Annotated in this window: 56 protein-coding genes (1 of these 56 only partly in view); 22 read left to right on the forward strand and 34 right to left on the reverse strand. The window is 60.0% G+C overall.

What is annotated here, in order from left to right:
• Positions 1–176 carry the start of a GFA family protein gene (locus EV281_RS00545; protein WP_132651033.1) on the reverse strand. It extends 301 nt beyond the left edge of the window, so the window shows 176 of its 477 coding nt (coding positions 1–176); its start codon is at positions 174–176; its stop codon lies beyond the left edge, outside the window.
• Entirely contained in the window at positions 173–1549 is a 1377-nt protein-coding gene (gene cysS, locus EV281_RS00550; protein ID WP_132651034.1) for a cysteine--tRNA ligase, read from the reverse strand. Before cysS ends, EV281_RS00545 begins: the two co-directional genes overlap by 4 nt.
• Positions 1550–1901: 352 nt before the next feature.
• Here cysS and EV281_RS00555 point away from each other — a divergent pair, with 352 nt between their 5' ends.
• On the forward strand, positions 1902–2651 hold the full coding sequence (locus EV281_RS00555) for a GH25 family lysozyme (RefSeq protein ID WP_132651967.1): 750 nt from the start codon (positions 1902–1904) through the stop codon (positions 2649–2651).
• A 10-nt stretch (positions 2652–2661) separates the two neighbouring features.
• Here EV281_RS00555 and EV281_RS00560 read toward each other — a convergent pair whose 3' ends face one another.
• From EV281_RS00560 to radA, 4 genes are all read right to left on the reverse strand, one after another.
• Positions 2662–3402: an SDR family NAD(P)-dependent oxidoreductase gene (locus EV281_RS00560; protein WP_132651035.1), complete on the reverse strand. Its 741-nt coding sequence runs from the start codon at positions 3400–3402 to the stop codon at positions 2662–2664.
• A 77-nt stretch (positions 3403–3479) separates the two neighbouring features.
• Complete coding sequence (purF, locus tag EV281_RS00565) at positions 3480–4970, reverse strand: amidophosphoribosyltransferase (RefSeq protein WP_132651036.1); 1491 nt, start codon at positions 4968–4970, stop codon at positions 3480–3482.
• A 231-nt stretch (positions 4971–5201) separates the two neighbouring features.
• On the reverse strand, positions 5202–5822 hold the full coding sequence (locus EV281_RS00570; RefSeq protein WP_132651037.1) for a CvpA family protein: 621 nt from the start codon (positions 5820–5822) through the stop codon (positions 5202–5204).
• Positions 5823–5911: 89 nt separating this feature from the next.
• Complete coding sequence (gene radA / locus EV281_RS00575) at positions 5912–7312, reverse strand: DNA repair protein RadA (protein WP_132651038.1); 1401 nt, start codon at positions 7310–7312, stop codon at positions 5912–5914.
• 143 nt (positions 7313–7455) lie between these two features.
• Between radA and EV281_RS00580 the strand changes: the two genes are divergently transcribed.
• The gene (locus tag EV281_RS00580) at positions 7456–8091 is read left to right on the forward strand and encodes a LysE family translocator (RefSeq protein WP_132651039.1); all 636 of its coding nucleotides are present in this window, start codon (positions 7456–7458) and stop codon (positions 8089–8091) included.
• 2 nt (positions 8092–8093) lie between these two features.
• On the opposite strand, the gene alr is transcribed toward EV281_RS00580, so the two are convergent.
• On the reverse strand, positions 8094–9260 hold the full coding sequence (gene alr / locus EV281_RS00585) for an alanine racemase (RefSeq protein WP_132651040.1): 1167 nt from the start codon (positions 9258–9260) through the stop codon (positions 8094–8096).
• Positions 9261–9449: 189 nt separating this feature from the next.
• Between alr and EV281_RS00590 the strand changes: the two genes are divergently transcribed.
• The 3 genes from EV281_RS00590 (at position 9450) to EV281_RS00600 (ending at position 11358) form a co-directional block, all read left to right on the forward strand.
• Positions 9450–10271 (forward strand): AraC family transcriptional regulator, encoded by an 822-nt coding sequence (locus EV281_RS00590; RefSeq protein WP_132651968.1) that lies wholly within the window; start codon positions 9450–9452, stop codon positions 10269–10271.
• Between the two features lie 68 nt (positions 10272–10339).
• Positions 10340–11059, forward strand: a complete 720-nt coding sequence (locus tag EV281_RS00595; protein ID WP_132651041.1) for an AzlC family ABC transporter permease — start codon at positions 10340–10342, stop codon at positions 11057–11059.
• Entirely contained in the window at positions 11056–11358 is a 303-nt protein-coding gene (locus tag EV281_RS00600; RefSeq protein ID WP_132651042.1) for an AzlD family protein, read from the forward strand. Before EV281_RS00595 ends, EV281_RS00600 begins: the two co-directional genes overlap by 4 nt.
• Before the next feature lie 26 nt (positions 11359–11384).
• Here EV281_RS00600 and EV281_RS00605 read toward each other — a convergent pair whose 3' ends face one another.
• Positions 11385–12881, reverse strand: coding sequence for a replicative DNA helicase (locus tag EV281_RS00605; RefSeq protein ID WP_132651969.1), 1497 nt, complete (start codon positions 12879–12881; stop codon positions 11385–11387).
• Positions 12882–13331: 450 nt separating this feature from the next.
• Between EV281_RS00605 and EV281_RS00610 the strand changes: the two genes are divergently transcribed.
• Positions 13332–15008: an MFS transporter gene (locus EV281_RS00610; protein ID WP_132651970.1), complete on the forward strand. Its 1677-nt coding sequence runs from the start codon at positions 13332–13334 to the stop codon at positions 15006–15008.
• A gap of 15 nt (positions 15009–15023) precedes the next feature.
• The gene (locus tag EV281_RS00615; protein WP_132651043.1) at positions 15024–16088 is read left to right on the forward strand and encodes an HlyD family secretion protein; all 1065 of its coding nucleotides are present in this window, start codon (positions 15024–15026) and stop codon (positions 16086–16088) included.
• 59 nt (positions 16089–16147) lie between these two features.
• Here EV281_RS00615 and rplI read toward each other — a convergent pair whose 3' ends face one another.
• The 5 genes from rplI to EV281_RS00640 all read right to left on the reverse strand — a co-directional run bounded on the left by rplI (position 16148) and on the right by EV281_RS00640 (position 19968).
• Positions 16148–16726 (reverse strand): 50S ribosomal protein L9, encoded by a 579-nt coding sequence (gene rplI, locus EV281_RS00620; RefSeq protein WP_132651044.1) that lies wholly within the window; start codon positions 16724–16726, stop codon positions 16148–16150.
• A gap of 21 nt (positions 16727–16747) precedes the next feature.
• Positions 16748–17728, reverse strand: a complete 981-nt coding sequence (locus EV281_RS00625) for a DUF2232 domain-containing protein (RefSeq protein ID WP_132651045.1) — start codon at positions 17726–17728, stop codon at positions 16748–16750.
• Positions 17729–17874: 146 nt separating this feature from the next.
• Positions 17875–18123, reverse strand: a complete 249-nt coding sequence (gene rpsR / locus EV281_RS00630; protein ID WP_007531286.1) for a 30S ribosomal protein S18 — start codon at positions 18121–18123, stop codon at positions 17875–17877.
• A 12-nt stretch (positions 18124–18135) separates the two neighbouring features.
• Positions 18136–18594: a 30S ribosomal protein S6 gene (rpsF, locus tag EV281_RS00635; RefSeq protein WP_132651046.1), complete on the reverse strand. Its 459-nt coding sequence runs from the start codon at positions 18592–18594 to the stop codon at positions 18136–18138.
• Positions 18595–18924: 330 nt separating this feature from the next.
• A complete protein-coding gene (locus EV281_RS00640) occupies positions 18925–19968 on the reverse strand; it encodes an aldo/keto reductase (protein ID WP_132651047.1) in 1044 nt (347 codons plus the stop codon).
• A gap of 208 nt (positions 19969–20176) precedes the next feature.
• Between EV281_RS00640 and fabD the strand changes: the two genes are divergently transcribed.
• From fabD to gmk, 7 genes are all read left to right on the forward strand, one after another.
• Positions 20177–21121, forward strand: a complete 945-nt coding sequence (gene fabD, locus EV281_RS00650; protein WP_132651048.1) for an ACP S-malonyltransferase — start codon at positions 20177–20179, stop codon at positions 21119–21121.
• A gap of 29 nt (positions 21122–21150) precedes the next feature.
• Positions 21151–21888, forward strand: coding sequence for a 3-oxoacyl-[acyl-carrier-protein] reductase (gene fabG / locus EV281_RS00655; RefSeq protein ID WP_132651049.1), 738 nt, complete (start codon positions 21151–21153; stop codon positions 21886–21888).
• Between the two features lie 285 nt (positions 21889–22173).
• Positions 22174–22410 (forward strand): acyl carrier protein, encoded by a 237-nt coding sequence (locus EV281_RS00660; protein WP_003547058.1) that lies wholly within the window; start codon positions 22174–22176, stop codon positions 22408–22410.
• 93 nt (positions 22411–22503) lie between these two features.
• Positions 22504–23766 (forward strand): beta-ketoacyl-ACP synthase II, encoded by a 1263-nt coding sequence (gene fabF / locus EV281_RS00665; RefSeq protein WP_132651050.1) that lies wholly within the window; start codon positions 22504–22506, stop codon positions 23764–23766.
• Positions 23767–23883: 117 nt separating this feature from the next.
• On the forward strand, positions 23884–25113 hold the full coding sequence (gene mltG / locus EV281_RS00670) for an endolytic transglycosylase MltG (RefSeq protein WP_132651051.1): 1230 nt from the start codon (positions 23884–23886) through the stop codon (positions 25111–25113).
• Between the two features lie 16 nt (positions 25114–25129).
• The gene (locus tag EV281_RS00675; RefSeq protein ID WP_132651052.1) at positions 25130–26017 is read left to right on the forward strand and encodes a YicC/YloC family endoribonuclease; all 888 of its coding nucleotides are present in this window, start codon (positions 25130–25132) and stop codon (positions 26015–26017) included.
• A gap of 3 nt (positions 26018–26020) precedes the next feature.
• On the forward strand, positions 26021–26683 hold the full coding sequence (gene gmk / locus EV281_RS00680; protein WP_132651053.1) for a guanylate kinase: 663 nt from the start codon (positions 26021–26023) through the stop codon (positions 26681–26683).
• Positions 26684–26728: 45 nt separating this feature from the next.
• On the opposite strand, the gene rsmA is transcribed toward gmk, so the two are convergent.
• The 7 genes from rsmA to EV281_RS00715 form a co-directional block, all read right to left on the reverse strand.
• Complete coding sequence (gene rsmA, locus EV281_RS00685) at positions 26729–27556, reverse strand: 16S rRNA (adenine(1518)-N(6)/adenine(1519)-N(6))-dimethyltransferase RsmA (protein WP_132651054.1); 828 nt, start codon at positions 27554–27556, stop codon at positions 26729–26731.
• Positions 27556–28584, reverse strand: coding sequence for a 4-hydroxythreonine-4-phosphate dehydrogenase PdxA (pdxA, locus tag EV281_RS00690; protein WP_132651055.1), 1029 nt, complete (start codon positions 28582–28584; stop codon positions 27556–27558). Before pdxA ends, rsmA begins: the two co-directional genes overlap by 1 nt.
• Positions 28585–28589: 5 nt before the next feature.
• On the reverse strand, positions 28590–29531 hold the full coding sequence (locus EV281_RS00695) for a peptidylprolyl isomerase (RefSeq protein WP_132651056.1): 942 nt from the start codon (positions 29529–29531) through the stop codon (positions 28590–28592).
• Between the two features lie 187 nt (positions 29532–29718).
• Positions 29719–32073: an LPS-assembly protein LptD gene (locus EV281_RS00700; RefSeq protein WP_132651057.1), complete on the reverse strand. Its 2355-nt coding sequence runs from the start codon at positions 32071–32073 to the stop codon at positions 29719–29721.
• Entirely contained in the window at positions 32073–33161 is a 1089-nt protein-coding gene (gene lptG, locus EV281_RS00705) for an LPS export ABC transporter permease LptG (RefSeq protein ID WP_132651058.1), read from the reverse strand. Before lptG ends, EV281_RS00700 begins: the two co-directional genes overlap by 1 nt.
• Positions 33158–34339 (reverse strand): LptF/LptG family permease, encoded by a 1182-nt coding sequence (locus EV281_RS00710; protein WP_132651059.1) that lies wholly within the window; start codon positions 34337–34339, stop codon positions 33158–33160. Before EV281_RS00710 ends, lptG begins: the two co-directional genes overlap by 4 nt.
• A gap of 99 nt (positions 34340–34438) precedes the next feature.
• Positions 34439–35212: a phosphatase PAP2 family protein gene (locus EV281_RS00715; protein ID WP_184327176.1), complete on the reverse strand. Its 774-nt coding sequence runs from the start codon at positions 35210–35212 to the stop codon at positions 34439–34441.
• Positions 35213–35353: 141 nt separating this feature from the next.
• Between EV281_RS00715 and EV281_RS00720 the strand changes: the two genes are divergently transcribed.
• Positions 35354–36847 (forward strand): leucyl aminopeptidase, encoded by a 1494-nt coding sequence (locus EV281_RS00720; protein WP_132651061.1) that lies wholly within the window; start codon positions 35354–35356, stop codon positions 36845–36847.
• On the forward strand, positions 36844–37293 hold the full coding sequence (locus EV281_RS00725; protein WP_132651062.1) for a DNA polymerase III subunit chi: 450 nt from the start codon (positions 36844–36846) through the stop codon (positions 37291–37293). Before EV281_RS00720 ends, EV281_RS00725 begins: the two co-directional genes overlap by 4 nt.
• Before the next feature lie 8 nt (positions 37294–37301).
• Here EV281_RS00725 and EV281_RS00730 read toward each other — a convergent pair whose 3' ends face one another.
• From EV281_RS00730 to EV281_RS00750, 5 genes are all read right to left on the reverse strand, one after another.
• A complete protein-coding gene (locus EV281_RS00730; RefSeq protein WP_132651063.1) occupies positions 37302–37853 on the reverse strand; it encodes a GrpB family protein in 552 nt (183 codons plus the stop codon).
• A gap of 74 nt (positions 37854–37927) precedes the next feature.
• Positions 37928–38854 carry a Gfo/Idh/MocA family oxidoreductase gene (locus EV281_RS00735; protein ID WP_132651064.1) on the reverse strand — a complete coding sequence of 309 codons (927 nt, stop codon included), beginning with the start codon at positions 38852–38854 and terminating at the stop codon, positions 37928–37930.
• Positions 38855–38942: 88 nt separating this feature from the next.
• Positions 38943–39773, reverse strand: coding sequence for a polysaccharide deacetylase family protein (locus EV281_RS00740; RefSeq protein ID WP_132651065.1), 831 nt, complete (start codon positions 39771–39773; stop codon positions 38943–38945).
• Positions 39774–39959: 186 nt separating this feature from the next.
• Entirely contained in the window at positions 39960–41840 is a 1881-nt protein-coding gene (locus tag EV281_RS00745; protein ID WP_132651066.1) for an ABC-F family ATP-binding cassette domain-containing protein, read from the reverse strand.
• Between the two features lie 94 nt (positions 41841–41934).
• On the reverse strand, positions 41935–42987 hold the full coding sequence (locus tag EV281_RS00750; RefSeq protein ID WP_132651067.1) for a GGDEF domain-containing protein: 1053 nt from the start codon (positions 42985–42987) through the stop codon (positions 41935–41937).
• Positions 42988–43251: 264 nt separating this feature from the next.
• Between EV281_RS00750 and EV281_RS00755 the strand changes: the two genes are divergently transcribed.
• A complete protein-coding gene (locus EV281_RS00755) occupies positions 43252–43941 on the forward strand; it encodes a glutathione S-transferase family protein (protein WP_132651068.1) in 690 nt (229 codons plus the stop codon).
• 82 nt (positions 43942–44023) lie between these two features.
• A complete protein-coding gene (gene ndk, locus EV281_RS00760; protein WP_112565949.1) occupies positions 44024–44446 on the forward strand; it encodes a nucleoside-diphosphate kinase in 423 nt (140 codons plus the stop codon).
• An 82-nt stretch (positions 44447–44528) separates the two neighbouring features.
• On the opposite strand, the gene EV281_RS00765 is transcribed toward ndk, so the two are convergent.
• Together EV281_RS00765 and EV281_RS00770 are read right to left on the reverse strand one after the other, a co-directional pair.
• Positions 44529–45035 (reverse strand): hypothetical protein, encoded by a 507-nt coding sequence (locus tag EV281_RS00765; protein ID WP_132651069.1) that lies wholly within the window; start codon positions 45033–45035, stop codon positions 44529–44531.
• Positions 45032–45580: a CGNR zinc finger domain-containing protein gene (locus tag EV281_RS00770; protein ID WP_132651070.1), complete on the reverse strand. Its 549-nt coding sequence runs from the start codon at positions 45578–45580 to the stop codon at positions 45032–45034. Before EV281_RS00770 ends, EV281_RS00765 begins: the two co-directional genes overlap by 4 nt.
• A gap of 67 nt (positions 45581–45647) precedes the next feature.
• Between EV281_RS00770 and EV281_RS00775 the strand changes: the two genes are divergently transcribed.
• Positions 45648–46544 (forward strand): branched-chain amino acid ABC transporter permease, encoded by an 897-nt coding sequence (locus EV281_RS00775; protein ID WP_132651071.1) that lies wholly within the window; start codon positions 45648–45650, stop codon positions 46542–46544.
• On the opposite strand, the gene EV281_RS00780 is transcribed toward EV281_RS00775, so the two are convergent.
• From EV281_RS00780 to EV281_RS00800, 5 genes are all read right to left on the reverse strand, one after another.
• Positions 46545–47006 carry a molybdenum cofactor biosynthesis protein MoaE gene (locus EV281_RS00780; protein ID WP_132651072.1) on the reverse strand — a complete coding sequence of 154 codons (462 nt, stop codon included), beginning with the start codon at positions 47004–47006 and terminating at the stop codon, positions 46545–46547.
• Between the two features lie 33 nt (positions 47007–47039).
• A complete protein-coding gene (gene moaD / locus EV281_RS00785; protein ID WP_132651073.1) occupies positions 47040–47294 on the reverse strand; it encodes a molybdopterin converting factor subunit 1 in 255 nt (84 codons plus the stop codon).
• On the reverse strand, positions 47291–47881 hold the full coding sequence (gene pgsA, locus EV281_RS00790; RefSeq protein ID WP_132651074.1) for a CDP-diacylglycerol--glycerol-3-phosphate 3-phosphatidyltransferase: 591 nt from the start codon (positions 47879–47881) through the stop codon (positions 47291–47293). Before pgsA ends, moaD begins: the two co-directional genes overlap by 4 nt.
• Before the next feature lie 110 nt (positions 47882–47991).
• Positions 47992–50034, reverse strand: a complete 2043-nt coding sequence (gene uvrC / locus EV281_RS00795; protein ID WP_132651075.1) for an excinuclease ABC subunit UvrC — start codon at positions 50032–50034, stop codon at positions 47992–47994.
• Complete coding sequence (locus tag EV281_RS00800; protein ID WP_132651076.1) at positions 50031–50798, reverse strand: SDR family oxidoreductase; 768 nt, start codon at positions 50796–50798, stop codon at positions 50031–50033. The genes uvrC and EV281_RS00800 overlap by 4 nt, the downstream gene beginning before the upstream one ends.
• Before the next feature lie 362 nt (positions 50799–51160).
• Here EV281_RS00800 and EV281_RS00805 point away from each other — a divergent pair, with 362 nt between their 5' ends.
• Positions 51161–51793, forward strand: a complete 633-nt coding sequence (locus EV281_RS00805) for an outer membrane protein (protein WP_132651077.1) — start codon at positions 51161–51163, stop codon at positions 51791–51793.
• Positions 51794–51865: 72 nt separating this feature from the next.
• Here EV281_RS00805 and EV281_RS00810 read toward each other — a convergent pair whose 3' ends face one another.
• Positions 51866–52462, reverse strand: a complete 597-nt coding sequence (locus tag EV281_RS00810) for a glutathione S-transferase (protein WP_132651078.1) — start codon at positions 52460–52462, stop codon at positions 51866–51868.
• A gap of 57 nt (positions 52463–52519) precedes the next feature.
• Positions 52520–53389 carry a 23S rRNA (adenine(2030)-N(6))-methyltransferase RlmJ gene (locus tag EV281_RS00815; protein WP_132651079.1) on the reverse strand — a complete coding sequence of 290 codons (870 nt, stop codon included), beginning with the start codon at positions 53387–53389 and terminating at the stop codon, positions 52520–52522.
• An 83-nt stretch (positions 53390–53472) separates the two neighbouring features.
• Here EV281_RS00815 and EV281_RS00820 point away from each other — a divergent pair, with 83 nt between their 5' ends.
• Together EV281_RS00820 and EV281_RS00825 are read left to right on the forward strand one after the other, a co-directional pair.
• Positions 53473–55608, forward strand: a complete 2136-nt coding sequence (locus tag EV281_RS00820) for a molybdopterin oxidoreductase family protein (protein ID WP_132651080.1) — start codon at positions 53473–53475, stop codon at positions 55606–55608.
• On the forward strand, positions 55605–56198 hold the full coding sequence (locus EV281_RS00825; protein WP_132651081.1) for an NUDIX domain-containing protein: 594 nt from the start codon (positions 55605–55607) through the stop codon (positions 56196–56198). The genes EV281_RS00820 and EV281_RS00825 overlap by 4 nt, the downstream gene beginning before the upstream one ends.
• Positions 56199–56323 lie beyond the last annotated feature (125 nt).

Raw genomic sequence — 56323 nt, forward strand, 5'->3', positions numbered from 1 at the left:
TTCCGCTCTCCCCTGGTCCACTCGAACTCCATTTGGCGCACCGAAACCAGCGGCGCATAATAGGCACCGAACGCCTTCTGGCACATGCGGCAATGACAGATGGAGGCGTGATGAGACAGGCCGCGTGCCCGAAACCGGATCGCCCCGCATTGGCAGCCGCCAGTATAGGTGTTCATTTCTTCACCTCCCACGTCGTCACGCGCTCACCCGTTGCCGGATCCTTGCCATCCTTGAGCTGAATGCCCTCGGCGGCGAGCGTATCGCGGATCCTGTCGGCCTCGGCAAAATTCTTCGCCTTCAGGAGCTCGAGGCGTGCCTTGACCCGGGCATCGATTTCCATCGCCACTGCCTCGTCGATCTCGGTCTTTTTCGGCAGCACGCCAAGGAGCGCGGCACTGGCGGCAAAGACCGCATCGTTGCCGGATTGTGCCAGCGCATGCAGCGCCTGGACGGCGGCGACCGTATTGAGATCGTCGGCCAGCGCATTCAGCACCGTCTCGTCCGGCTTGGCGTTACCGGGTTCGGCTGCCGGCCATTTGGCAAGCAGGCGTTCAGCCTCCTCCAGCCGCTTGACCGAGAAGTCGATGGGCTCGCGGTAATGCGTCATCAGCATGGCAAGACGCAGCACTTCGCCCGGCCATTGCCGGCCGGCGAAAGTCTCCGTGTGCAGCAACTCGTAGATGGTGACGAAATTGCCTTCGGATTTCGACATCTTGCGGCCTTCGACCTGCAGGAAGCCGTTGTGCATCCAGACATTCGCCATCACGTCCGTGCCATGGGCGCAGCGAGACTGGGCGATCTCGTTTTCATGGTGCGGGAAGATCAGGTCCAGACCGCCGCCATGGATATCGAAGACGTCGCCGAGATAGCGCCCGCTCATGGCCGAGCATTCGATATGCCAGCCCGGACGACCGCGGCCCCAGGGGCTTTCCCAACCGGGTTCGTTCTCGTCGGAGAGTTTCCAGAGCACGAAATCGCCGGGGTTCTTCTTGTGAGCATCGACCGCGACGCGGGCGCCGGCCTGCTGTTCGTCGAGATTGCGCTTGGAAAGCTGTCCGTAATCGGCCATCGACTTCGTATCGAACAGCACCTCGCCCGATGCCTGATAGGCATGGCCGCGCGCAATCAGCCGCTCGATGATCTCGACCATCTGGGCGATATTGTCGGTGGCACGCGGCTGCACGGTCGGCTCGAGTGAGCCGAGTGCCAAGGCGTCGTCGAGAAACTGTTTCTCGGTTTTTTCCGTCACCGCCCGGATCGCCGCATTCAGCGGCAGGCCCGGATAATCCCGTAGCGCCCGTGCGTTGATCTTGTCATCGACGTCGGTGATGTTGCGCGCATAGGTGACATGGTTTTCGCCATAGACATGGCGCAGCAGGCGGAACAAAACGTCGAAGACGATGACCGGCCGTGCATTGCCGATATGGGCGAAATCATAGACCGTCGGGCCGCACACATACATGCGGACGTTTTCGGCATCAATCGGCTTGAAAACCGATTTCTCCCGCGTCAGCGTATTGTACAGCTTCAGTTCCGGCGTGCCGCCCATTTTACTCTCCTAAAATGCATATGCAGAAAATACCACCACCGGCAGGCCGGGGCGTTTCGCATCTTTGGACATTTGGGAGACGAAAACGGCCAGGCCAGCTTTGGGCTAGCGAATAATCTTCCGGCAAATAATGCAGGTAACCGTTTTCATGACGCGTTTTATGGCGTGGGATCGGCGTTTGGTCAAGAGGGCGACAGCCCATCCGGCGGGAACTCGACCGATCCCTGCGAGGCGCTGACTGAAGGGACCGATGTCAGGCGAAAATATGGTGCAGGCTCTGAAGCTTCCGCCATTCTCGCGGCGCAAATCGTCTTTAACCAGCGGACGCTGCTATAAATTATTGGGGGAACGAGTGGGAAGATTGGTCCGGTGGGCGATCGGAGCGACTACAATTCTAATAGTCGCATCCGCTGCATATTTCGCATACGATTTTGGAATGCTTCGCTTCAACAATCCGTCACTGACCCGTTATCCGATCCAAGGCATCGATGTCAGTCATCACCAGGGTGCCGTTGATTGGAAGACCGTGGCTGCGCAGCTGAACGTGCGTTTCGCGATCATAAAGGCGACCGAAGGCGGCGATCACCGGGATTCCCGGTTCGCCGAGAACTGGCAGCGCGCGGGAGATGCGGGGCTGGTGAGAGGCGCCTATCACTTTTTCACCTTCTGCCGCCCGGGAAGAGATCAGGCGCAGAATGTCCTGGCAACTGTGCCGAAAACGCCGGACGCCTTGCCCATCGCCATCGACCTGGAATTTGTCGGCAATTGCGACAAAGTACCAACGCTCGAGGAAATGGCGATGGAAGTGAACGCCTTCGTCACCGAGCTGAAGAGTGGCTTTCCCGAAAAGCCGATTTTTTACGTCACGCAGGAATTTTTCGATCAATATCTGAAAGGTAATGAAACGCGCTTTCCCGATCATTACCTCTGGCTTCGAAGTGTATTCAAGGAGCCTGCGCAGGAAAGCTGCGGTCGCTGGTCGATCTGGCAATTTGCCGACAATGGTACGGTGGACGGCATTAAGGGGGCCGTGGACCTTAATGCACTGTGCCCATCGGAAACGGGCTTTGCACATCTCTTCCCGGCCGTTGCTACGAACTGAGGACTCAGCCTCATCTTGGCAGCTGGTAATCGGCCAGCTTGTTCTCACGCACGATGAACAGCTTGCCGGTTTCGGTCACACCTGGCCCAAGTAGCGGCAGGATCGCTTTCGCCACTTCGGAGGGATGCGGCAGGCTCATCGGATCTTCGCCGGGGACGGCCTGTGCGCGCATGGCGGTGCGCGTGGCGCCCGGATCGACGCTGGTGATGCGCAGCGGCGTCGTTTGAGTCTCACCGGCCCAGGTGCGCGCCAGAGCCTCGACGGCGGCCTTGGACGCGGAATAGGCGCTCCAGAAGGGACGGCACTTGTGGGCGGCACCCGACGACATGATGACGGCGCGGCCGGCATCGGCGCGGGTCAGCAGCGGATCGACCGAGCGGATCAGCCGCCAGGTGGCGTTCACGTTGATGTTCATCACCTTCTCGAAGACCTTTGCCTCGATATGGCCGATCGGCGAGATGACGCCGAGCACGCCGGCATTGGCAACAAGAATGTCGAGCTTGCCCCAACGCTCGAAGATCGAGCCGCCGAGGCGGTCGATCGCTTCCATATCGGCGAGATCGAAGGGGACGAGGGTTGCGGAACCGCCCACGGCCTTGATGGCATCGTCGAGCTCTTCCAGGCCGCCGACGGTGCGGGCGCAGGCAATCACATGCGCGCCGGCCTTGGCGAGTTCGAGGGCCGTGAAATAGCCGATGCCGCGCGATGCGCCTGTGACCAGCGCGATCTTGCCTTCGAGATTGATATTCATCTGCCCGATCCCGGATGTGCTTGAAAAGATAAGGGGCGCAATAAGCGCCCCCGATAGGAAAGTCAAAGCTGAACGGCTCAGCCGTTGCTGGCAAGCATGGAAATCTTGTTGCCCATGGACTCGCCATTCTTGTCGAGCAGGCGGGTCGGATAGTCGCCGGTGAAATAGTGGTCGGTGAACTGCGGACGAGCCGGGTTGCGGTCTTCGCCGCCGACGGCGCGGTAAAGGCCGTTGGTCGACAGGAAAGCCAGCGAATCCGCGCCGATATACTTCGCCATGGCTTCGACGTCGGCATACTGGTTTGCGAGCAGCTTGTCGGCATCCGGCGTGTCGATACCGTAGAAATCCGGGAAGAAGATCATCGGGCTGGCAACGCGGATATGCACTTCTTTCGCACCGGCCTCGCGGATCATCTGCACGATCTTCAGCGAAGTGGTGCCGCGCACGATGGAATCGTCGACTAGCACGACGCGCTTGCCTTCGATCATAGCCCGATTGGCGGAATGCTTCAGCTTCACGCCGAAGGCGCGGATCTGCTGCGTCGGTTCGATAAAGGTCCGGCCGACATAGTGGTTGCGGATGATGCCATATTCGAATGGAATGCCGCTTGCCTGCGCATAACCGAGGGCAGCGGGCGTGCCGCCATCCGGAACAGGCACGATGACGTCGGCATCGACAGGCGATTCCTTGGCGAGGTTCATGCCCATGTTCTTGCGCGTCGTATAGACGTTGCGGCCGCCGACGACCGAGTCCGGACGGGCGAAATAGACATATTCGAACAGGCAAAGCCGCTCCGGCTGCTGCTTGCTGGGCTTGCGCGCATCGATGCTGATCGAGCCGTCAGGCTGAATTTCGCAGATGATGACTTCGCCGTTTTCGACGTCGCGGACGAACTTGGCGCCGATAATGTCAAGCGCGCAGGTTTCCGAGCAGAAGATCGGCTTGCCGTCGAGTTCGCCCATGACGAGCGGGCGGATGCCGGTGGGGTCGCGCGCGGCAATCAGCTTGGTGCGTGTCATGGCGAGCATCGAATAGCCGCCTTCCATCTGGCGGATGGCATCGATGAAGCGATCGGCGGTGGACGTGTGGCGGGAGCGGGCGATGAGGTGGAGGACGACTTCGGTATCGGATGTCGACTGACAGATGGCGCCGGTCGCGATGATCTGGCGGCGCAGCGTCAGGCCATTGGTGAAATTGCCGTTATGGGCAATGGCGATGCCACCTTCCTCCAGCTCGGCAAACAGCGGCTGCACGTTGCGCATCGCCACTTCGCCCGTCGTGGAATAGCGCGTGTGGCCCATCGAAATGCTGCCGGGCAGGCGCGCCAGCGTCATCGGGTTTGTATAGTGGTCGCCGACGAGGCCCATATGGCGTTCCTGATGGAAGCGCTTGCCGTCGAACGAGACGATACCGGCCGCTTCCTGGCCGCGATGCTGCAGGGCGTGCAGACCGAGCGCGGTGAGTGCGGCGGCATCGGGATGTCCCAGGATTCCGAAAACGCCGCATTCTTCATGCAGCGTATCTCCGTCCAGCGGATCGTCGGTCGGGAAGGAATGGGACTGGTTCATTTCTGCGGGCCTCTGCTCTCACAAGAATGGATCGGCATTTCCAAAAGCATGATAGCGGAAATCTCTGAGCTTTCCGATAGTCTCACGCTGAACGGCACCTGTCTCAAAATCCGCTCACCGGCTCTGAAACGGCTGAGGCCCGGCAAAGCGAAATGCCCGGCCGGACCTTTGGTCTTACGTCCCGCTCAAATGGCAATTGCCAGGCCGCGGGTCAAGCTAGTGAACACTGCGTCAATTCGATGGCTGCTGTGCGCCATTGTTAGGCGCGGGTGCTGCATCTTCCGCCGGCGCCTGATCGTTAGCCGGTGCATTTTCATCCGTCTGTTTCGCGCCGCCAAGCTTCTCGGTGATGCTCTTCTGGATCATCTGGGCAAATTCATCCGGCAGGACCGCCTGCAGGCGAACGACGAGGGAATCCAGGAACGGTTTCGATTTTGCATTGTTGACCCAGGCCGGGCGGTGATCGGCATCGACCAGCCAGTTCCAGAAGGCCACGGCGACGACGAGCAGAAGTATGCCGCGCGCCGCACCGAAGAGGAAGCCCAAAGTGCGATCGAGCGCGCCGATGCGGCTGTCGATGATGAAATCGGCGATCTTCATTGTGATGAAGGAGATGACGATCAGCGCGATGAGGAAGACGACGGCGGCCGAACCAACGATCGCGATGCGGTCATCATCCGTATATCGCTTCGCATAAGGCACGAGATAGGGGTAGAGATAGTAAGCGGCGGCGGCTGAACCGCCCCAGCTCGCGATCGAAAGAACTTCGCGCGAGAAGCCGCGGACCATTGCCAAAACGGCGGAGAAGAGCACAACGCCGATGACAATACCGTCGAAAATCGTAATGGGCATGTAAATTCCACTCCAGACTGCCGCCTTGCAGGCCGCGTCGCGCCTTGTTTGGCTGATCCTATAGCATCCCCGCTATTGGTGATGAAGGATCAAACGTCTTCTTCCACACGCTGCAGCGCCCCTTTCGACCCGGCAATACGCGCGACCAAATCCGGCAGGCTCTCGATCTCGCTCCAGCGACCGCTGCCCCTTGGCAGTTCGGCGGAGCCGGATGGTAGAAGAGCCGCCGAAAACCCCAGCTTTTCGGCTTCTTTAAGGCGCTGGGCGGTTTGCGCAACCGGCCGGACGGCGCCCGACAGACTGACTTCGCCGAAATAGACGCAATCGGCCGGAAGGGCAATACCGGCAAGCGATGAAACGAGGGCCGACGCGACGGCAAGATCGGCCGCCGGTTCCGAGATGCGGAAGCCGCCGGCTATGTTGAGATAGACATCGTGCTGGCCGAGCCGGACGCCGCAATGGGCCTCCAGAACCGCAAGGATCATCGAAAGGCGCGCGGAGTCCCAGCCGACGACGGCGCGCCGCGGCGTACCGAGCGAGGTTGGCGCGACCAGCGCCTGGACTTCGACGAGCACGGGGCGCGTGCCCTCCATACCGGCGAAGACGGCCGCACCCGGCGATTTCTCGTTGCGCTCGCCGAGGAAGAGTTCGGAAGGGTTGGCGACTTCGCGCAGGCCTTTGTCCGACATTTCGAAGACGCCGATCTCGTCGGTCGGTCCGAAGCGATTCTTGACGGTGCGCAGGATGCGGTAGTGATGGCCGCGATCGCCCTCGAAATAGAGCACGGCATCGACCATATGCTCGACCACACGCGGGCCGGCGATCTGGCCGTCCTTGGTTACATGGCCGACGAGCACCATGGCCGCACCCGTCTGCTTGGCGAAGCGGATCATCGACTGCACGCCGGTGCGTACCTGTGTCACTGTGCCGGGCGCGGATTCTGCAAGCTCGCTCCAGAGCGTCTGGATGGAGTCGATAATAACGAGGTCGGGGCGCTTGCCTTCCGCGAGCGTTGCGAGAATGTCCTCGACATTGGTTTCGGCGGCGAGCAGCACGTCGGTATCGGCCGCTGCCAGGCGCTGGGCGCGCAACCGCACCTGTGCCACGGCCTCTTCGCCCGAGACATAGATGATCCGGTGTCCGCGTCGCGACAATGCAGCGGCCGCCTGCATGAGCAACGTCGACTTGCCGATGCCGGGATCGCCGCCGACAAGCACCGCCGAGCCGCGCACGAAGCCGCCGCCGGTCACACGATCGAGTTCGGAAATGCCGGTATGGATGCGAGGCGCTTCCTCGATCTCGCCTGACAGAGCTGTCAACGCGACAGGTCGGCCCTTCTTCGGCGTTTTCGCAGGGCCGCCACCGATGCCGCCCATCGGGTCTTCTTCGACGATGGTGTTCCATTCGCCGCAATTATCGCATTTGCCGGCCCAGCGGTTATGCACCGCGCCGCAGCTCTGGCAGATGAATTGTGTTCTGGCCTTGGCCATCGATGACTGCTTTCAGGTAGGGGCGCTCAAGCGCCCGAATCGGATTTCTGCCCTAGATAATGGCTTCCGGCACTGATCAAAACTAATGATTTTCCCATCAGCGGCCGGGCTGGCAATATCAGCGGGCTTTCAAGGATTAGGCCATGCTCGATTATTCGCTCGCTCACTGGATCGGTTTCCTTACGGCAGCGGTTCTTCTGAATCTGTCGCCCGGTCCCGACATGGCTTTCATTCTCGGCCACACGATCAAGAGCGGCACGCGGGCCGGTTTCTCGGCCGTCTTCGGTATCTGGACCGGCGCCTGCATGCACGTGCTTCTCGCCGCCTTCGGCCTGTCGGCAATCCTTGCTGCCTCGGCGATCGCCTTTTCCGCCGTCAAATGGATAGGCGCGATCTATCTTGTCTGGCTTGGCATCCAGGCGCTGCGCTCGAAAGGCGAGGGTGGTTTTGTTCGTGCGGCAGGCGAGACGCTCGGGTGGCGGCGGATCTATCGGCAAGGTGTGCTCGTCTCGCTGCTTAACCCGAAAGTGGCGATCTTCTTCCTCGCCTTCCTGCCGCAATTCGTCGTCGAGGGCGCCGGCCCGGCATGGTTGCAGCTCGCCGTCCACGGCGGCCTCATCATCGTCGTAGCTTTCTTCATCGAGCCGCCGCTGATCCTGGCGGGAGGGCGGCTCGCCAATCTCTTCAAGCGAAATGTCAAGATCGGCCTGTGGCTCGATCGCGGTCTCGGCGCATTGTTCGTGACGCTCGGCGTTCGCCTCGCGCTCACCACGCGCTGAGACTATTCCTCATCCATCTCGTACTTGCGCTCATGGCGCAGGCCGATGCTCGTCAGCATCTCGTAGCCGATCGTGCCCGCAGCCTTGGCCGCATCGTCGACGAGGATGTTCTTGCCGAAGAGTTCGATATAGTCGCCGGCGCGCACCGCACCTTCCGGCAGGTCGGTCACATCGAAGATCGTCTGGTCCATGGTGATGCGGCCCGCGACCGGCACCTTATGGCCGGCAATAAAGCCCTGTCCGCCCTGCGGCACGGCCTGGCGTAGCGGCACCCCGCCGCTCGACTGGCTGCGCATATAACCATCGGCGTAACCGGCTGAAACGATCGCCAGCCGGCTGTCGCGGCGAAGCTGCAGCGCCCGCCCATAACTCACGGTTTCGCCGGCTTTGACCGTACGGATCTGGATAATCCGCGCCTCCGCCGTCGCCACCGGGCGCATTGGGTTCACCATGCCGTTGACGGCCTGTCCGCCATAGATCGCGATGCCCGGCCGAGTGAGATCGAAGTGATAATCCTCGCCAAGGAAGATGCCGCCGGACGCAGCCAGGCTTGAATCGATACCTTCATAGGCGGCGCTAACCCCGCGGAATGATTCAAGCTGCTGCCTGTTCATGTCAGAGGAGTGATCGTCGCCGCAGGCCAGATGGCTCATGACGAGCACGGGCGCGAAACTCGCCGGCCGCGACACGTCGTTGGCGAGCGCGATCGCCTCGTCCACCGTCAGGCCGAGCCGATTGAAGCCGGTATCGACATGCAACGCGCAAGGATAGTCGCCATAATCGGCCAGCACCGCCATCCAGAAGGCAAGCTGTTCTTCCGAGGCGATGACCGGCACCAGATCGTTTTCGAAGAAGCGCCGCTCCGTGCCGGGCCAGATGCCAGCCAGCACGAAGATGCGCGCCTCGGGCGCAAACATGCGCAGCGTCACGCCCTCATCGACGGTCGCCACGAAGAAATCCCGCGCGCCGGCGAGATAGAGCGCTTCGCCGGCATCCTCGATCCCCGTCCCATAGGCATCTGCCTTGACGACGGCGCCCGTGCGCGCTTTCCCGGAACGTCGCGCCATATCCCGCCAATTGTCGGTCAGCGCCGTCAGGTCGACAGTCAGCCGCAGGCCGGCGGAGGCGAAAAGGTCGTCGTCTTCGAAGGGGAGGGAAAAATCTGTCATGAATCGCCGCGCTGAAAGGGAAAGGAAAATGCTGCCAATACTCTAGAGAGCATTGTGGCAAAGAGAAAGCATGAGGGGCGACATACCAGCCTTTCCCCACATGCGATCACTTTTGTTCAAGACGTGAGGAAGCCACCGCGCTAATCTGGCGTGATGCAGAACGTATCCCAGAAAGAGGCGGCAGACGCCATGCCGCTTGCCAAGGTGGAATCGGCCCGCTTCTGGCGGGATCGCCGTTTCCGCGACATGGAGTGCCTGAGCGCCAGCTTCCTGACGCACGAATATGCGCCGCATGCTCATGACACGTTCAGCATCGGCGCGATCGAGAGCGGCAGCCAGATCGCCACGCTCCGCGGCAGGCGGGAGGAAACCGGGCCTGGCGACCTCTATCTGATCGATCCGGGCGTCGTTCACGACGGCGCTCCCGGCGGCGAAGGCTATCGCTATCGGATGATCTACCCGGATACGAAGCTCTTCATCGATGTTCTGGAAGATGTTAGTGGCAAGGCTTTCAATGCGACACCTTCCTTTGCCGGCGCGCTGCCCCGCGATCCGCAGCTTGCCAGAGCCTTCCATGCAGCCCACCGCACACTCGAAAGCGGCGCGGGCGCGCTGGAATCGGATGAGAACATGTTTTCGGTGCTGGCAGCGATCTTCGCCCGTTACGGCAGCACGATCGTTGTGCCGGTCGATACGAAGGAACGCAGCGCCGTTGCCCGCGCTCGCGATTATCTTATCGAAAATTTCGACAGCGACGTAAATCTCGAGGAACTGGCTGGGGTGGCGGGGCTAAGCCGTGCTCACCTGATCCGCGCCTTCCGCAGGGAATATCACATCACCCCGCATGCCTTCCTGACGGACCGGCGCATCCTCGTCGCCCGACGGCTGCTGAGGGAAGGCCGTATGCCGGCTGATGTCGCCGTGGAATGCGGTTTTGCCGATCAGGCGCATTTTACCCGCCACTTCAAATCGCGCACCGGCGTTACCCCCGGCCAGTTCCGCGTCGGTTGATCACTTTCGTTCAATACACACGTTAAGAGCCTCGGTTACCTCTCCGCCATATTGATGTGGAGGTTGCCATGTTGCAGCGAAGCCGGCCGGCCGGCGAATCCTTTGCCGGTGAATTTCTTTTGGGGATGCGCACCATCTTTCCGCTGATCGTCGCCGTCTGGCCGATCGGTCTCGTCTTCGGTGCGGTTGCGGCCACCAAGGGCCTTTCTCCGCTGGAAACAGCGCTGATGAGCGCGCTCGTCTTTGCCGGCGGCTCGCAATTCGTGGCGATGGATATCTGGACCCATCCCGCAAGCTGGATCGGTGTCGGCTTCGCGGCCCTGCTCGTCAATATCCGCCATGTGCTGATGAGCGCCTCGATCGGTACGAAGATGCAGTCCTTCTCCGGGGTCAAACGCTACGCCGCCATGCTGTTTCTTGCCGATGAGCTGTGGGCCATGGCGGAATTCCGCGCTGGCAGCACGCGGCTGACACCCGCCTGGTATGCCGGCATCGTCACGCCTTTCTACCTCACCTGGGTCGGCTCGTCGCTGACAGGGGCGCTGCTTGGCGCCTTCCTCGGCGATCCCGCCGTCATCGGCCTCGACTTCGCGTTTCCCGCCGTTTTCGTCGTGTTGCTCATGGGTTTCTGGAAGGGGCCGCAAACCGGTGCTGTGCTCGCAGCAAGCGCAGTCGCATCCGTTGCCGTCCACCATCTTGTGCCGGGGGTCTGGTATATCGCGGCCGGCGCGCTGGCCGGGTTGGCGACCGCTCTCTGGCAGGGCAGGGCGAGGGAGCAGGCGGCATGACGCTCGATCTCAACACCCTGATCGCCATCCTTGCGATGGCTGTTGCCACGGTCTTCACCCGCGTCAGTGGTCTCGTGCTGATCCGTCACGTCGAGATCGATGAGCGCCGTAAGACGGCGATCGAAGCCATTCCGCCGGCCGTGCTGATGGCCGTCATTGCCCCGACCGCCTTTGCGACCGGCTGGGCGGAGACGCTAGCCTGTGTCGCAACGGCAATCGCCGCGCGCCGTCTGCCGATGCTCGTCAGTGTCGTCATTGGCGTAGCGACAGTGGCTTTGCTGCGGGCTGCAGGCTTGTAAGGGAGGATTGACGCGGAAAACCCGCGTCAATGTTCCTCATATTGCGAGAAGGATGGATCGGCGAGATCGGCAAAGCGCGTGAATTCCGACTGGAAGGCGAGCTTTACCGTACCCGTCGGTCCGTGACGCTGCTTGGCGATGATGACGTCCGCCGTGCCCTTCACCTTGTCGAACAGCGCTTCCCATTCCGGATATTTCGGATCGTGGATATCGCGCGGCTCCATATTCTTCACGTAATATTCCTCGCGGAACACGAAGAGCACGACGTCGGCGTCCTGCTCGATCGAACCGGATTCACGAAGATCGGAAAGCTGCGGGCGCTTATCTTCGCGGCTTTCGACCGCACGCGAAAGCTGCGACAGCGCGATAATCGGCACGTTCAGTTCCTTGCCGAGCGCCTTTAGGCCTGTGGTAATCTGGGTGATTTCCTGAACGCGGTTATCGCTGGATTTACCGGAGCCGGTCATGAGCTGGACGTAGTCGACGACAAGCACGTCGAGACCGCGCTGGCGCTTGAGGCGGCGCGCGCGCGCCGAAAGCTGGGCGATCGAGATGCCACCCGTCTGGTCGATGTAGAGCGGCACCTTCTGCATCATCATTGAGCAGGCGACGAGCTTTTCAAAATCGGCGTCGTTGATGTCGCCGCGGCGGATCTTCGAGGAGGAAACTTCCGTCTGCTCGGAGATGATACGCGTGGCGAGCTGTTCGGATGACATTTCGAGCGAGTAAAAGCCGACGACGCCGCCGTTCTTCGCCTTCATGCTGCCATCGGGCTGCACCTCGCCCTCGTAGGCGGCGGCAATGTTATAGGCTATGTTGGTGGCAAGCGAGGTCTTGCCCATACCCGGGCGTCCTGCGAGCACGATCAAGTCCGATCGCTGCAATCCGCCCATCTTCGCGTCGAGTGAGTGGATGCCCGTGGAAATGCCCGATAGGCCGCCGTCACGCTCTTTGGCGACGGCTGCCATGTCGATGGCGAGCGCCACGGCATCGTTGAACGACTGGAAGCCGCCATCGTAACGGCCGTTTTCGGCAAGCTCGAACAGGCGGCGTTCGGTATCTTCGATCTGCGCCTGCGGCGGCATGTCGAGCGGCGCGTCATAGGCGATATTGACGACATCCTCGCCGATGGTGATGAGCGCGCGGCGGATCGCCAGATCGTAGATCGCCCGGCCATAGTCCTCGGCATTGATGATCGTCACCGCTCCTGTGACGAGGCTTGCAAGATATTGCGAAACGGTGATGTCGCCAACCTTCTCGTCAGCCGGCAGGAAGGTCTTGACGGTGACGGGGTTGGCGATCTTGCCCATGCGGATGATGTCGCCGGCGACCTCGAAGATCTTCCGGTGCAGCGGCTCGTAGAGATGAGTGGGCTTGAGGAAGTCCGAGACGCGATAATAGGCGTCGTTGTTCATCAGGATGGCGCCGAGTAGCGCCTGTTCGGCCTCGATGTTGTTCGGCGCTTCGCGATAGTGCTGCTCTGCAGGAGCAACGGCGGCAATCTTTCGTGCGGCTTCGTTCATCGTCATCCGTACTGTCTTTTATCCAAAACCGGGATTTGCAGGGCAGCCCAGATAAAATCAAGTGTCCTGCAGCAACAGCTTTCAGGCGTTCGTCAAATCGGCTGCCCTGTGCACATTGTTCGACTTCTCCACAGTCACACTTTGGCAAGTACAAAAATACCGGGGGTGTTACCTGCAGAGCACGGCCGAAAACGACTCACTTCCATCGGCCTTGTCCGGCAGTTTAGGCCAGTTGCAGGAGACATGCATCCGGGCAGAGACCGTCGGCACTTGCAAACATTGGAAAACAATAAATGGCGAGGTCGTGGTAGGCGAGACGCACGGCATGGCAATGAAGGTGTGGGCGCAGGTCATTTCGCTATTCCCGAAAACGATCCAGAGACTAATTTAGACCTGACATGAGCCATGCATACCGACCTGCAGGGCATTGGAGAGTTTGAGATCCTGCCGATGAGCCTAGCCGAGAACGCTAACGACAATGTGGCGCTAAGGCCCGCTGGGGAGCCGGACACGCAACAGACATCTTCGTCGCCTCCAGCGGGGGGCGTGCTGATGCCCATCTGGAAAAGGCCACTCTATATGGCGGCGTCGCTCCTGCTCTTTCTGACGCAGGGCCTTGGCATGAACCTGCTGACAGCCAACATCAATCAGCTGCAGGGCTCGTTTTCCGCAACGACAGCTGAAATCTCGTGGCTCTCGGCGGCGTACATGGCACCCTATGCCAGCATGTCGATTGCGCTCTTCAAGATCCGCAGCCAATACGGCCTCCGCCGTTTCGCGGAACTCAGCATTATCTGCTTTGTCGTCGCGGCCGCGCTCAATCTTTTCATCACCGACCTGCACTCCGCGATCGTCGTGCGCACTCTGAGCGGCATGGCCGCCGCACCGCTTTCGTCGCTTGGCTTCCTATACATGCTGGAGCCATTTCCGCCGGAAGAGAAGCGCTCGTTGGGGCTCAGCCTTGCCCTGATGTGCACGCTGTTTGCCGCACCGGTCGCGCGAATCATCTCGCCCTCGCTGCTCCAGTTCGGCGGTTATGAGGCACTCTATACGTTCGAGATGGGGCTCGCTCTTATAGCCTTTCCGGTGATCTATCTGCTGCCGCTGACGCCGCCGCCGCGGGCCACGGTCATTCAGCGGCAGGACATATTGAGCTATCTTCTGCTGGCTGTCGGTTTTGGCTGTCTCGCCGTCGTGCTGACGCTCGGCCGGCTCTATTGGTGGTTCGAGGCGCCATGGATCGGTGTGCTGCTGGCAGTATCGGTAGGGGCGCTTGCGCTCATGCTTGCCTTGGAGTTGCCGCGCGCCAATCCTCTGATCGATTTCCGCTGGCTGTTCTCCGGCGCTAACATGCGGATGGCAGGTGTCCTGCTGCTCTTCCGCTTCGTCTCCTCCGAGCAGTCGTCGACCGCCGCCAATTTCTATCAGCAACTGGGGCTTCTGAACGATCAGACCGTGACGCTTTATGCGATCATCCTTCTCGCCTCTCTGGCAGGTGGTCTTTTCTGCGCATTTTTGATGACTACCCGCTATGTCGAGACCGCTCACGTGCTGGCGCTCGCCCTTATCGCAGGCGGCGCCTTTCTGGATAGTCAGTCGACGAGTCTCACCCGGCCGCCTCAGATGTATCTAAGCCAGGCAATGGTCGCCGCAGGCGCAGCGATGTTCCTGCCGCCTGTCATGGCGAACGGCTTTAAGGCGGCGACCGCCCGCGGCATTCAATATATCGTCAATTTCCTCGTGATCTTCATTTTCACGCAGAGCATCGGCTCGCTCTTCGCCTCCGCGATGCTTGGCACCTTTGTAACGATCCGGGAAAAATTCCACTCGAGCATTCTCGTCGAGCATGTTCTGCTGCAGGACCCGATCGTGGCGCAGCGCATCTCTCAGATGAGCGGTGCATATGGCAAGGTGCTCGGCGACAAGACGCTGCTCAATGCGGAAGCGCTGACCTTGCTGGCCCAGCAGGTCAGTCGCGAGGCGTATATTCTCGCCTACAACGATACTTTCCTTGTGATAGGCTACTCGTCCGTCTTCGGTCTGATCATCATTCTTCTGCATCAGGCATGGCGCCGTCTGCCTTGGTCAGGGAGAGGCGAGCCCGATGCAATTCCCGCTCAATCGTGATGTCGAGGGCCTGGCATGTTGAAATACGTTCGATCCCCCTCGACTATCATCGCAGTGCTTGCCGGCATTGCCGGCGTCCTCCTCGTTCTCTACGCATGGCGCCTGCCGCCGTTCGTCACCTCGGTAGAGACGACGGACAATGCATATGTTCGAGGTTATGTCACGATCATAAGCCCACAGGTTAGCGGCTATGTCGTCGATGTGCCGGTGAAGGACTATCAGCAGGTCAAGCAGGGCGATACGCTCGCCCAGATCGACGACCGCATCTACCTCCAGAAGTTTGCCCAGGCGCGTGCCGCGCTCGATGGGCAGAAGGCGTCGCTGGAGAACTCCCGCCAATCCGAACTCGCGGCGAAGGCGAGCATCGCCTCTAGCCAGGCGCAGGTCGATAGCGCAAATGCAGCGCTGACGCGGGCGCAGCAGGCTTGGGATCGCGTCAACAATCTGAGCAACCGCGGCATTGCATCGCAGAGTGAAACGGAGGCTGCGCAGGCGACGCTCGATCAGGCTAAGGCCGCCGTGAACCAGGCAAAGGCTGCGCTGGAGGTTTCTAACCAGAATTTAGCGACGATCATCGTCAATCGCTCGCTGCTGGAGGCGAATGTCGCGAGCGCCGAAGCTGTCGTAAAGCTCGCGGAAATCGACCTGCAGAACACGAAGATCGTAGCGCCGCGCGATGGTCATCTCGGTGAAGTCGGGGTTCGGCTCGGGCAATATGTGGCCGCCGGAACGCAGCTCATGGCAGTCGTGCCCGAAGATGTGTGGGTCGTCGCGAATTTCAAGGAAACCCAGCTGTACGGCATGCAGGTGGGGCAGCCCGTGACCATCACAGTCGATGCGCTCGGCAGGCAGCAATTGCGCGGGTACATCGAGGGCTTCTCCCCCGCCGCGGGATCGGAATTCGCAGTTATCAAGGCCGATAATGCGACCGGCAACTTCGTGAAGATCGCCCAGCGCGTCGGCGTGCGCATCCGCTTCGACCCAGACCAGCCGGCGGTCAAGGATCTCGGCCCAGGGCTCTCGGTCGTTGTCGATGTCGACAAGAGCGCTGCGCCGAGACAGAACACGGCAGCCAAATAAGCAGAAAGCCCGGCGCGAGCCGGGCTTCAGTCCATGTCGAGAGGAACCTCTCGAAAAAATCATGCTTCCTCTTCGTCGAGGCCTTCGGCTTCCGGATCGAAGAAGTCTTCCGGACGCAGGGCATCTTCGTCAACGCCGTAGATGGCATCGACCGAGGTGAGCTCTTCGCCCTTGGCCTGACGTTCGGCTTCTTCGGTGGAGCGGGCAACGTTCAGCTCGATGTTGATTTCAACTTCGGCATGAAGCTGCAGCTCGACCTTGTGCAGGCCGATCGCCTTGATCGGCGTGTTGAGGTGAACCTGGTTGCGGGAGATGTTGAAGCCTTCTGCGGCGAGAACGTCGACGACGTCACGGGCAGCGACGGAGCCGTAGAGCTGGCCGGTTTCGCCAGCGGAACGGACGACGATGAAGGACTTGCCGTTAAGAACATCGGCAACCTTCTGGGCTTCGGACTTGCGCTCCAGGTTACGGGCTTCGAGCGTTGCGCGCTCGGCTTCGAAACGGGCCTTGTTGGCAGCGTTGGCGCGCAGTGCCTTGCCGAGCGGCAGGAGGTAATTGCGAGCAAAGCCATCGCGAACCTTTACGGTTTCGCCCATCTGGCCGAGCTTGGAGATGCGTTCGAGAAGAATGACGTCCATGGTATTTTTCCTTTCTTGTTCTCAGATTTCGGTATCGGTTTGTTTGGGGGCATCGGCATCCTTGGTCGGGGTCAGGGCGATCGCCTTGCGGGTATCGGCTAGACCGAGCACGAGGATGAAAAGTGCTGGCAGCATCATGGTGGATGCCAGGTAGCAGAGGATGAGGGCCGGCAAGCGCCAGTCCTTGCCGCGCGTGCGGAAATGCAGGGCGGCGAAGCCGGACATCAGGAAGCCGGCGCCGAAGGCTCCGACCACCGTGGCGCCGATCATCGCCGGAACGCCGCCCATGAACGTGGCGGCAAGACCGGCGAGGAAGATGAAGATCGAATTGCGGTTCATGCGCAGCGACGAGGGAATGTCCTCGCGCGGACGCAGGCCCCGGCCAGACGCCGCAACGATGCGTGTGGCGATATAATAGGCGGCAAAGAGCATGACGACCCAGATGCCACCCTGCAGCGCAGGCAACATCAGAACGACCAGCGACTTCGTCTGTGCGGTCGCGGCCGGGTCCGGAATGAAATCCGGTTGCTGCTCTTGCAGCGAACTCATCAGTGCATCGACCATCCGGTCGGTGATCTCAGGCCCGTAACCGATCATGATGCCGGTCACGATGACGGCGATCGTCACAAGGCCGCAGAGATGCAGCAGGATATCGGAAAGCGGATACCAGGCGAGCAGATTGTCCGGGCCGCCGAGTTCGGAAGCCGGCCGCGCGAGGTTCGCAAGATGGCTGAGCCATCCTGCCGGCAGCAGCGTCACCAGCGTCATGACCAGTGCGAAGGAGGGGGAGATGGCGATCGCGCCAACCGCGGCGGCGGTGATGACGGCCGAAATGGCAGCAATATTGCCCCAGCCAAGGCCGACAAGCAGAATCGGAAGCGCAGAAGCGGCGTAAAGCACGGCACTGAACGACGGCTGCATGCTCGCGCCAAGCACCAGCAAGGCGGCGGTCACTCCGGCGAGTGCGCCGGTCGCAAGCGTTTTCAGGTTCAATCGTGTCACTTCGCTGTCCTGCTTCACAAAGCAGTTAGAGGATTTCCCCGGGCAAGTGCGGGAGATGCCTCAACATGGGTTTTAAAGTTCCGATCCGCGCCCATCGCGGAAGGGAGGAAGCCCCGGATCCGAAGATCCGAGGCTTCGGTATCAAATTAGGCTACGACGTACGGCAGCAGGCCGAGGAAGCGTGCACGCTTGATCGCCTGAGCGAGTTCGCGCTGCTTCTTCTGGGAAACGGCCGTGATGCGGGACGGGACGATCTTGCCGCGCTCGGAAATGTAGCGCTGCAGAAGACGGACGTCCTTATAGTCGATGCGCGGAGCATTTGCGCCGGAGAACGGGCAGGTCTTGCGACGACGGTGGAACGGACGGCGGACCGGAGCGGAGGAAGATTCAGACATTCTTATTTCTCCTTATGCACGGTCTTCGCGGGGAGCGCGATCCGGACGCGGAGCGCGCTGGAAATCGCCATCACGACGCGGCGGACGGTCGCCGAATTCGCGGCGCGGGCCACGATCGCCGCCTTCACGCGGGCCGCGGTCGTCACGATCGCGCTTCTGCATCATGGCAGACGGGCCATCTTCGTGCTTTTCAACAGCGATGGTCATGTAGCGAAGAACGTCTTCGCTGATGCGCATCTGGCGTTCCATTTCCTGGATCGCAGCCGCCGGTGCATCAATGTCCATCAGGGCGTAGTGAGCCTTGCGGTTCTTCTTGATGCGGTAGGTGAGGGACTTGAGGCCCCAGTTTTCAATGCGCCCGACCTTGCCACCGTTAGCTTCGATCACGCCCTTGTACTGTTCTACGAGGGCATCGACCTGCTGGGTGGAAATATCCTGTCGGGCAAGGAATACATGTTCATAAAGAGCCATGACAGCTTTGCCTTTCTTGCGTTGATCAGAACCCGGCATTCGGCGGCTAAGCCTCAACGACTGCTCCTGAGAGGCGATAAGCGCCAAGCAAGAAAAGCGTTTCCGAGACGGTCGAGAGCGGAGACACGGGAGGCTGGAACGCTTCCGTTCCGAACGGTTCGCAAGAAGCAAACCGGCCCTCCGTTCAGCCACCAGCCAGAAGACCGGGTTAACGAACAGGCGCGCTTATACGGATTTTTCCGCGAAAGGCAAGCGCATATGGCAGAAAAGCCCGCCAATGCGCTTACGAGTTGAAGACGCCGGTGGTGTAGCGCCTGTTCCCTCGAGCCCTCACATCGGCATCGGATAGAGCCGGTGAACCTTCTCGATGTCATCAAGCACATCGCTGCTGAGCTTCACATCGGCCGAGCCGATATCCGTCTTCAGCTGCGCCATCGACGTCGCGCCGATGATGACCGACGTCATGAAGCGGCGGGTCAGGCAGAAGGCAAGCGCCATCTGCGATGGATCGAGGCCATGGCGGGCGGCAATCTCCAGATAGGCCCTGGTCGGCGCTTCCTGCAGCGGCTGCAGGCGGCCGCCGAGGTCGCCGTTGATCGAAGCGCGCGTGCCTTCGGGCTTCTCGCCGTTGATGTATTTCCCGCTCAGGATGCCGGCAGCGAGCGGCGAATAGGCGAGCAGACCTACGTCTTCATGATGCGAGAGCTCCGCCATGTCGAGATCGAAGTGACGGTAGAGAAGATTGTATTCGTTCTGCACGCTCGCGACGCGCGGCAGGTTCAACTGCTCGGAAAGCGTCACATATTTCTGTGTGCCCCAGGTCGTTTCGTTCGACAGGCCGAAGGCGCGGACTTTGCCTTCCTTTACCAGCGCACCCACCGTCTCCAGAATTTCGGTCATATTGGCGATGGCTTTGGCGCGATCTTGTTTGAAAGGATCGTAGTGCCAGTTCTGGCGGAAATGGAAATGACCGCGGTTCGGCCAGTGGATCTGGTAGAGGTCGATATAGTCGGTCTTCAGCCGCTTGAGGCTGGCTTCGAGCGCAAGGCGGATGTTCTTGGCATCGGCGCCTTCGCCATTGCGGATATAGGAGCGGCCAGTGCCGGCAACCTTGGTGGCAAGTACGATGTCCTTGCGCTTGCCGGTCTTCTCAAACCAGCTGCCGATATATTCTTCCGTGCGCCCTTGCGTTTCGGCCGAAACCGGCGTCGTCGGGTAGAGCTCGGCAGTATCGAAGAAATTGATGCCCTCCTCGACGGCGTAGTCCATCTGCTCATGGGCTTCCGCCTCGCTGTTTTGCGTTCCCCAGGTCATGGTGCCAAGGCAAATTTCGGATACGGAAATGTCGGTGCGGCCTAGTTTATTGTATTTCATCGGGAACCTTGGACGTCAGCTAGGGAGGGAAGGGCTTGGGAAGGGCCGCGCAAATCTAGGCCGGATTTGATGAAGCGCAAGAGAAAAAACCTGGCTTTCCCGCTGCGGCGAAAGGCTTTGGAGAGAATCCGTCGCCACTTGACTCCGAAGGAAAGAACGTCAATTGGAGGCGAAATCGCCCAATAGGCACTATCGAGGGACCGAAAAAATGACCGTTGCTTTCACTTTTCCCGGCCAGGGCAGCCAGGCCGTCGGCATGGGCAAGGAGCTCGCCGAGAATTTTGCGGAAGCCCGCGCCGTTTTCGAAGAGGTCGATGAAGCGCTCGGTGAAAAGCTCTCCGATGTCATGTTCAATGGTCCTGAGGACAAGCTGACGCTGACGGCCAATGCCCAGCCGGCACTGATGGCCGTCTCCATGGCTGTCATCCGTGTTCTGGAAGCCAAGGGCCTCGATCTGAAGTCGAAGGTCGCCTGTGTCGCCGGCCATTCTCTCGGCGAATATTCGGCCCTTTGTGCGGCCGGCACTTTCTCCGTCGCCGATACCGCCCGCCTCCTGCGCATTCGCGGCAATGCCATGCAGGCTGCAGTTCCGGTCGGCGTCGGCGCCATGGCCGCCATCATCGGCCTTGAACATGCTGACGTGCAGGTCGTCTGCGAAGAAGCCGCAGCCATCGGCTCCTGCCAGATCGCCAATGACAATGGCGGCGGCCAGCTCGTCATTTCAGGCGAAAAGTCGGCCGTCGAAAAGGCCGCCGGCCTTGCGACCGACAAGGGCGCCAAGCGCGCTATCCTGCTGCCGGTTTCCGCTCCCTTCCATTCCAAGTTGATGGCGCCGGCCGCAGATGCCATGCGCGAAGCGCTCGCCGGCGTGAAGAAGGCGAACCCAGTCGTGCCACTCATCGCCAATGTCCGCGCCGCGCCTGTCACGGATGCCGAAGAGATTGCCAAGCTTCTCGTCGAGCAGGTCACCGGACAGGTCCGCTGGCGCGAAACGGTGGAATGGTTTGGCGCAAATGGCGTCACCACGCTTTATGAACTAGGTGCCGGCAAGGTGCTGACCGGCCTTGCACGCCGCATCGACAAGAATATCAATGGTGTCGCGGTCAATGGTCCGGCCGATATCGACGCCGCCATTGCCGCTCTCACGGCCTGATAGCTCTACTTTATATAAGGAACGTTCTCATGTTCGATCTTTCCGGCCGCAAGGCTCTCGTCACCGGCGCATCGGGCGGCATCGGCGAGGAAATCGCCCGCCTTCTCCACAAGCAGGGCGCCATAGTCGGCTTGCACGGTACCCGCGTCGAAAAGCTTGAAGCCCTGGCAAACGAGCTCGGCGAGCGCGTCAAGATCTTCCCGGCGAACTTGTCGGATCGCAACGAGGTCAAGGCTCTCGGCCAGAAGGCGGAAACCGATCTAGAAGGCGTCGATATCCTCGTCAACAATGCCGGCATCACCAGGGATGGCCTGTTCGTGCGCATGAGCGACGAGGACTGGGATGCTGTGCTCGAAGTGAACCTGACGGCAACCTTCCGCCTGACCCGCGAGCTTACCCACCCGATGATGCGCCGTCGCTACGGTCGGATCATCAACATCACCTCCGTTGTCGGCGTCACCGGCAATCCGGGTCAGGCCAATTACTGTGCCTCCAAGGCTGGTATGATCGGCTTCTCCAAATCGCTGGCACAGGAAATTGCCACCCGTAATGTGACGGTCAACTGCGTCGCTCCGGGCTTCATCGAAAGCGCCATGACCGGCAAGCTGAACGACAAGCAGAAAGAAGCGATCATGGGGGCGATTCCCATGAAGCGTATGGGCACCGGCGCCGAGATCGCGTCCGCCGTCCTCTACCTCGCCTCCGCCGAGGCTGCCTACATGACGGGCCAGACGCTGCACGTGAACGGCGGAATGGCCATGATCTGAAGCGATTAGCTGCCGCAGTCGCCGATTCCAGCCAATAGCGTGTTGACCAATCACGAACGGTTGATTTTCTGGCTTTGCGGCAGACTTAAAGCATGTTAAGCGGGCCATGACTGTGTGCAGTCGTCCCGTAAAAAGCAGACGGACCGGCGGGCTTTCGCAAGCCTGGGACTTCTCTAAAGCCGGGTAAACGAGTTTGCCGAGGATGTCTGACAACATCGCAGGCTGAAACAGGGTAGGGGTGTCAAAAAGACATTCCGATCAGGACATAAAGTCGAGGAAACCGACATGAGCGATATCGCAGAACGCGTAAAGAAAATTGTTATTGATCATCTTGGCGTCGATGCCGACAAGGTCGTCGAGAGCGCCAGCTTTATCGACGATCTGGGCGCAGACTCGCTCGACACGGTCGAACTGGTCATGGCCTTCGAAGAAGAATTCGGCGTTGAAATTCCCGACGATGCCGCTGACTCGATCCTGACGGTCGGCGACGCTGTGAAGTTCATTGAAAAGGCTCAGGCCTGATTCTGCGCATTCGAGAAAGGGCGGGCCAAGAGTCCGCCCTTTTCTTTTGAGCATGTTTCTCCATAAAACATAACAGACGGGGGAAAGCAGTCGATGAGAAGGGTCGTTATTACAGGTACCGGTATGGTATCGCCCTTGGGATGCGGAACAGAAGTTACGTGGTCCCGCCTGCTTGCGGGAGCAAACGGCGCCCGCCTCGTGACCGAATTCGAGGTCGACGATCTCCCCGCCAAGATTGCCTGCCGCATTCCCGTTGGCGATGGTTCTGATGGTACCTTCAATCCTGATGATTGGATGGAGCCGAAGGAGCAGCGCAAGGTAGACCCCTTCATCATCTACGGCATGGCTGCCGCCGACATGGCGCTCAAGGATGCCGACTGGCATCCCGAGACCGATGAGGACCAGATCGCCACCGGCGTGCTGATCGGCTCCGGCATCGGCGGCATCGAAGGCATTGTCGAGGCGGGCTACACGCTGCGCGACAAGGGCCCGCGCCGCATTTCCCCCTTCTTCATTCCTGGCCGACTGATCAACCTCGTCTCCGGCCAGGTCTCTATTCGCCACAAGCTGCGCGGCCCGAACCACTCGGTCGTCACCGCCTGCTCCACCGGTGCGCATGCCATTGGCGATGCTGCCCGTCTGATCGCGCTCGGCGATGCCGATGTCATGGTCGCCGGGGGGACGGAATCACCGGTCAGCCGCATTTCGCTCGCCGGCTTTGCCGCCTGCAAGGCGCTGTCGACGCAGCATAATGACGACCCGCAGAAGGCCTCACGCCCCTACGACAGGGATCGCGACGGCTTCGTCATGGGCGAGGGCGCTGGCATCGTGGTTCTCGAAGAGCTGGACCATGCGTTGGCGCGCGGCGCCAAGATCTATGCCGAAGTGGTTGGATACGGACTTTCCGGCGACGCCTACCACATTACCGCTCCCTCGGAAGACGGCGAAGGCGCATTCCGCTGCATGACCATGGCGCTGAAGCGCGCAGGTCTGACGCCTGCCGATGTCGACTACATCAACGCCCACGGTACGTCGACCATGGCCGATACGATCGAGCTGGGTGCCGTCGAGCGCCTCGTCGGCAATGCGGCGTCGAAGATTTCCATGTCGTCGACCAAATCGGCGACCGGCCACCTTTTGGGCGCTGCCGGCGCCATCGAGGCGATCTTCACGACCCTCGCAATCCGGGATAACGTCGCCCCTCCGACGCTCAATCTCGATAACCCTGAGCGGGAAACCGCAATCGATCTTGTTCCGCACAAGGCTCGTGAGAGAGAAATCAACGTGGCGCTATCCAACTCGTTCGGATTCGGCGGCACGAATGCATCGCTGGTGCTGCGCCGCTACGTGGCGTAACAGGCGGTTCACGAGCCCGGGCGAACGTCAAACGGCGTCATGAAGCGCGGCAGAACCTGTTTTTGCCGCATTACTTCGCGAAATAGCGAAGCGGGGCCTAGTTTTAGAGGATTGCCGGTGAGCGACACGACCAACCAGAGCAGCGATAACGGCCAGAACGGTCAGTCGGCGCAGAAGGGGCCGATCATCCCGAAGTCGCCGAACGAAGCCCTGCGTCCGGAGCGCGTTCCCGAGCCGCCGAAGCGCTCCAGGAATGCCCGCAGCCAGGTCGTCCTCTTTCTGAATTTCGTAATGACCATGGCGGTGATCGTCTGCATCGCCGGTCTCGTCGGCGTCTACTATGCCATCACGACCTATCAGAGCCCTGGGCCGCTGCAGACCAATACCAACTTCATCGTCCGCAATGGCGCAGGCCTTGCCGAAATCTCTTCGAACCTTGAGCGCAATCTCATCATTTCGGACGCCCGCGTCTTCCGCTATCTGACGGCGACGCATCTCAATGCCGGCGAAAGCCTCAAAGCCGGTGAATATGAGATCAAGGCGCATGCGTCCATGAGAGAGATCATGGAGCTCCTGAAATCCGGCAAGTCGATCCTCTATTCCGTCTCCTTCCCCGAAGGATTGACGGTACGGCAGATGTTCGATCGCATGCTGGACGATCCGGTTCTTGAAGGCGATCTGCCGGCCGCCCTGCCGCCGGAAGGCAGCCTGCGGCCTGATACCTACAAGTTCTCGCGCGGCACCAAACGTTCCGAGATCATCGATCAGATGGCCGCCGCCCAGCAGAAGCTCGTCGACCAGATCTGGGAACGGCGTGATCCTTCTCTGCTTCTGAAGAGCAAGGAAGAATTCGTGACGCTCGCCTCGATTGTGGAAAAGGAGACCGGCGTGCCGGATGAGCGCGCTCATGTCGCTTCTGTCTTCCTGAACCGTCTCGGTAAAGGCATGCGCCTGCAGTCCGATCCCACCATCATCTACGGTCTCTTCGGTGGTGAGGGCAAACCCGCCGACCGGCCGATCTACCAGTCGGACCTGAAGAAAGAGACGCCCTTCAATACCTACGTCATCAAGGGCCTGCCGCCGACGCCGATCGCCAATCCCGGCAAGGATGCTCTTGAAGCCGTCGCCAATCCCTGGAAGACGCAGGACCTTTATTTCGTCGCCGACGGAACCGGCGGTCACGTCTTTGCTGCGACACTCGAAGAGCACAATGCCAACGTCAAGCGCTGGCGTAAGCTGGAAGCCGACAAGGGCGCCGATCCGGAGATAGCCGTCGACGGACAGCCGGAGGAGCAGCCTGTGGACAATACATCCGCGGTTCCGCCCAAGAAAAAGAAGATCAACTGATATCGGGAGGCCTTTGATGGCATTGCAGTCCATGACCGGGTTTGCGCGGCACGAGGGAACGAGCGGCCGCTGGCGCTGGGCATGGGAACTGCGTTCGGTCAACGGCAAGGGCCTCGATGTCAGACTTCGCCTGCCACCCGGCCTGGAGCGGCTCGAAACGGAGGTCCGCCGCATCGCCGGTGAGAATTTCAGCCGCGGCAATTTGCAGGCAACGCTGACGCTGACGTCAGGCGAAAGCCAACTTGAGGCCGTGCTCAATCAGGACGCCTTTTCTGCCGTTCTCGCGATGCGCGAGAAGCTGGAAGGCCTGATCGATCCGGCGCCGCTGAGGCTCGACACACTTCTGTCCATTCGTGGTCTCGTCGATTTCCGAGAGACGCAGGATAGCGAAGAGACGGTTGCCGCCCGCGATGCCGATATTCTGTCAGGACTGACGGCTGCTCTTGCCGGTCTCAAGATCATGCGGGAGCAGGAGGGCGCAGCACTTGCTCGCGTGCTGCTCGGTCATATCTTGACGATCGAAGGCCTGACAGGCGCGATCGAGGCCGATCCTTCGCGTTCTCCGCAGGAGATCGTGGCAAAACTGTCCGCACAGGTTGCCCTACTCATGGAAGGCACCGGCTCCCTCGATCGCGACCGGCTGCACGCCGAAGCCGCTCTGCTCGCCACCAAGGCTGACCTGCGTGAAGAGATCGACCGGCTGAAGGCTCATGCGGCCGCCGCGCGCGATCTCCTGGCGAAAGGTGGCCCAGTCGGCCGAAAGCTCGATTTCCTTGCACAGGAATTTAACCGAGAATCGAATACCATCTGCTCGAAATCGAACGCCTCGGCCGTCACCGCAGCCGGCATCGAGCTGAAGGTGGTGATCGATCAGTTCCGCGAGCAAGTCCAGAATTTGGAGTAGGACATGAGCCCGGCGAAAACATCGCCCATCCAGATCGCCCGCCGCGGTCTGATGCTGGTCATCTCGTCGCCCTCGGGCGCCGGCAAATCCACCATCGCGCGCACGCTGCTGGAAACCGACAAGCAGATCGGCCTTTCCGTCAGCGTCACGACCCGCCAGCGCCGGCCTAGCGAAGTGGAAGGCGTGCACTACCATTTCAAAACGGTGCGGGAATTCGAGCGGCTGCGCGATTCGGATTCCCTGCTGGAATCGGCGGAAGTTCATGGCAATTTCTACGGCACACCCCGCGAGCCTGTGGAGCAGGCGATGTCGGAAGGCCGCGACATGCTCTTCGATATCGACTGGCAAGGTGCTCAGCAGTTGCAGCAGAAGATGCAGGCCGACGTGGTTTCGATCTTCGTGCTGCCGCCGACCATGACAGAACTGCAGTCCCGCCTGCATCGCCGCGCCGAGGATTCCGAGGAGGTCATCCAGACGCGCCTTGCAAACTCGCGTGCCGAGATCGCGCATTGGCGCGAATATGACTATGTCATCATCAATGACGACCTGAACGCTGCCTTCGATGCGGTGCAATCGATCGTCAAGGCAGAACGCCTGCGGCGCGACCGCCGCCACGGCATGTTCGACTTCGTTCGTGAACTGCTCGAGGAGACGCCGGTTCTCTAAGGCATTCTAGCAAGAGCTGCAGCGGTTTTGCGCCCTGGAAATGCTCTAAAGGCTGTTCGCCACCCGGCAGAATTCTTCAACCGACAGGGTTTCCGCCCGCCGGGCCGGATCGATGCCAGCTTTGGTCAGCAGGCCTTCGCCGCCAAGCGGCTTCAGGCTCTGGCGCAGCATCTTACGGCGTTGGCCGAAGGCGGCCTGCGTGACCTTCTCCAGATTGGCGACTGAACAGGGAATGGGATTTTCATTCGGTGTCAGGTGAACCACTGTCGAGGTGACCTTCGGCGGCGGCGTGAAAGCCTGCGGCGGGATATCGAAGGCCATACGGGCATGGGTGCGCCAGCCCGCGAGCACGCCGAGGCGGCCATAGTGATCATCGTCCTCGGAAGCAACGATGCGTTCGCCGACTTCCTTCTGGAACATCAGCGTCAGTGATTGCCAGAAGGGCGGCCACGTTTTCGGCAGCAACCAATTCACGAGAAGCTGGGTGCCCACATTATAGGGCAGGTTGGCAATGATTTTGACGGGGCCTTCCGACGCCAGTTCCTCGAAATCGATCTTCAGCGCATCGCCTTCGATCACCTCAAGCCGGCCAGCATAGTGGTCGGCAATCTCGGCCAGCGCCGGCAGGCAGCGCGCATCGCGTTCGACCGCGATGACCTTCTTCGCACCGAGCGCCAGGATGGCTCGCGTCAATCCGCCGGGGCCGGGACCGACTTCAAGGACTGTCACATCTTGAAGTGCGCCAGCTGTGCGGGCAACCTTCTGCGTCAGATTGAGATCGAGCAGGAAGTTCTGTCCGAGTGCCTTGCGCGCATCGAGCCCGTGGCGCTGGATGACCTCGCGAAGCGGCGGCAGACCATCGAGTGCAGCCATTAACGATGGCTTTCAGCGGTACGGCCAAGCTGCGCGCCGAGCTTGAGCGCAGCAACAAGGCTTGCCTCACGTGCCAGCCCCTTGCCGGCAATGCCGAGCGCGGTGCCATGGTCGGGGGAGGTGCGTACGAAGGGAAGGCCGAGCGTTACGTTCACGGAATCATCGAAGCCGAGTGCCTTGGCGGGGATCAGCGCCTGATCGTGATACATGCAGACGGCAACGTCATAACGCGCGCGCGCCTCGTCATGGAACATCGTGTCGGCTGGCAGGGGACCGATCGCATCGATGCCCTCATCGCGAAGGATCTGCACCGCAGGATGGATGATGGTTTCATCCTCCTTGCCGATCGCACCGCCTTCGCCGGCATGTGGATTGAGCCCTGCGATCGCAAGCCGCGGAGCGGCGATGCCAAACCGCTGCTTCAGATCCCTGTCCGCGATTCGGCAGGTCTCGACGATCAGGCCGAGCGTCAGGACCTGCGGCACATCCTTGAGCGGAATATGGATGGTGACCGGAATGGCGCGCAGTTTCGGTCCGGCAAGCATCATGACGGGCATCACCGACTGGCCAGTCGCATGCATGGCGAGATCCGCGAGGAACTCCGTGTGGCCGGGAAACTTGAACCCTGCCTCGTAGAGCACCGACTTGGCGATTGGATTGGTGACGACCGCAAGGGCTTCGCCCTGCATCACCAGCGCCACAGCTGTCTCGATCGAGGCAATCGTGCCCTTGGCGGTCGCAACATGCGGCTCTCCCGCCGCAACATCAATGCCAGCCGGTATGGGCATCACCGGCAGCGCGTCTGCAAATGCGCTGAGACTTTCCGCTGCGTTGCCGATACTGCTCAGGGGAATATCGAGCCTCAGCTGTCGCGCCCGCACGGCTAGCACATCAGGATCGCCAATCAGGAAAAATGGCGGCAGCCCAAGCTCGCGTCTGCGGAGCCATGCCGCCAGGGTGATATCGGGTCCTACGCCGGCCGGATCGCCCTGCGTCAGTGCAAGCGGTCGCGAAAACGATGTCGCCATGGAAGTCAGCGATAGATGATCTGCGCGTGCTTGCGCAGTTCATCCAGATATTTGGTGCTGTTTTCGTTTTCCGGCGCTGCAGTCTTGTCCGACTTGGCCTTGGCGAGATCCTCCTGACGGAACACCATTTCTGCCGCCTGGTCATCCGAAACCTGGCGCTGGCTGCAGATTGCCAAATATTCTACGCCCTTATCGGTTACGCGTGTTGCCGTCGTATTGCCCTTGGCCTGGGCAACGAGGTCCTTCCATTCTGCTGGAATTTCCGGGGCGAGCATGCGGCCAAGATCGCGCACGGAAACATCCCGCATGGTGGCGGCGAAAGTCTTTGCCTGATCGCATCCGGGATATTTGGAGCGCGACGCCTCGGCCTCGCCCTTGCGCTTGGCCGTGATCGCGTCACGCTTGGCTGCGGGGACCACGAAGATGATCTGCTGCAATATGTATTCCGTCGTCACCGGCTTCTGCTTATTGTTCTGCATCATACGGTTGACCAGATCATAATTCGAGATGCGCGCACTGGAGCCGTAGCGCGCATTGACGAGACGCGGCCAGCTCATCTGCACGGCAATGAAGTTCTTGAAATGATCGACGCCGACACCGGCGCGGTCGAGGATCTGTGACATCTGCTCGACGGAAAGCTTGTTGCTGGCGGCGAAACGGGCGAAGGAAGCGTTGACGTCGTCCTGCGAAACCGACATGCGCACGCGGGAGATTTCCTGCCGCTTCAGCGTCTCGTCGACGAGCTGTTCTTCGGCAGCCTTGGCATCGGGCTTCAAGCGCTGCAGGCGCATGAAGGCCTGTCGCTTGGCAACATCGCCGCTGGTAATGGCGGTACCGTTTACCACTGCCTTGACTTCGCTGGCGGCGACGACGGGGGTGCTGAAGGCAACAAGCATCAGGGTTGCGCCTGCAACAAGTGCGGTTACGGATTTCTTCGCGTCAATCATCTATTGACCTCCCGATAGCGCCGCACGACCCGGCGCGCGGCGTTCTTACCATAGACCGAGACGAGCGGAAATCGCATCTCTTACTCTGCGACACCCTATGCCTCACATAATAACTGGTCGCAATGTCCTGCACAGGGTTACGGCGAAAGAATGGCTCGGCCGGAGATTCCGGCCGAGCAATCTGTCGTCAAAGGCTGTTTGCAGAGTCACCCGTGCCCAGTCGGATATCGCCGAGCGTGCGGAAGGTCAGGCGTGCAGCAATCGTCCAGTCGCTTGCCGTCTGATCCGTCGTATCGCGCCTATCCACGTAGGCGATGGTGAAGATGGTGCACTCGTCCTCATAGGAAATGCCGAGCGTCTGTCTTGTAACGACGTCGTTGTTCAAATCCCAGGCGATGCCTCCGAAGATCGACCAGTAATCCTGGAACTTGACCCGGCTGCTTACCTGAACCTCATCTTGGTCTTCGGCAAAGCCGTAGGCCGGCTGCGCGCTCACGTGCGTATAGGTCACCTGGCCCGAGAAGGTGTCGTTCTGATAGGCCGTTGTCAGGTCGCCGCGATTAAAGGAGAAATCCTTTTCATCCAGCCGGTAGGATGCTGCCACGGAGAGGCCGAAAGGCATCTCGATGCCACCCAGTCCGACATAGTCGGAACGGTCGGTCTCAAGACCGGAATCGGCGCCGACATTCACGAGGTCGTCGGTCGCAAATGAATTCTGACCGGCGAGCTGATAGGACTGTCCAAAGATGCCGTGCAGCTTATAGCCGCTGTCGAAGGTGCCGGTATACTGGAAGCCGACATTTGCGCGCGTGCCGCCCTCGATACGATCGTAGCCCGAGAATCTGTCGCGATCGAAAAGGTTGGTCGCATCGAAGACGAAGCTCTGCGCATCTTCATTCGGTAGTCGGCCGGCGAGAGGTTCATCCGGTCGTGCGTAGATCTGCGCGATCGGCTCCAGGACATGCGTGCTGTTGCTTGTCGTGAACAGGATCGGGTAACGCATTTCCAGCCCAGCCGTCACCATTCCGCGCGTTGCCGCATTATCGTCGAGATAATTGCCGGCATACGGAACGCCATTGGCATCGACGGGACTGTCCATATTGAGCGCGAAAGCATCGCCGCGTGCCGCGAGCAACGGCGTAATAACCAGCCCGGTAGGTGTTACGTAGGTGCGCTTCCACTGTATTTCCGTGCTTAAACGGGTCGTCTGCCCTTCCAGGCCTCGGAAGCGGTCGAAACCTGCGACATTGTAGAAGTCGTCGTGAGTGCGCGAAATATTGGTCAGATTGACATCGGCGGAAAGCTCACCGCCAGCAAGCGGCTGTGGCGCGACATAGTGATAGTCAAGCGTCGGATAGACGATCGCCTGCTGTTTTTCCGCGGTATTGTTGCGATCGGCATCCTGAACGTCGAAATAGAAAGAGCGCAGATCGAAGTAATTACGCTTGCCGAGACCCGTCAGATAGACGGTGTTGGCGTGCGGCGAGTTGTCGTAGCCATCGATCTTGTAGGTGCGCGAGAAGTTGTTGTCGCTCTGCACCATGACATCCCAGCCGAAGCTCCAGCGGGGATTGATCCTGAAATGCCCCGCCGACGCGATCATGCCGCGCTGTTTGGCTTCGGCATCGCTTGTACCCTCGCTGAAATTGCTAGGGTTCATCTGATCGATGCCGGCGAGGTGCATCGTCATCGTGCCGTTTTCGAAACGGCGGCGGTATTCCCCCTCGAGCATGAAGCCTTGCGAGGTATAGCCGGTACCTGTGACGGTGAAATCCGAGCTCGGAGAAATGACGTAATAATAGGGAACGTGAAGACCGTAGCCGAGATTTTGCGACACGCTCATCGTCGGGAACAGGAAGCCCGACTTGCGCTTCACGGTATTGTCGGGGACTTCGATCCACGGAACGTAGGCGAGCGAATGGCCGAACATCTGGAAGCGCGCGTGCTCGAGCCGGATCGTGTGCTTCTCGCCGTTTTGAATGACTTTTTCGGCCTTGACCTGCCACAAGGGCGCGCTGTCAGGCTTCTCGGAGCAGGGCAGGCAGGCCGTGTAGACGCCCTTGTTGAGAATCATCTGGGTGCCGCCGACACGTTGGCCGGTTTCGGCAACGAGGCGGGTATTGTCGCTGGTCTCGACACGCAGCGCATTCAAGAAGCCGTCCGCGAAGTTGTCGGTCACATCGAGGCTGTCGGCATAGATACGGTTGCCGTCAGGGGTCACCATTTCGATGTTGCCGGTCGCCATCATCCGGCCGGTTTGCTGGTTATAGTCGACTTTCTGGGCGACCATCTTGTAGCCGCCGTAATTGATCTGCACGCCGCCGATCGCGGAGACGATCTGCTGGTCCTTGTTATAAACGAGTTCGTTTGCCGACAGCATCAGTTTTGCGTCCGGCGAGATATTGCTGCCGATCGCAGGCATGCCTGCAGTGTTTTCCTGGGTGTAGGCCGCAGGAGCACTTTCAAAATAGATACACAGAGCTGCGCCTAAGAGCAGGGCAACCAACTGCTTACTAAAATTCTCGCGGTCGCCTACCGCCACTAGCCATCCTCCTGATGAAGCAAAATCGTTGCGCCTAAAGCGAGCGCCACGATCACCGGTATCCAAGTCGCCACAAACGGCGGCACGACACCGCTGCTTCCGAATGCTTTTACAAGCACGGTGACGACATAAAGCATGAAGCCTGAAAGGATTCCACCCAGAATCACAGAGCGTGATTGGTTGAACCGGCTAAATTTCAGAGACACTGTTGCAGCAATGAGAGTCATGGCCACCAACAGCAGCGGTTGCGATAGCAGCGAGTTGAACTGAGTCTCAAGCGCCTTGGTGGAAATTCCAAAGGATTTGGCAGCAGCAATGCGGTTGGAAAGATCAAAGAAACCAATTGTTTCCGGCGCGGTCAGCCGCTCCTTGATGAAGTCCTGCTTCAGGTTGGTACGAAGCTGTTCCGAAACCTTACGCACCGGGATTTCCCCAGGCTTGCGTTCGATGACGTTGTTAAGCTGCCAGTAACCATCTTCCAATTTAGCAGATGAGGCGTCCTGCCGCAGAATGACCTCACCGCTGCTGTCAAAGTGGATAAGGACCGCGTCGACGAGCAGTGTGCCGTTCTCCAGCACGGTTTTGGCGCCGATGATGACATCGTCCCGACCGCTGATCTGACGCAGCCACGGAACCTGCAGCGCCTTGATCATGGCATTGTCCTGACCACGCCACGCCGTTTCGAATTGTGTTGCCTGCCTTTGGCCCCAGGCGGCGAGCGGATTGAGCGCCACCACCGTCAGTACGCCGAGAATCAGCGATCCGGCGATAAAGGGCAGCATGAACTGCCAGACCGAGATACCGGCCGCACGGGTGACGACGAGTTCGTATTTCCGATTGAGGCCTATCAGTACGGTGATGCCGACGAACAGCGCCACGAAGGGAATCGTTTGCTGCAGGATCAGCGGCAGTCGAACTGCGGTAAGCAGTACGGCACCACCCAGCGTGTAGCCGGGAAAATTGGAGATGCGGCTTGCCGTCTCGCTGAAGTCGAGCAGAAAGGTGATGGCGCTCATGCCGATCAGGAACCACATCGTGGTCGTGACATAGCGGCGGAAGAAATACCGCGACAATGTTCCGAAAATCATTGCGCAGCGCCTCCGCCGGTCCGGCCGGTCGCGGCAAGAACCCGCTTCTGCGCGCGCTTCCACATTGTCGAAGTCCGGTTTCTCACGGCCAGCGGCATGGCGAGCCGCTTATGCATGTTCAGGAAAACAATCGAAACCAGGCTGGTCACGATCGGGATCGCGTAGAGGATCGGAATATAGGCCGTGTTCTTGTCGATCTGGTTGGCAACGTAAAACGCCGCCCAGCGCAGCACGAATGCGAGGCCCAGTGCTCCAATCATCGGATGCAATCGCGCCTCGCGATGCGATCGCGCATCTCCGGCTATGGCAAGGGAGAAAAGCGCAAAAACAAAGGGAAGCATCCAGTCGGTCAGGCGGCGATGCAGTTCGGCAGTATAGCTGCCGGGCTTGGCGATATAGTCGGGATCTTTCGGATCGGGATTGAGCAGGAAGGCGAGATCACGGTCGCTGGCGCGAAGCGTGGCCTGTCCGTTATTTTCCGTCATGTCCGAAAGGTCGAAGGAATAGGAATCGAACTTGATGACGGAGACGTTGCCATCGGTCGTTTTGCGATGGACTTCGCCGTCATGCATGATCAGCGACGTGCCGACATCATCCACAGCACCCTCCCGCGCATAATAGATGAGCTCGTAATTCGGATCGCGCTCGTCGGCGACGAAGAGGCCCTTCAGCGTGCGGCCGGCGAGCCGCTGCGAGATCTGCACATAAAGGCCTTCGTCGATCTTGCGGAAGGTCTTTTCCTCGATCACGGATGAAAGAAGGTCGGCATAGGTGGCGGCGATCATCTCGCGCACGACCGTCTTCGCGCGTGGCTCGACGACATTGTCGACGAATAACGAGAAGACGCTGACGAGGATCGCCAGGAGCAGGATCGGTCGCGCCAGGATGGTGCGGCGAGCCCCGGCTGCGTCGATCACTGTCAGCTCGGAATCGTTATTCATCGTCGTCAGCGTCTGGGTGATGCCGATGACGAGGGCGAAGGGCAGCACGATAGGAATGATCGACGGCAGGATCAGCGTCGCAAGCATTGCGAAAGAGCCTATCGACTGGCCGCTATCGGTCACCAGATTGATGCGCTGCAGAACCTGGGTGGTCCAGATGATCGCGAGCACCGGGAGCAGGGCCACAAGAAACATCTGGCCGACACGCCGCAATATGTATGTCTCAAGTAGTTTCATGCTCGCCCTTGAAAGCACCTGCAGGCCGGTATGGCCGACAGGAGATTCCCTCTACGCTGTTTGTCGCGCTTTTGCGACAAGCTAGTGTCAAAAATTCATTCAATTTTCAGAATTTTTTTGGCGCTGTGGCGACTCAGCGATGGCCATCAGCGCTGCGAATATCACTACCGAAGACAACCATCCGAGAACGACGTCGGAGAGATAATGCGCGCCGAAGGAAAGCCGCATGGCCGGCGTCAAGATCGAAACGGCGGCAACGGGTGCTACCAGCGCATAGCGCACGGATTTCGGAACGAAGATGAGCAGGCAGAACAGCCAGCCTGCGCTTGCCGCTTCGCCGGAGATGAAGGAACAGTTCGAGACGCATTTGCCGGCCATTGAGCCAGCCTCGGCAAAGTGCAGCATGCCGCCGAAAATATCCGTCTGGACCGGGCGCGGCCGGCCCCAATGGTCCTTGAGGACCACATTGACGAGAAGAACGGGGCCGATGAGCAGCGTGCCGAGCGCGACCTTCAGGTCACGCGCGCGCGAAGCGTTGAATGTCGCGCCATGCTGTTGATAACACTCGGCGAGTTTCCACAGCATGACGGCGGTAACGACATAGGGAACGTAAAAGAAGAGCGTACGCAAGAGACCGAGAATCGCCTCGCTCCGATAGGGGAAGGCGCCGCAGATCTGCGTCGCAGGCGCCGATGCGCCGCATGCCTCCCGCACGAAAAAAAGCTGGGAAAAGTAAATATCTATCTCGGGAAAGGCCCGAAAGAGGGCAAGCAGCAGCCACCAGACCCAGAAGAGCAGCACGAATACGCCGAATGCCGTTTGCGGCAGGCGAATTGCCGGACCCCGCCATCGATTTTTCGAAAAAACTGTCAACGCAAACATCTACGAAACTGACGAAAACCATTTGGCCGGGCGGCCGCGCGGAACATAACAACTGTCGTCGGCCATTGACAGACCCGCCAAACGCGAAATTATCCCTCCGGAACGGATTTGATGAATCCCATCGGAGAAGACATGTCTGCAAAATTCGAAATTTCATTCTCAAAATCGGCAAAGCTGACTGGCGGCCTCGCGGTCCTTCTGAAGACATCAGACGCCGATGCCGCGGCCGGGGCTGATATTGCCGATCCGACGGGGGTGATCGCCAAGGCATCGAAGATTGCACGTTTCTCGGCAAAATCGATGGCAGCCTTGGATCTCGTGGCGCCGGAAGGCGCGCCTGTCGAGCGCATCATCGTCATCGGCTTAGGCAAGACGGCAGACCTTGCCGTTCATGACTGGCTGAAGGCCGGTGGCAGCGCCGCCTCGCGGATCAAGAATACCGAGAAGGCAACGGTCTTCATCGACGCGCCGGGTGTAGAGGTCAGCGCCAAGGCTGCGGCTGATTTCGCCCTCGGCATGCTGCTGCGCGCCTATAGTTTCGATACCTACAAGACGAAGAAGAATGATGATGAGGACAAGCAGCCGAAATCGGTCAAAGTGACGGTCGTCACGGCTGAGGCGGCTGCCGCCAAGAAAGCCTTTGCGGATGCCGAGGCGATCGCCGGTGGTGTCAATCTCGCCCGCGATCTCGTCAACGAGCCGCCGAACGTTCTTGGTCCGATTGAATTTGCAGCCAAAGCCAAGGAACTGGAAAAGCTCGGCGTCGAGGTGGAAGTCCTGACGGAGCGGGAGATGCGCCGCCTCGGCATGGGCGCGCTGCTCGGCGTTGCCCAGGGTTCCGTTCGTCCGCCGCGCCTTGCGGTCATGCAGTGGAAGGGCGGCAAGAACAAGGACCGGCCGATTGCCTTCATTGGCAAGGGTGTGGTCTTCGATACCGGCGGCATCTCGATCAAGCCGGCCGCCAACATGGAGGACATGAAGGGTGACATGGGCGGTGCGGCAGCCGTCACCGGCCTCATGTACACGCTCGCCGCGCGCAAGGCGGAGGTCAATGCCGTCGGCATTATCGGTCTTGTGGAAAACATGCCCGACGGCAACGCTCAGCGCCCGGGCGACATTGTCACCTCCATGTCCGGCCAGACGATTGAAGTGATCAACACGGATGCCGAAGGTCGCCTCGTGCTCTGCGATGCGCTCTGGTATTGCAATGACCGCTTCAAGCCGCAGTTCATGATCAACCTTGCGACGTTAACCGGCGCTATCATGGTTGCACTCGGCAACGTCTATGCCGGCCTCTTTTCGAACGACGATCCGCTGTCGGCACAGCTGACCGCGGCCGGTCTCGTGACGAACGAGAAGCTGTGGCGCATGCCGCTCGGCAAGGAATATGACAAGATGATCGACAGCAAATTCGCTGACGTGAAGAATACCGGGGGCCGTCTTGCCGGATCGATCACCGCGGCGCATTTCCTGAAGCGCTTCGTACAGGATACGCCCTGGGCGCATCTCGACATTGCCGGTACGGCGATGGGGTCCGTGCAGGACGAGATTAACCAGTCGTGGGCTTCCGGTTTCGGCGTGCGCCTGCTCGATGAGCTGGTGCGTACGAATTACGAAACACGATGACGGAAATCCTCTTCTACCATCTGACGGAATCGAAGCTGGAAGACGCGCTTCCGCCGTTGCTCGACAAGAGTGTCGAGCGCGGCTGGCGCGTCGCCGTCCAGATGAAGGAAGCTGTGCGACGCGACGCGCTGGACACGCACCTGTGGACCTATCGGGAGGACAGCTTCCTGCCGCATGGCACGGACGAGGCCGATTTCGCTGGGGATCAGCCCATTCTCCTGACCACCTCGAGTGATAATGCGAATGCTGCCACCGTCCGCTTCATCGTCGACGGGGCCGAGCCGCCGCCCGCTGCAGATTATGAGCGGATCGTCTTCATGTTCGATGGCTACGATCAGGAACAGCTCGAAGGTGCTCGCACGCAGTGGAAAAAGCTTAAAGGCGAGGGCCATAACCTCACCTATTGGCAGCAGACGCCGGAAGGGCGCTGGGAAAAGAAGGCTTGAGTCGATCGTCAGGCAAGGCTGGCTTCGGCCAGCACCCGGTCGATGAAATCCTTCTTCGCGCCGGTATATGCCGCGCGGCTTTCGGCAAATTGCTGCGCAAGGCCGATCTTCAAATCCTCATAGGCCCGCGCGAGAGCCGGATCGCCTCTGAGCCTGTCACGGAAGAAAATATTCCGCCTCCAGTTGAAGCCCTGATATTCGACAACATGGGCGAGATGCGTGCGCGTTTCGCCTGTAATGCCGCGGCCGAAGAGGTGGTCGTCGGGCACGATATCCGCTCCTGCATAGTCATAGCCGATCTTTTCCATCGGCTCGATGCAGGCAAGGCCGTCCTCGAAGCGAGGTACGCCGATCAGGATGTCGATGATCGGCTTTGCCTTGATGCCCGGAATGGCGGTGCTGCCGAAATGCTGGATGTCGATGGCCAGAGGGCCAAGTGCCTCGCGAATTCTGACCTCTTCCAGTAGATAGGCTTCCCGCCATTTCGCATTGGCGTCGGCAAGCCTGACCGTCAGATGCCGAACGCCCAATCCAAACGATTCGTCCTGCTCCTGCTGCATGGAAGCGGCCCCTCAGATGTCGGTGCCGCTATTCTATCATTGTGCAGGAGAGATAGCATCTGCCGCGAGATCGATCAGTCGTAAAACGCTTCCACGAACTTCCGTTTGCCGAGCATGAAGGCGTCGGCCACATGACGCAGCGGCGCCAGATCGACATCCGACTTGCCATCTTTGATGAGTTCGGCAAAACGGCGGTAGAGCGCCGGATATTCGGCTTCGGGCGCGGAGAACCGCAGCTCGCCATCGACCGAGAGCTTCGAACCGCCTTCAGACAGAACCATCTGGCCGGCGGCCGTTTCCGCGATGATGTCCCAGCTCTGCTTGCCTGTCTGGCGCCAGTCGAATTCGGCATGAACCGGAACATAATCGACATTGCGGAAATGCAGGTCGGCGGCGATCGGCGAGTCACGGTTTTCAGGGAATTCCAGCGTACCGGCGCTCAAGAAAATCGCCTTGGGCAGGATGTGCGTGACGATCGAGAGCGCGTTGATGCCGGGATCGAAAACGCCGAGGCCGCCCGCCTGCCAGATCCATTCCTGGTTCGGATGCCAGTGGCGCACGTCTTCCTTCCAGATTACATGCACGCTCTTGATCTCGGTCGAGGCGAGGAAGGATTTTGCGGCTTCGACGGCCGCTGCGTAGCGCGAGTGCCAACTTGCAAACAGCGTCGCGCCCTGTTTGGCCGCGAGGTATTCCAGATCGGCCACTTCGCTCAGCGTCGCGCCCGGCGGTTTTTCGAGGAAAACGTGCTTGCCGGCGACCAACGCCTTGTAAGCAGCTTCATAACGATACTGCGGCGGCATGCAGAGAGAAACGGCATCAATCGACGGTTCTGCGTCCAGCATGTCGTCGATCGACGTATAGGCGGCAATGCCATCGACCGTGCCGTGGCGGCTTGCCGTCGCCACCAGCTTGAAGTCGGCATTGGCGGCGATGGAGGGGAGGTGCTGGTCGCGGACGATCTTGCCGACGCCGACGATGGCGAGGTTGATGGCTGACATGGTGAAGCTCGCGTTCGGTGTTTGCTAAAAGTATGACTTATTGGCGCGCCGTTTTATCAGAAAGCGATCCGCGGGCAAGCCACCCTGGTCAGAGCGAAGCCATTTCCATCGGTGCGGAGCTCTTTTTGAACTTCAGCGTCACTATCTTGTAGCCTTCTGCTTCGAGTTTCGAAAGCAGCGTCGGCAACATCGTTGCAGTGCGCTTGTGAATGTCGTGCATCAGGATGATGCCGCGGCCGCGCTTGTGCAGCAGGTCCATCGTCCGTTTGGCGACGGCGACCGGTGTCGTGTTGAAATAATCTTTGCTATCGATGTCCACATCCATGACGACCATGTCGCGCATCGCGATGGCAGATCGAAGCTTGTGGCTTTCGGCGAGATAGGGGAAGCGGAAAAAATTCACATCCTCGCCTGTTGCTTTGGTCACGGCCAGCTGGCCCTTGACGACTTCCTTCATCGCGGCATCGAAGCCGAGTGTCGCGAGATCGGCGTGCCGGTAGGTATGGCTGCCGATCGCGTTGCCATCCTCGGCTACCTTGCGGGCGAGCTCCGGATGCAGTTCGGCCATTTGGCCGACCATCATGAAGGCACCCTTGACGCCGAACTTGTCGAGAATCGCCAGAACCTTGTCGGTACGTCCGGGGATCGGGCCGTCGTCGAAGCTTAGAATTACTTCCTTGTCGTGCAGCTTCAGCTCGGAGAGCGAGGAAACTTCAAGTGTGCGGCCGGCCAGGTGATGCCAGCTGTCATATTGGGGGACGCCTGCCTCTTCCTCGTCCTTTTTGGCGGGGCTTTTGCCCTCAGGCGCAATGACGGAAGACGTTTTAATCGTCTTGTCCGGCTCTTGCTGCTTGGTGGTGGCGCAACCGGCAAGGGCAACGGTCAGCGCAATGCTGGATAAGGCAATGAGACGATACATGAAAGGGCTCAACAAATCAGCGAGGAAAGTTGAGACAACCTTTCTGATTATGGTTAATGATCGGTTGAGAACGGGTTGAGCCGTGCCGTTCCGCGGCACTTCGCCGCGCACCAAGAAGGGTGGATCCTAGACATGAAAAGCCCGGTCTGTGGGACGTCCGGCCTTCGGAAGTCTGGCTAACATCCTTCAGCTCGCCATCGCTTCCTCATATTCCGAGGACAGTTCCAGCCATTGCTCTTCGGCGGCGGCGAGCTTGGCGGCAGCCTCCCCGCGCTGTTTGGCCTTTTCGGCTGCCTTGGCGGGCGCTTTTTCATAGAGCGAAGGGTCGGCAAGCTCCATATCAAGTGCCTGAATCAATTTCTCCAGCTTGCCCGTCAAGGATTCGATTTCGTTGATCTTTTTCTTGAGCGGGGCGAGCGAGGCACGCTTGTCGGCATTGAGCTTGCGCTGATCGGCTTTCGAGGTTTGGTCTTCGGCCTGCTTCGGCTCTTCCTTCTTCTTGCCGGAGGCGACGATCAGGTCGCGATACTCATCCATGTCGCCTTCAAAACTTGTCACCGTGCCGTTGTTGACAAGCCAGAGACGGTCGACGGTCGCTTCGATCAGATGCCGGTCGTGTGAGATCAGGATGACCGCACCATTATAGTCGTTCAGCGCCTCGATAAGCGCCCGGCGGCTGTCGATATCGAGGTGGTTGGTCGGCTCGTCGAGGATCAGCAGGTTCGGTGCATGAAAGGCGGCAAGTCCCATCAGCAGACGCGCCTTCTCGCCACCGGAGAGGTCTTTCGCAGCTGTCGCCATCTTCTCGGTTGCTAGGCCCATCTGCGCCACGCGGGCGCGCACCCTGGCTTCGGGCTCAGTCGGCATCAGCCGGCGCACATGCTCGACCGGTGTTTCGTTCGGCACGAGATCGTCGAGCTGATGCTGCGCGAAGAAACCGATCTTCAGGCCCGGTGCGAGACGCACCTCGCCGCTCTCGGGCGCCAGTCGCCCCGAGATGAATTTGGCGAAGGTCGACTTACCGTTCCCGTTGGAACCGAGCAGCGCGATGCGATCGTCATTGTCGATGCGCAGATTGAGTCCTTTCAGGATCGGCCTGCCGGGCTCATATCCGACAGCGCCACCGCTGATCGCGACGATCGGCGAGGCCGGCTGCTTCTCGGGCTCCGGGAAAGTGATCGGCTGAACATGGTCCTCGATCACGGCCGCGACCGTGCCCATGCGTTCCAGCGCCTTGACGCGGGATTGGGCCTGTTTTGCCTTGGACGCTTTGGCCTTGAAACGGTCGATGAAGCTCTGCAGATGTTTGCGCGCTGCCTCGTTTTTGGCCTTGGCCTTCATCTGCAGCTCGTCGGCTTCTGCCTTTTGCCGCTCGAACTGGTCGTAATTGCCGCGGTAGAAGGTGAGCTTCTTCTGATCGAGATGCACGATGGAATTGACCGCGTTGTTGAGGAGGTCGCGGTCGTGGCTGATGATGATGACCGTATGCGGATAGCGGCGGATGTAATCCTCCAGCCACATCGTGCCTTCAAGGTCGAGATAGTTGGTCGGTTCATCGAGCAGCAGCAGGTCCGGCTCGGTAAAGAGGACGGAGGCGAGCGCCACGCGCATGCGCCAGCCGCCCGAAAACGAGGAGGCAGGCCGCGCCTGCGCTTCCTGATCGAAGCCGAGGCCCGAGAGAATGCTGGCGGCACGCGCTTCTGCCGAATGAGCGTCGATGTCGACAAGGCGCATCTGGATTTCGGCGATCCGGTGCGGATCGGTTGCCGTCTCCGCCTCGGCAAGCAGCGCCGCGCGCTCCTTGTCGGCCGAAAGCACGATCGTGATCAGTGAATCCTCGGTTCCTGGCGCTTCCTGTTTCACCTGGCCCATGCGCGCGTTCTTGGGAATCGATATCGTCCCGCTTTCAGCTCCCAGATCGCCTGTTATGACGCGGAACAGTGTGGACTTGCCGGCGCCGTTGCGCCCTACGAGCCCGGCCTTCGTGCCTGCAGGCAGAGAGACGCTGGCATGGTCGAGGAGCAGGCGGCCGGCGATGCGGGCAGAAATATCTGAAATCGTGATCATGCGCGCGGTTTTGGCCGAAAGCCGCCGCTAAGGCAAGATGGGTCCGCCGTCCCCTCGGCCGCTGGTTGCCATCAAGCGACTTCTGACAAGCGCGTCAGCGCCCGAAGGCCTGCACCGGCTGGCGCGGATTTGTCTGGGCGGCAAGCAGCGCCACGCGGGCGTTGGCCTGAAGCTGGCCGGGCGTTGCGGCATCGCCGCTCAACGCCACGCCGACCGAGATCGTCAAACCGCTCGCATCTGAAGTGTCCGACGCCGCGAACACAAGATTGTCCTCGACCGAACTACGCAGCCGCTCGGCGATCGCTAGTGCATCCTGCATGCGGACGTTGGCGAAGAGGAAGGCGAACTCATCGGCTTCTGTCCGTGCGATGAAATCGCTCTTCTTCACCATCTTGCGGAAGAGGCTGGCGAGCTTCTTCAGAAGCTTGTTGCCGGTCTGCATGCCGTAACGGATATTCAGCGCCTTGAAATCGTCGATATCGACCACGATCAGCGCGCTGCCGGCCGCGCCTTCTTCCTGACCATAGAGGTCGCTGAGCGCACGGTTGAGGCCGAGGCGGTTCGGCAGGCCGGTGATCTTGTCGGTGATGGCCGCAGCCTGCACCGCCGAAATGCCGCGCTCCAGCGCCGTCAGCCGCTCGATATCCTCTTCCAGCCTCGTGCCGATCGTCCGCTCCGCTGCGAGAACGGCTGAAAGGGAAGCGGAGAGATATTCGACCTCGGCAATGAAGTCGGCAAGGCTCTGCTGGTCCTGTTGGTCTGAGACGGATTTGAGGATGGCCTCGCAGGCGCGTGCGAATGCCTGGTGATGCAGGCGACCTTCGGCGAGTCGTTCTGCTGTCTCCTTGAGCATGCGGCTCGCTTCGTTGCGCGAGCGGTCATCGGCGAGCCCGTAGTGGCCAATGAGCCGGTAGCGCAGGCCGATCTCGTCCAGAGCCTCCTGACGCGGATGCGGGCCGAGGGCAGCGATATCCTGCGCCAGCCCGGCACTCAGGCCGATCAGTGCCTCATGGAACAGTTCATAGTTGCGCGGCAGGCCCGCCACGTTCAGCCGCATCATGTGCTGAACAACTTTCCGCACGTCGGCTGCCGGCGCTGGCCGGATCGCCCCACGCCCATTCAATGCATTTGCAACGGCAGTCGACATGATAATCCCCTCATTGCCATTGGTTCCCTTGGGCCATCGCCTCTTCTGCTTCCGCTATGCAGGCAAGCTTTTAAGAGACATTGAATTTTCAAGGTTAGTAGGGCGGGAAGCAGCAAAACAGGTTAATGCGCCCTTGCTAGTCCCCGATCAGGAATGGCCCTATCCGTTTCAGCAGCGGCCGTGATGGCGCCATGAAAATTCCTGATTTGATCGCGCCGGTTTTCTGGCATGGAATGAACCCGCTGCGATCTCGAAAGGACTGATATGACCAGAGCTCTCTATTCACTGTGCGGCGCCGACGAGCGTCACTTCTTCTCGCCGCATTGCTGGAAGGCAGTGATGGCGCTTGCCCACAAGGGCCTCGATTTCGAGGAGGTGCCGACGACCTACAGCCGTATCGCCGCAATCGGCGGTGGTTTTTCCAAGACCGTGCCGGTCTTGGATGACAATGGCCGGCTGGTATCGGACAGTTTCGACATCGCCCTTTATCTGGAAGAGGCCTATCCCGACCGTCCGTCGCTCTTCAAGGGTGAGGGCGGCAAGGCCCTGTCGCGGATGATCGAGGGATATTCTCAGATGATCATTCATCCGGCAATCATGCGGATCGCCCTTCTCGATATCCATTCGATCCTCGATGAGGGCGATAAGGCCTATTTCAGGACCAGCCGTGAGGAGCGCCTGGGCAAGTCGCTGGAGGAATTCGCCGCCGGACGCGACGCGGAGAGGGAAGCCTTCGCCGCCAAGCTCGAGCCGCTGCGCCATGTGCTGAAGTTTCAGCCTTTCATCGGCGGGCAGAGCCCGCTCTTTGCCGACTACATCCTCTTCGGCGCGCTGCAATGGCTGCGCGTCGCTGCCGGCCTCGCCATGCTGGCCCCGGATGACCCCGTGATCGCCTGGTTCGAACGCTGCCTCGATCTCCATGAAAGCCGGGGCCGGACTGTGACAGCGGCGTGAAATTGCCGGAGACCCCTTGTTTTCAGGCGGTGAGGCGGGTAAAGACCGCCCACTTTTCCCTTATGAGTATGAGGACCTGACAATGGCGATTGAACGCACCTTCTCAATGATCAAGCCGGACGCAACGAAGCGCAACCTGACTGGCGCTATCACCAAGATGCTCGAAGATGCCGGCCTGCGCGTCGTCGCCTCCAAGCGCGTCTGGATGAGCAAGCGCGAAGCAGAAGGCTTCTACGCCGTTCACAAGGACCGTCCGTTCTTCGGCGAACTCGTCGAAGGCATGACCTCCGGCCCGACCGTCGTTCAGGTCCTGGAAGGCGAAGGCGCCATCCTGAAGAACCGCGAGATCATGGGCGCAACCAACCCGGCAAATGCTGCGGAAGGCACGATCCGCAAGGTTCATGCTCTCTCGATCGGCGAAAACTCGGTTCACGGCTCTGACGCTCCGGAAACGGCTGCCCAGGAAATCAAGTATTGGTTCTCCGACACCGAAATCGTCGGCTAATTCAGCCCAAGAGCATTCCACGCGAATGCATTGAATCGACTCATGAAAGCCGGGTTCGTCCCGGCTTTTTTGTTTTGCGGATTCAAGCTGGACACTTGTCAGTATTAGAAAAATCCGTCGTCCCATCCGGTTTGAAAACCTCCGGGTTCTTCTCGTATCCCGCGCCGACCACCAGCGGCTTGCTCGGGAGTACCGTCTGATCGAGATCGGATTTGAACTGTGTCTTCAATTCCTGCAGCAGCTTGCCATCCTTGTCGACAAGCTTGACTGTGACGGCATAGGGCCGGTCCTTGACCACGCAGTGCAGGTTTTCGCTTTGGACCGAAATCTTGTCGTCGATGGGAAAGACTTTCTGGTTCAGCACCAGCGGCGCACCACCCTGCGGGTTTTCGAACTCGACGACGATGGTGGATCCGTCGGGAATGGGCGCTGTCTTTTTCATCGTCAGCAAGTAGGTGGCACTGGCGTTTCGATAGTTGAAGACGAAGAGATGGCCCGTCACTTCCAACATGCTTTCGGCCTGACGCTGGCAGGCGGAAAGCAAAAGTCCCGCTGCCGCAAAAGCCGTGATGATTGAGCTCCGCTTCATGGCGTCTCCTCCTTCTTTTTTCTCCGGTAATGCCTGATAGCCTTGGCGCGGTTGCCGCAGACGGCCATGTCGCACCAGGCCCGGCTCTTGTTCTTGCTGCGGTCGATGAACAGCCAGCCGCAATTGCCGCAGATCTTCATCCGTTCCGGATCCGGCATGGCGATCAGCCGCAGAACCGAATGGGCGGTTGCCGCATCGAGCCCCTTTTTCGCTGCCCCGCGCAACGTCCGCGCCAGCGTCTCCAGCAGTTCGGCCAGCAGCCGATCGTCGCTCCCCGCGAGCACGCGCTGCCGGAAGTAGCGGTCCGTGGCTTCGCGCAGTTCGATGAAGTTCGCTCTATTCTGCGCTCCAACAGGCGCTATGTCGCCGAAAAGCGCCCGTTCGGCGCAGAATTCTTGCGCCGCCGCAGGAAAGCGCTCCAACTGCCCTTCGGCCTCGAAGCGGTCGATACGGCGCGCCGTATCATGACGCAGGATGACGCTGTTGGCGACATCGAGCGCCAGCGCGCCGCCGGAAAAACGGTGGGGGGTCCAGGAAAAGCTCATAAGAAAAATATAACTGGTAAAACGTGTTTTGCCAGTTATTATTTTAAACCGATCCGGAGTTTCGGGAATGGCCTATCTTCTGCAGCAACTGGCGAATGCGGTGCCGCTCGCGGCGCTCTACGCCACGCTTGCCTTCGGCTATTCACTTGCCTTCGGCGTGACGAAGAGGGCCGACATCACCTATGGGGCAATAATCGCCTTTGCCGGCCAAATCCTGCTGCTCTTCACGGACATGGCCTATAACCGGCTGTGGCTGGTGCTGCCGGCGGCAATATCGATCGGCATCTGCGCCTCGCTAATCTATTCGGTGGGAGCAGGGGTCTGGATCGGCCGCTCGATCATGCAGCCGCTCGCCAGCAAATCGCCGAACACGGTCATGGTCGCGGCACTCGGCATGATGATCGTGCTGATGGAAACGGCGCGTCTGGCCGCCAATACCCGCGCCATCTGGCTGCCGCCACTTTTGAACGACACCGTCACGTTCTGGAGCGACGGCGTCTTTCGCGTGACGCTTACCTATATCCAGCTTCTCGACACGATCCTGATGTGCGCAATCATCGCGATCGGCGCCATAGTCTTGAAATGCACCGCCTGGGGGCGTCTGTGGCGCGCCGTTATCGACGATCCGCTTGCCGCAGAACTCTGCGGCACCAGTGCCAGCCGTGTCTTTCTGGTCTCCTATGCGGCAGCCGCGCTCGTCGCCACTTGCTGCGGCATTCTCGCGACCTTCTACTACGGATCGATGGATTTCGGCGCCGGGCTGATGTTCGGCCTCAAGGTGCTGATGATCGCAGCCGTCGGCGGTTATTCCGATCCGTTGCGCTCTGCAGGCGGCGCTGCCGGCCTGGCGCTCGTCGAAACACTCTGGGGCGCCTACGGCTCCTTCATTTGGCGCGATCTCGCCATCTTCTCGCTGCTGGTCCTTCTGCTGGTGATGAGCCGCCGCGAACGCGTCACGCTGTGATTATTTCCAGCGATCGCGCGCACTGTCGTCGGCATCCTTTGCGGCGATCCAATCGCCGGCATGCCCACTCTTGTGATGCTCCTTCTTCCAGAAGGGGGCGGATGTTTTGAGGAAATCCATAACGAAGTTCGCGCCGTCGAAGGCCGCCTGCCGGTGCGGCGCAGCGGCGACGACCAGCACGATATTCTCACCGACGGCGATCTTCCCAAAGCGATGGATAGCGGTCAGGCCGCTAAGCGCGAAACGAGCGATGGCGAGCTCGCCAATGCGCTTCATCTCCGCTTCGGCCATGCCTGGATAATGTTCGAGTTCCAGCGCCGAGAGCGTGCCGCCTTCATCGCGGCAGAGCCCGGAGAATGTAACGACGGCGCCGACGCCGGGCTTGCCTTTGGAAAGCCGGTCGACTTCCGCCTGCAGGTCGAAATCCTCGCGCTGGACGCGGATGGTAGGGGTAATGGTCACAGCAGGCTCCTCAGCCCGGCGGTACTGCCGTTCTCAACCACCCGTCATCGGCGGAAAAATACCGATCTCTTTCGCCCCGGCGATAGGCTCGTCATGTTCCACATGCTCCTGATCGATCGCGACCCGGATCACATCGGGATATTGAAGAGCCATCTCATATTCTTCGCCCAGGCCCTTCAAATGATTCAGAAGATCGGCAACGTTGACAACGGAGGAGGGGAGTTCGATCTCCTCCTCGCCCTTTCCGATGCGTTCGCGCACCCAGGCGAAATAGACAAGCCGTGTCATTCTTCGTTATCCACCACGTGTTTCAGACCGGCGCGGAAATAATCATAGCCAGTATAGATCGTCAGGATTGCGGCGATCCAGAGAAGCGCAATCCCGGTCCAGGTTGTAAAGGGGAAAATCGCGTCGCCGGCCGGACCGGCGAGCAGGAAGGCGATGGCCACGAGCTGCAGCGTCGTCTTCCACTTGGCAATGCGTGTCACCGGCACGCTGACCTTCAGTCCCGCCAGATATTCACGCAGGCCCGACACCAGAATTTCGCGGCAGAGGATGATGATTGCCGCCCAGAGCGACCAGCCGGCGATCGTGCCGTCGGCTGCGACCAGCAGCAGGATGGCGGAAACCAGGAGCTTATCGGCGATCGGATCCAGCATACGGCCGATATTCGATGTCTGGTTCCAGATGCGCGCGAGATAGCCGTCCAGAAAATCGGTGATCGAGGCGATGATGAAGATCCAGAGCGCCACCCAACGCGCCGTATCGCTGCTGTTCAGGCGTCCTTCGATGAAGAAGCAGACGACGATCAGCGGCACTGCCAGGATGCGACCGTAAGTCAGGAGATTGGGGATGTTATACGCGCGCGATGCCATGAAGCGGTTCTCTTTGATAATGCGGCGGTAGATGACGGCTTTGCCCTTCGACCGTCAACATTCTTTCTGTTTTTTCGCCGCCTTTGCGCGGAATTTGCGACCGTCACCGACTATTTCGCGGCGTCGTCGTGAAAGTGATTATAGACCTGCTTTGCGACAGTCTCGGAAATGCCTTCTACCGCCATGAGGTCGGAAAGGGCAGCGCGAGACACAGCCTTCGCCGTGCCGAAATGTTGTAGCAGCGCCCGCTTACGGGATGGACCGATGCCGCCGATCTCGTCGAGCGGGTTCTTGACCATCTCCTTCTTGCGCCGTGCCCGGTGGGAGCCGATGGCGAAACGGTGCGCCTCGTCGCGCATGCGCTGGATGAAATAGAGAACCGGATCGCGCGGCGGCAGCGTAAAGCTTCCCTTGCCCGGCGCGAAGAAACGCTCGCGGCCGGCCTCACGGTCCACGCCTTTGGCGACGCCTATGGCGATCACGCTGTCGGTAATGCCGAGCTCTTCCAGAATGGCGCGCACGGCAGTCATCTGTCCCTGACCGCCGTCGATGAGGATCACATCGGGCCAGGCGGGGAAGGGCATGTCGGCCGCGTCAGCGGCAGAAATCTGCGTGCTGCGATCCGGGATGCCTTCTTCCTTCAGCAGGCGGGAAAAGCGCCGCGTCATCACCTCGCGCATCATGCCGAAGTCGTCGCCCGGCGTGATCTCGGTCGATTTGATGTTGAACTTACGGTACTGGCTCTTCACGAAGCCTTCGGGCCCAGCGACGACCATGCCACCGACCGCATTTGTGCCCATGATATGCGAGTTGTCGTAGATCTCGACACGCTGCGGCACGTAGGGCAGGCCGAAAGTCTCCTTGAAACCTTCCAGTAGCCGTGATTGCGATGCCGTCTCGGCAAGCTTGCGGCCATGCGCCTCGCGGGCATTGGCGATGACATGCTCGACGAGGTCGCGCTTTTCGCCACGCTGCGGAATGAGGATCGAGACCTTGTGCCCGGCCTTTTCGCTTAAGGCAGCAGCCAGCAGCTCCAGTTCCTCGACCGTCTCCGACAGCATGATCTGCCGCGGCACCGGTTTATCGTCATAGAACTGAGCGAGGAACGCGCTCAGCACCTCGGCGGCTGATAGCTGTGGATCGGCCTTCGGGAAATAGGCGCGGTTGCCCCAGTTCTGCCCGGTGCGGAAGAAGAAGACCTGGATACAGGAAATCCCGCCTTCGTGATAGATGGCGAAAACGTCAGCCTCTTCGACACCGGCCGGATTGATGCCCTGATGGCTCTGCACATGAGAGAGCGCGGCAAGACGGTCGCGATAGATGGCGGCGCGCTCGAAATCGAGGTCCTCGGCGGCAGCATTCATCGCTTCCGCCATATGTTCCTTCACCTTCTGGCTCTTGCCGGACAGGAAATCCTTGGCTTCCCGCACGAGTTCCGCATAGCCCTCGTCGCTGACCTCATGGGTGCAGGGACCCGAACAGCGCTTGATCTGGTAGAGCAGGCAGGGCCGGGTGCGCGTCTCGAAGACGCTGTCGGTGCAGGTTCGGATCAGAAAGGCGCGCTGCAGCGAATTGATCGTGCGGCCGACGGCGCCGGCTGACGCGAAAGGTCCGAAGTAGTCGCCCTTGCGGGCGCGGGCGCCGCGATGTTTGAAGATAGCAGGCGCGCGGTGATCGCCTGTTATCAGAATATAGGGAAACGACTTGTCGTCGCGCAGCAGCACGTTAAAGCGCGGCCGCAGGCGCTTGATCAGATTCGCTTCCAGCAGCAGCGCCTCGGTCTCCGTCCGCGTCGTGACGAATTCCATATTGGCAGTCTGGCGCACCATCTGGGCGATGCGGTTGGAATGCACGCGGCCGACAGCATAATTGCTGACGCGCTTCTTCAGGCTGCGGGCTTTGCCGACATAAAGCACGTCGCCCGCCTCGTTGAACATTCGGTAGACGCCGGGACTGTTCGGCAGGCGCTTGACGAATTCAGCGATCAGATCGGCGCCGACAAGGCCCGTTTCATTGACACCGCCTTCATTCCAGTCGATCGCAGCCGATATCGGCGAGGCGGCCGCATCGCCTTCCACCTCGATGATATCGTCGTCATTTTCATCGGTCTCGTCGTAAAGAACGCCGCCATCAGGCAGCTTCCTGGCATTCATTCCTTGATCTCCAGCACATCAGGCGTCTGCCACGCGAGATGCTGGCCGCCGTCGAGTGCAATCATCTGACCCGTGATCGAAGGAGTCTCGAACAGAAAACGAATCGTTCGGCCAAATTCCTTGAGCTCAGGCCCACGCTTCAAGATAAGGGCTGCGACCTGTGCTTGGAAGTCTTCCTGTAGTTGCCGTTCACTCGGCACTGAGGGGCCAGGCCCGATCGCGTTGACGCGAATACGCGGCGCCAGGGCCTGCGCCATGGTCTGCGTCGCCGTCCACAATGCCGATTTCGACAGTGTATAGGAATAGAAACTCGGCCGCAGTGCCCAAACACGCTGGTCGACAATATTGACGATTAGCCCCTCGGACGTCTCCGGCAGCTGTTCTGCGAATTTGGCGGCAAGGATCGATGGCGCCCGAACATGGATGGCGAAATGCTGGTCCCACACTTGCGCATCGAATTTGGGGAGCGAATCCTCGAGAAAAATCGACGCGTTGTTGACGAGTAGATCGATGGGTCCAAGCGCCTCGCATGCCTTTTCGACAAGCCCGCTCGCCTCGTCGATTTTGGCAAGATCAGCCTTGATCGCAGCCGCACGATGGCCCGCTTGCCGCAATTCCGCCACAAAGTCTCCGGCCTCAGCCATCGCGCCATTGGCATGGATTGCGACCGAAAATCCATTGGCAACAAGGTCTTCGGCGATTGCCCGGCCTATTCTTTTGGCGGAACCGGTTACAAGTGCCGCGCGAAGTCTTTTCTGGGTCAAGATCCTGCCTTCTGGTCCTTCGAGTCTGCTTCTGCCTATATAAGGGCGGGACCTGATTATATAAATAGCTGAAAGCGGTGCGTACGCGATGTCGATATTCTATGTATTATTTGGCGAAACGTTTTATTAAAAACGTGTAATTTCAGTTTAACGGAACGTTATCCTTAATAAACGGTATGTTGCAACCAAGCAACATCGAATTTCTGCCTCCGCTCAGCCACAATGATATCACAATTTGGCTCTTTCAAATCCGCATTTGCATTCCAATTTCACTCTCGATCCGGAAGGGACATTTAGTAATCCCCCGTGAATGCTTCGCCGAGTTTGAGTTGACGAGCGCGCGGGACTGAAAGGAGATAAGTATGCGTATACTCTTTGCTGGCCTCATGGCTTCCGCTCTCGCCGTTGGTGGCTTCTCGGTCGCGCAGGCAGCTGATGCCGTGGACCAGGTCCCGCAGGCGCCGGTCGCTGAGGAAACCCCGGCTCCGGTCAACAACTGGCAGGGCTTCTATCTCGGCGGCGCCGCCACCTATAACATGGGTAGCTTCGGTCACGACCGCGACACCTATGATTGGGGTGGCCAGCTCTTCACCGGCTACAATTTTCAGCAGGGCCAGATCGTTTACGGCGCTGAAGCCGATCTCGGTTATGGCGATGCTGACGTCACTGAAGGCGGCATCAAGAACAAGACCGGCTGGAACGGCTCTGTCCGCGGCCGCGTCGGTTACGACCTGAACCCCTTCCTGCTCTACGGTACCGCAGGTCTGGCGCTCGCCGACACCAAGGTTTCCGACGGCACGTCTTCCGACAGCAAGACCGCCTACGGTTACACGGTTGGCGCCGGTGTCGAAGCCTTTGTGACCAACAACATCACGACGCGCCTCGAATACCGCTACACGGACTACCAGAGCAAGGACTACAACCTCGACTCCGGCAGCGTTTCGCGCGGCTTCGACGAAAACAGCGTCAAGGTGGGTATCGGCGTCAAGTTCTGATACGGATTGCATCCAGCACAAAAAGCCGGGCCTCGTGCCCGGCTTTTTTGTCTTTGTTGATCGCGGGATTTTTCAGGCCTGGGGTTTCAGCTGATCGTAGCCGTCGAACGCCTTGTCGAATTCCTTGAGCCAGCTGATGAGCTCGGCGTGTTCCTCTTCCCACTGACCCTTGAAGCGCAGGTCGAGGTAGCCGATTGTTGCGGCCAGAGCGAAGTGCCCGCCATGCAGCTTTTTGCGGAGCTTCGGCGCATTGGCTGCCAGGTAATTCAATGCGGTCTCTACCTTCTTCCACTGCCGGTCGATCCAGGGTTGATGCACCTTCTCTTCGTCGCGAAAGCGGCGCTCGTAGACAATCGCCAGCAGACAGTCGCAGACACCGTCGCAAAGCGCCTCCAGCACTTCGGCATCTGTGCGCTTGCCCTTCTTGGAGGGATAAAGCGCGCCCTTCGTCAGCCGGTCGAAATAATGCATGATCGCGACACTGTCGAAAACGGAAGTGCCGTTATCCGTCAGTAGCGTCGGGATTTTGCCGAGCGGATTGTTGTCCACAAGGATCGCCGGGCCCGCATTCGTATCGACCCGGATTTCCGTAATCTCGAGGGCGAGATGGCGGGCGGCCATACGCACCTTGCTGGAGAAAGGCGAGGTCGGGGAGCAGAGAAGCTTCATGGGGCACCTTTTGAATTACGGATGACGCTGGACTATTCCCCGTCGTCCGAGATTCGGTCAATCGCTCTTGGTGGCCTTCGTCTCGCCGCGCAACCAGAAGGCACGTTGCGAGGCGAAACGATCCTGCGCCAGATGGTCTTTCAGAGCCGGCAGCAGCTGATGCAACTCGTCTTTCAGTGTGAAGGGCGGGTTTACGATGATGAGGCCGGAGCCTGTCAGTCCCGTCGTCTCGCGGTCACTACGCACGGCAAGCTCGGCGCAGAGCATCTTCGGTATCTCCGCCGCCTGCAGGGCATCATGGAATTCCTTGATCGGCGCGCCCTTCTTCAGCGGATACCAGAGGCAATAAGTGCCGCCGGGAAAACGCCGGTAGGCCTTGGCAAGGCCATCCACCAGCCGCTCGTATTCGCCGTCCTCCTCGAACGGCGGATCGACGAGCACGATACCGCGCTTTTCCTTCGGTGGCAGATGCGCGCCGAGCGCCAGCCAGCCATCGAGCTCGGTGATGCGCGCATGATGATCGCCCTCGAAGAGCCGATGCAGCCGGGCAAAATCCTCTGGATGCAGCTCCATCGCCGAAAGCCGGTCCTGCGGGCGAAACAGCATACGGGCAAGCTTCGGCGAGCCGGGATAGAAGCGCAGGCCACCCTGCGGGTTCAGTTCCCGGATCACGGAGAGATAGGGCTCCAGCAGTTCGGAAACCTGCGGCCCGAGATCGGCTTCGAGCAGTTTGCCGATTCCGCCCTGCCATTCGCCGGTCTTCTGCGCTTCCTCGGAGGAAAGATCGTAAAGGCCGATGCCGGCATGCGTGTCGAGCACGCGGAATGCGGCGTCCTTCTTCTGCATGTAGCGGATGAGCCGCGCCAGCACCGCATGCTTCAGGACATCGGCAAAATTGCCTGCATGATAGATGTGGCGATAGTTCATTTTCGCTGATGCCTGTTATGAATTCGGATGACAGGGAGTTTTTGTGCCTTTTGGCCGCCTGAGCCTTGGCATATAGAAATCGCATGAACATTGCGACCCCCATCCACGCCAAATCCAGGATCGGTCATACGGCCTGTCCGCACGACTGTCCCTCCACCTGTGCGCTGGAGGTGGATATTACGGAAGACGGCCGTATCGGCCGTGTCCGCGGCGCCAACGGCCATTCCTATACGTCGGGCGTCATCTGCGCCAAGGTCGCTCGTTATGCCGAGCGCCTCTATCATCCTGACCGTCTCATGCATCCCTTGCGCCGCACCGGCGCCAAGGGGGCAGGGCAATGGCAGCAGATTTCCTGGGATGATGCGCTGGACGAGATCGCCGAAGCCTTCGTGAAGGCCGAGGCCAGGGACGGCAGCGAAGCCATCTGGCCCTATTTTTACGCCGGCACCATGGGCTGGGTACAGCGTGATTCGATCGAGCGCCTGCGCCACGCCAAGCGCTATTCCGGCTTCTTTTCCTCGATCTGCACCAATCCAGCCTGGACCGGTTTCACTATGGCGACCGGTATGCTGCGCGGTCCGGACCCGCGCGAGATGGCGCGTACCGATTGCGTCGTCATCTGGGGCACGAACGCGGTGGCCACGCAGGTCAACGTCATGACCCACGCGATCAAATCGCGCAAGGAGCGCGGCGCCAAAATCGTCGTCATCGACATCTACGGCAATCCGACGATGAAGCAGGCCGACATGGCCTTGATCGTCAAGCCCGGCACCGATGCAGCACTCGCCTGCGCCGCCATGCATATCGCCTTCCGCGACGGTTATGCAGATCATGCTTACATGGCGAAATATGCCGACGATCCCTCGGGTCTCGAAGCGCATCTGAAGGCAAAGACGCCGGAATGGGCGGCCGCGATCACAGGCCTTTCGGTCGAAGAGATCGAAGCTTTCGGCAAGCTCGTCGGCACGACGAAAAAAACCTTCTTCCGCCTCGGCTACGGCTTCACCCGCCAGCGCAACGGCGCTGTCGCCATGCATGCGGCCGCCTCGGTCGCCACCGTGCTCGGCTCCTGGCAATATGAAGGCGGCGGCGCCTTCCACTCCAACAGCGATATCTTCCGCATGAACAATGCGGAGCTGACCGGCAAGTCGATGAAGGATGCGGCCATCCGTATGATCGACCAGTCGCAGATCGGCCGGGCGCTGACGGGCGATGCCGTGGCCCTTCGCCACCGCGGCCCGATCACGGCCATGCTCATCCAGAACACCAATCCGGTGAACATCGCGCCCGAACAGCGGCTGGTGAAACGCGGCTTTGCTCGTGACGATCTCTTCGTCGCTGTCCACGAGCAGTTCATGACCGAGACGGCCGAAATGGCCGATATCGTTATCCCTGCCACCATGTTCGTCGAGCATGACGACATCTATCGAGCCGGCGGGCAGAACCACATTCTGCTTGGACCCAAGCTCGTCGAGCCGCCGCCGACCGTGCGCACCAACCTCTTCGTCATCGAGGAACTGGCAAAACGCCTTGGCGTCGCCGATCGCCCCGGCTTCGGTTTCACGGCCTGCGAAATGATCGACCGCGTATTGGCGGCGAGCAACCTGCCGGATTACGATTATTTCCTCGAACACAAGTGGTTCGACCGACAGCCGGCCTTCGAGGAAGCGCATTATCTCAACGGCTTTGCTCATCCCGACGGCAAGTTTCATTTCCGGCCGGATTGGGTGGACGGCGCTGCCCCGAACAAACCGCCGGCGTCGGTCGGCGCGCTCGGCCCCTATGCCGAGCTGCCGCCGTTCCCGGATCAGGTCGACGTCATTGAAGTCGCTGATTCCGAGCATCCTTTCCGCCTGGCGACCTCGCCGGCGCGCAACTTCCTGAATTCGAGCTTCTCGGAAACCAAGACCTCGCGCCAGAAGGAAGGCCGCCCGGAAGTGATGATCAATCCCGTCGATGCGGAGACCAATGGCATCGGCAACGGGGATCTCGTCCGCATCGGCAATATGCGCGGCGAGCTGCGCATCCATGCCCGTATCACGACCGAGGTAAAGCCCGGCGTGCTGATTGCCGAAGGTCTTTGGCCCAACAAGGCGCATGTCGATGGCGAAGGCATCAACATTCTCACTGGCGCCGATCCCGTGGCGCCCTATGGCGGCGCCGCCGTTCATGACAACAAGGTCTGGCTTCGCAAGGATGCCGCCAAGGAAGCCCTATGACGCAATCGAAAGCAAACGTGAAGATTGTCGGCAAGGAAACCCTGTCCGACGGATGGACGAAGCTGGTCGGCTATGAGCTCGACTTTACCGACCGGGAGGGCGAGACGCACCGCCTGTCGCGCGAGGTCTACCACCGCACGCCGGCCGCCTGCATCCTGCTCTATGATCCGAAGCGCGACGTCGTCGTGCTGGTGAAGCAGTTCCGCCTGCCGGTCTATCTGAACGGCGACCCCGCCTGGATGATCGAAGTTCCGGCTGGCCTGCTCGACGGCGACGAACCCGAAGCCGCCATCCGTCGCGAGGCGATGGAGGAGACCGGCTACATGATTCGCGATGTCCGCTTCCTCTTCAGATCCTACACCGCGCCGGGCTCCATCACCGAGATCGTGCATTTCTTTGCAGCGGCAATCGATACCGCCGACCGCACATCCGATGGCGGCGGTCTGGAGCACGAGCACGAGGATATAGAGGTGCTGGAAATCCAGCTGCCGCAGGCTCTCGCGATGATCGAAAAGGGAGAAATCATCGATCTCAAGACGATCATGCTGGTGCAATGGGCGGTAGCGAACAAAAGCCTGCTTGGCACCTAAAAGTCCGACCTTGCAACGTCATGGCCGAGATAGATTCGCCTCGGCTGAATTTCTTGGAATTCTTCATGCAATTGTCACGAAGCGAGACTAAGCGCTGCCCCTTAACAATCATCAGATGCGGTCAG

Origin of the sequence: Rhizobium sp. BK418, from assembly GCF_004341105.1 — a bacterium.
In the GTDB taxonomy this organism is placed as follows: domain Bacteria; phylum Pseudomonadota; class Alphaproteobacteria; order Rhizobiales; family Rhizobiaceae; genus Rhizobium.

Excerpts from the sequence above, each read along its gene's own strand:
- cysS (WP_132651034.1), bottom strand. The coding sequence starts at position 1,549 with ATGGGCGGCACGCCGGAACTGAAGCTGTACAATACGCTGACGCGGGAG.
- EV281_RS00560 (WP_132651035.1), bottom strand. The coding sequence starts at position 3,402 with ATGAATATCAATCTCGAAGGCAAGATCGCGCTGGTCACAGGCGCATCG.
- purF (WP_132651036.1), bottom strand. The coding sequence starts at position 4,970 with ATGAACCAGTCCCATTCCTTCCCGACCGACGATCCGCTGGACGGAGAT.
- EV281_RS00570 (WP_132651037.1), bottom strand. The coding sequence starts at position 5,822 with ATGCCCATTACGATTTTCGACGGTATTGTCATCGGCGTTGTGCTCTTC.
- radA (WP_132651038.1), bottom strand. The coding sequence starts at position 7,312 with ATGGCCAAGGCCAGAACACAATTCATCTGCCAGAGCTGCGGCGCGGTG.
- EV281_RS00580 (WP_132651039.1), top strand. The coding sequence starts at position 7,456 with ATGCTCGATTATTCGCTCGCTCACTGGATCGGTTTCCTTACGGCAGCG.
- alr (WP_132651040.1), bottom strand. The coding sequence starts at position 9,260 with ATGACAGATTTTTCCCTCCCCTTCGAAGACGACGACCTTTTCGCCTCC.
- EV281_RS00590 (WP_132651968.1), top strand. The coding sequence starts at position 9,450 with ATGCCGCTTGCCAAGGTGGAATCGGCCCGCTTCTGGCGGGATCGCCGT.
- EV281_RS00595 (WP_132651041.1), top strand. The coding sequence starts at position 10,340 with ATGTTGCAGCGAAGCCGGCCGGCCGGCGAATCCTTTGCCGGTGAATTT.
- EV281_RS00600 (WP_132651042.1), top strand. The coding sequence starts at position 11,056 with ATGACGCTCGATCTCAACACCCTGATCGCCATCCTTGCGATGGCTGTT.
- EV281_RS00605 (WP_132651969.1), bottom strand. The coding sequence starts at position 12,881 with ATGAACGAAGCCGCACGAAAGATTGCCGCCGTTGCTCCTGCAGAGCAG.
- EV281_RS00610 (WP_132651970.1), top strand. The coding sequence starts at position 13,332 with ATGAGCCTAGCCGAGAACGCTAACGACAATGTGGCGCTAAGGCCCGCT.
- EV281_RS00615 (WP_132651043.1), top strand. The coding sequence starts at position 15,024 with ATGTTGAAATACGTTCGATCCCCCTCGACTATCATCGCAGTGCTTGCC.
- rplI (WP_132651044.1), bottom strand. The coding sequence starts at position 16,726 with ATGGACGTCATTCTTCTCGAACGCATCTCCAAGCTCGGCCAGATGGGC.
- rpsR (WP_007531286.1), bottom strand. The coding sequence starts at position 18,123 with ATGTCTGAATCTTCCTCCGCTCCGGTCCGCCGTCCGTTCCACCGTCGT.
- rpsF (WP_132651046.1), bottom strand. The coding sequence starts at position 18,594 with ATGGCTCTTTATGAACATGTATTCCTTGCCCGACAGGATATTTCCACC.
- EV281_RS00640 (WP_132651047.1), bottom strand. The coding sequence starts at position 19,968 with ATGAAATACAATAAACTAGGCCGCACCGACATTTCCGTATCCGAAATT.
- fabD (WP_132651048.1), top strand. The coding sequence starts at position 20,177 with ATGACCGTTGCTTTCACTTTTCCCGGCCAGGGCAGCCAGGCCGTCGGC.
- fabG (WP_132651049.1), top strand. The coding sequence starts at position 21,151 with ATGTTCGATCTTTCCGGCCGCAAGGCTCTCGTCACCGGCGCATCGGGC.
- EV281_RS00660 (WP_003547058.1), top strand. The coding sequence starts at position 22,174 with ATGAGCGATATCGCAGAACGCGTAAAGAAAATTGTTATTGATCATCTT.
- fabF (WP_132651050.1), top strand. The coding sequence starts at position 22,504 with ATGAGAAGGGTCGTTATTACAGGTACCGGTATGGTATCGCCCTTGGGA.
- EV281_RS00675 (WP_132651052.1), top strand. The coding sequence starts at position 25,130 with ATGGCATTGCAGTCCATGACCGGGTTTGCGCGGCACGAGGGAACGAGC.
- gmk (WP_132651053.1), top strand. The coding sequence starts at position 26,021 with ATGAGCCCGGCGAAAACATCGCCCATCCAGATCGCCCGCCGCGGTCTG.
- rsmA (WP_132651054.1), bottom strand. The coding sequence starts at position 27,556 with ATGGCTGCACTCGATGGTCTGCCGCCGCTTCGCGAGGTCATCCAGCGC.
- pdxA (WP_132651055.1), bottom strand. The coding sequence starts at position 28,584 with ATGGCGACATCGTTTTCGCGACCGCTTGCACTGACGCAGGGCGATCCG.
- EV281_RS00695 (WP_132651056.1), bottom strand. The coding sequence starts at position 29,531 with ATGATTGACGCGAAGAAATCCGTAACCGCACTTGTTGCAGGCGCAACC.
- lptG (WP_132651058.1), bottom strand. The coding sequence starts at position 33,161 with ATGATTTTCGGAACATTGTCGCGGTATTTCTTCCGCCGCTATGTCACG.
- EV281_RS00710 (WP_132651059.1), bottom strand. The coding sequence starts at position 34,339 with ATGAAACTACTTGAGACATACATATTGCGGCGTGTCGGCCAGATGTTT.
- EV281_RS00720 (WP_132651061.1), top strand. The coding sequence starts at position 35,354 with ATGTCTGCAAAATTCGAAATTTCATTCTCAAAATCGGCAAAGCTGACT.
- EV281_RS00725 (WP_132651062.1), top strand. The coding sequence starts at position 36,844 with ATGACGGAAATCCTCTTCTACCATCTGACGGAATCGAAGCTGGAAGAC.
- EV281_RS00730 (WP_132651063.1), bottom strand. The coding sequence starts at position 37,853 with ATGCAGCAGGAGCAGGACGAATCGTTTGGATTGGGCGTTCGGCATCTG.
- EV281_RS00735 (WP_132651064.1), bottom strand. The coding sequence starts at position 38,854 with ATGTCAGCCATCAACCTCGCCATCGTCGGCGTCGGCAAGATCGTCCGC.
- EV281_RS00740 (WP_132651065.1), bottom strand. The coding sequence starts at position 39,773 with ATGTATCGTCTCATTGCCTTATCCAGCATTGCGCTGACCGTTGCCCTT.
- EV281_RS00745 (WP_132651066.1), bottom strand. The coding sequence starts at position 41,840 with ATGATCACGATTTCAGATATTTCTGCCCGCATCGCCGGCCGCCTGCTC.
- EV281_RS00750 (WP_132651067.1), bottom strand. The coding sequence starts at position 42,987 with ATGTCGACTGCCGTTGCAAATGCATTGAATGGGCGTGGGGCGATCCGG.
- EV281_RS00755 (WP_132651068.1), top strand. The coding sequence starts at position 43,252 with ATGACCAGAGCTCTCTATTCACTGTGCGGCGCCGACGAGCGTCACTTC.
- ndk (WP_112565949.1), top strand. The coding sequence starts at position 44,024 with ATGGCGATTGAACGCACCTTCTCAATGATCAAGCCGGACGCAACGAAG.
- EV281_RS00765 (WP_132651069.1), bottom strand. The coding sequence starts at position 45,035 with ATGAAGCGGAGCTCAATCATCACGGCTTTTGCGGCAGCGGGACTTTTG.
- EV281_RS00770 (WP_132651070.1), bottom strand. The coding sequence starts at position 45,580 with ATGAGCTTTTCCTGGACCCCCCACCGTTTTTCCGGCGGCGCGCTGGCG.
- EV281_RS00775 (WP_132651071.1), top strand. The coding sequence starts at position 45,648 with ATGGCCTATCTTCTGCAGCAACTGGCGAATGCGGTGCCGCTCGCGGCG.
- moaD (WP_132651073.1), bottom strand. The coding sequence starts at position 47,294 with ATGACACGGCTTGTCTATTTCGCCTGGGTGCGCGAACGCATCGGAAAG.
- pgsA (WP_132651074.1), bottom strand. The coding sequence starts at position 47,881 with ATGGCATCGCGCGCGTATAACATCCCCAATCTCCTGACTTACGGTCGC.
- uvrC (WP_132651075.1), bottom strand. The coding sequence starts at position 50,034 with ATGAATGCCAGGAAGCTGCCTGATGGCGGCGTTCTTTACGACGAGACC.
- EV281_RS00805 (WP_132651077.1), top strand. The coding sequence starts at position 51,161 with ATGCGTATACTCTTTGCTGGCCTCATGGCTTCCGCTCTCGCCGTTGGT.
- EV281_RS00810 (WP_132651078.1), bottom strand. The coding sequence starts at position 52,462 with ATGAAGCTTCTCTGCTCCCCGACCTCGCCTTTCTCCAGCAAGGTGCGT.
- EV281_RS00815 (WP_132651079.1), bottom strand. The coding sequence starts at position 53,389 with ATGAACTATCGCCACATCTATCATGCAGGCAATTTTGCCGATGTCCTG.
- EV281_RS00820 (WP_132651080.1), top strand. The coding sequence starts at position 53,473 with ATGAACATTGCGACCCCCATCCACGCCAAATCCAGGATCGGTCATACG.
- EV281_RS00825 (WP_132651081.1), top strand. The coding sequence starts at position 55,605 with ATGACGCAATCGAAAGCAAACGTGAAGATTGTCGGCAAGGAAACCCTG.